This window comes from Streptantibioticus cattleyicolor NRRL 8057 = DSM 46488, assembly GCF_000240165.1.
In the GTDB taxonomy this organism is placed as follows: Bacteria; Actinomycetota; Actinomycetes; order Streptomycetales; family Streptomycetaceae; genus Streptantibioticus; species Streptantibioticus cattleyicolor.
The window spans coordinates 953,793-1,008,715 of the sequence record NC_017585.1; the positions used below are offsets into that span (position 1 = coordinate 953,793).

Genomic DNA, 54,923 nt, shown 5'->3' on the forward strand with positions numbered 1-54,923 from the left:
TGGTGCGGACGACGGCGGGGGCGAGGCCGAGGGTTCTCAGCGCGCTGCCGGTGGCCGCGTCACCGAGCACGAACAGGTCGTCGCCCTGCCGGCGTTCCAGCAGGTCGTACCCCTTGCCGAGGAGGTTCTGCGCGTCCTGCTGAGGGTGGGCCGAGTGGAGCCGGTAGACGTACTGCGCTGGTGCCACCTCCTGCTGGTGGCGGGGGGCGGGGGCGGCGACGGCCTGCGGCAGTAAGGCGGTGCCCAGGGCGACGGCCGCGGCGGCGGCTATGCCCGCCAGGCGTTTGCGTGACATGGTCGGCCTTCCGTGGGGGGATGGATGCCGCCCATCAATATGGCATGTCCATGCTGGCCGAGGAAGACCGTGCGACCTGCGCCGACGCCGCCGGACGCCCGCTGCCTGCGGTCTCCTTCCGGCACGTCGCGCAGGGAATCCTCGCCGCCGTGGCCGTGTCCTTCGGGCGGCCGTCGCGTTGATCAGATGGCGGGTGACAGGGAGGGCCCCGGAACGTCGATCCCCTCGGACGTCCCGGGGCCTTCACCCCCGGTGGATCAGGCGACCACCACGCCGCTGGGCTGCGAGGAGATGCCGAGCGGGGCGCGGCCGACGACCTTCAGCGTCCGGGCGTCGATCGCCAGCACGGTGCTGGACGCGTTGGCCGAGACCCACACGGTGTGCGCGGTCGCGGTGATCCCGGTGGGCACGTGGTCCACCGTCACCCGGGCCACCACCCGGTGGTTGGCGGCGTCGATCACCGTCACCGTGTCGTCGTTGGCCCCGGTGACGTAGACCCGCGAGCCGTCCGGGGCCACCGCCACCTGCCACGGGGTGCGCCCCACCCGCACCCGTGCGGTGACCCGGTGGCGACGGGTGTCGATCACCGAGAGCGTGTCCTGGCCGGTGTCGACCACGTACACATGGCGGCCGTCCGGGTGCACCGCGACCCCGCGCGCCCTGGCCTGCCCGGTGAGCCGGTGGCGCACCGCGCCGTGCCCGGTGTCCACCACCGCCAGCCCGTCGGCACAGGTGACGTAGAGGGTGCGCCCGTCCGGCGCGGCGGCCAGCGCGTGCGGGGCCGGCCCCACCTGCCAGGTGGCGGTCGTCTTGTCGGTACGGGTGTCGATCACCGACACGCTGCGGGAGCCGCCGGCGCCGGTGTCGGGGCCGGTGTCGGCGACGTAGACATGGTGACCGCCGGGGGAGACCGCCACCCCGTGCGGGTAGAGGCCGACCTTGACGCTGCCGGTGATCGTGCCGCGCCTGGTGTCGAAGACCGAGACGTTGCTCGCCCCGGAGTTGGTGATGTAGAGCTTGTGCCCGTCGGGCGTCCTGGCGATGCCGTACGGGTTGCTCCCCGCCTTGACGCTCGCCACCAGGCGGTGGGTGGAGGTGTCGATCACCGCGATCGAGTAGCTGGTGATCCCGGCGGCGTAGGCGTGTTCGCCGGTGGTGGGTGCCTTGCGGGGGACGGCGTCCTGGCGGCCGGGGAAGTCGGTGCCGGCGGTGCCGTGCGGGAAGTCGTCGGCGTGGGTGGTGGCGTTCTCCTCGGCGCGGCTGGTCGAGTAGTGGCGGGCGCCGCGCAGTTCGCTCGCCGTGGCGGTGGAGCCGGCCAGCGGCTTGAGGTGGTGGTCGCCACCCTGGTGCGGCGGGGTCTGGTGGGCCCCGGGTATCGGCGCCGGCGGCAGCGTGGCCGTCTCGTGCTCGGCGGCCCACAGCTGCTGCTTGGTGTCGGGCAGCGACGGGAACGGGCGCGGCCGGGGGAAGCCGAGCGCGGAGGTGAGGTCGCCGAACGTGCGCCGCCGCCAGTCGCTGATGTTGCTCTCCCGCACCCCGGTGATCCGCTCCAGGAACCGCAGCACCGAGGTGTGGTCGAACGGCTCGCTCGCCACGAACCCCCCTTGCGTCCACGGCGAGACGATGATGCACGGCACCCGGATCCCCGCCCCGATCGGCAGCCCCTGGACGAACTCGTCGGGGGTGCCGCGCGGCGGGGTGGGGGGTATGACGTGGTCGAACAGGCCGTCGTTCTCGTCGTAGTTGACGATGAAGACGGTCTTGCGCCACACCTCGGGGTTGGCCGCCACCGCGTCGAGCTGCCGGGCCAGGAAGTCGGCGCCGGAGGCCGGGGTGTAGTCGGGGTGTTCGCACTGCGCGGCCGTCGGGATGATCCACGACACCGTCGGCAGCCGGCCGGCCAGCGCGTCCCGGGCGAACTGGTCGGCCGGGCCGATGGTGAGCCCGTGCTCGTAGAGCGGGTCGCCCGGCCGCGCGTCCTGGTACGCCTGGAAGAACTCCAGCGGGTTGCAGCCGTAGTCGTCCTCCTGCTGGTACACGTGCCAGGAGACGCCCGCCTTGGTGAGGCGCTCGGGGTAGGTGGTCCAGCGGAACGGCTCGGGTATGACGTTGCTGATCACCGGGCCGCCGTGGGTGCCGGCCGGGTCGATGGTGCCGGTCCAGTGGTAGAGCCGGTTGGGCCAGGTGGGACCGAGCACCGAGCAGTGGTAGGCGTCGCAGATGGTGAACGACTCGGCCAGCGCGAAGTGGAACGGTATGTCGCGCCGCTTGTAGTACCCCATGGTGTACGGGCCGTGGGCGTCGCCGTCCGCCTTGCGGTGCGCGGGCAGCCAGTTGTCCATCCGGCCGCCGTTCCACGCGGCGTGCTGCACCGACCAGGCGTGGCTGGTGGACGGTATCGCCTGGGCGCTGCTGGTGGTGGTGTCGAGGTGGAACGGCAGCAGGTAGCCGTCCGGGTTGCCCGGGTCGGGCTGGTAGAACACCGGGCGCCCGTTGGGCAGTCTGGCCGCGTCCGGGTCGTCGAACCCGCGCACCCCGGGCAGCGTGCCGAAGTAGTGGTCGAACGACCGGTTCTCCTGCATCAGCACCACGACGTGCTCGATGTCGTCCAGCGAGCCGGGACGGCGCGGCGGCTCGGCCATCGCCCGCCGCAGGTTGGGCGGGAGCAGGGTCGCCGCCGTGGTGGCCGCGCCCACTCCGAGCGCGGAACGGATGAGCCGACGACGGGAAAACTCGGTCATGTTCACCTCACTGCCTTCAGGGGACGCGGCTTACCACATCACCAAGGCAGGGCTCGCACAAGTGGCCGAGTCCGATCCGTCACCCACACCGTATTGATGGCGATTTTCCGGCCGTCGCCGTTGAGGCGGAATTGGCGTGACGGACACGTCGTGTTGGCGGCGGCGACACCGCTGTGGTGTCGCCGCCGCCAGGTGACGTTGTGTCAGATCAAGAGTGGCGGGTCAGGGCGAGGGGCGCGGGGCGAGCGCCACCAGCTCGCCGGTGGCGGTGTCGACGTGGAGCACCCCGGGCCGGTCGGGCAGGGGTGCCGTCACGTGCTGGACGCGCAGCCCGCCGACGTCGTGACCGCGCAGCCGGGCGTTCTCCACCGCCTCGCGTTCGGCCCGGTCCTCCTCGACGCGCCCGCCGCCGCCGAGCACCACGACCTGGTGCAGATGGACGACCCGGCCGTCGGCGGGGTCGTAGAGGGCGACGGTATGGGTGAGGGACACCTCCGGCGCGTCACCCCCGCTTCCGTGCGGCATTTCGTACTCCTCCGGGATCAGGAGACCGAATCGCGGCAGGAAACCTCAGTTCCCCTGAAGTAATCGACGCTAGCACCGGAGGCGGGACCGCGCGCGGCGAGCGCACACCGGGACACCCGGCGTGACGGCCCGCCGCACAGCGTGACCGGGAGGGGTTACTCCAGCACGAAGACGGGGATCACCCGATCCGTCTTCTCCTGGTAGTCGGCGTAGTCGGGGTACGCCCGCACCGCGCGCTCCCACCACAGCTCCCGCTCCGCCCCGTGCACCTCACGGGCCGTCAGCTCCCGCCTGACCGGACCGTCCTGCAACTCGACCCGGGGGTGGGCCACCACGTTGTGGTACCACACCGGATGCTTCGGGGCGCCGCCCATCGAGGCGACCACCGCGTAGACGCCCTCGTGCTCCACCCGCATCAGCGGGCTCTTGCGGAGCTTGCCGCTCTTCGCGCCGCGCGTGGTGAGGACGACCACCGGCAGCCCGCGCAGCGTCGTCCCCTCGGTGCCCCCGGAGCTCTCGTACAGCTCGACCTGGTCGCGTACCCACTTCTCCGGGCTCGGCTCGCATTCGCCTTCCAGCGGCATGCCATCCCGTCCCATCGTCGACATCCGACCGCGGTCGGACGCGGTCGGTAACGGTTGTGTCACCCGCCACAACCACCGGGTGGAGGCCGGTATTCCGCCGCCGGGCCGGCGCGGACGCGGGACGGACGCGGGACGGCCCCGCGACCCGGTGACGGGTGCGGGGCCGGCCGGCGGGTGGGCGTCAGCGGGTGACGCGCACCTTCACCTCGGCGGCGGTGATCGCCGTGCACTTGTTCTTGGCGTCCGCGTAGAAGCCGGCGCCGAGCACCATGCCCTTGGCGGCCGGAGCTGTCTTCTTGACGTAGACGCGCATCGGCACGTTGAGGTGGGTGTGGCCGGGCAGCCTGCCGGTGCCGAAGAAGCCCACCGACTCGGCGGCGGTGTCCTTGACGTCCACCCAGCGCTTGATGTTGGGGAAGTACGCCTGGAGCGTCACCTGGTTGGTGCGGAACGCCTTGAACGTGGTGTCGGTGGAGCTGATCCCGGAGAACAGGCGGACGCCCGCGACCGTCGAACCCGACGGGTTGTCGATGGTCAGGGTGAACTTGTGCCAGCCGCTGCCGGTGGCGATCCGGGTCGGCAGACCGCTGATCGCGGTGCGCAGCACCGGGCGGTAGCGCGGGTTGCGGGCCAGGCACGTCGGCGTCGTGGCGGCGGCCGTGGCGGAACGCAGCGCGGTCGGCGCCGAGTGCGCGGCGGCACCGGCCGCGGTGCTCGCGGTGGTGGCCGCGGTGGTGCCGTCGGCGGCGGAGGCCGCGGGGGCGGCCAGCAGCGGGGCGGCGGCGATGGCGGCGGTCGCGGTGGCCGACGCCAGGACACGGCGGAAGTTCATGCGGACCTCTTGTGGTCGGAAACGGAGCGGTGAGAGGCCGTCGCGGTGGTGGGGGGAGGCTCGCGGTGCGGCAGGCGATGATCGTAGAGCCAGTTGTGAACGCCGTGTGACGGTGTTTTTTCCGGTACGCCACCCGCCGTACCGGGACGGAAGTGATCGGATCGCCTCAATTCCCCCCGGTGTGGGAGCCGTTGGTGAGCAAGGTCACAACGGCCCGCCGTCGTACGCTGAGGACGATGGACGACGACGAACTGCTGCGCCGGCAGGACCGGCTGTGTACCGAGGCGGACCGTGTCGCCGGCGATCTGGGGCTGGACGCGCTGCTGTCCGGTGTGGGGCGCCCGGTGCGGGTGGGCAGCGCGGCGCTCGCCCTGATGACCGGCCGCGACCTGGACATCGACGTGGTCTGCGCGCGGCTGACCCCCGCGACGGCCACCGCGGTGGCCGCGATCGGCGCCCGGCTCGCCGTCCACGAACGGGTACGGGAGGTCACCTTCCGGGACGACACCGGCCACTGGAACACCGATCCCCGGTACCCCGACGGCCTCTACCTCGGGGTGCGCTGCCGCAGCCGCGAAGGGCACGACTGGACGCTCGACATCTGGTTCGTCGACCGGCCCGACCGCCAGCCCAGCCACGTCCACCTGCGTACCCTGCCGCCCCGGCTCACCCCGGCGACCCGCCTGGCCGTCCTGCGCCTCAAGCACACCCTGGCCGGCCACCCCGCGCGCGGCTACGACGTCTACCGGGCGGTGCTCGACCATGGGGTGCGTACCCCCGGGGAGTTCGAGCGCTGGTACCGCGAACGCCCCTCGGCCGACACCTGATCAGCCGCCGGCACCAGGCCCCTCCGGCACCGCGGCCCCGCCGATCCGCACCGGACGCGAACCCCCCGGACGCAACGGCTCCCCGCACGCCCCGCACACCGTACGCGGACGCAGCACGGCACCGCACTCGTGCTGCCACACCGTGGGCGGCTCACCCTCGGTGACGTAACGGTCGCCCCAGTCCATCAGGTTGAGCAGCACCGGCTGGAGCGCCCGGCCGGCGTCGGTGAGGGTGTAGTCGTAACGCGGCGGACGCGCCTGGTACTGCTCCTTGGCGAGGACCCCGCAATCGACCAGCTTTCTCAGCCGGGTGGCGAGGACGTCACGGCTCGCACCGGTGTTGGCGGCGATCTGGTCGAACCGCCGCACCCCGTGGAAGACCTCACGCAGCGCCAGCAGACTCCAGCGCTCACCGATGACGGACAGCGCGTTCGCTATCGAACAGGGCCGCGGCCGGGCGGACTTGGCGGACACCCTGCGGATGGTACCGGTCATCCGGAAACGCGGGGGATCACCGGCCGGTCGCGGCACGGACGACGGTGCGGCCTAGGGTGACACCATGCCGACTGATGAACACCCCGACACCGTCCTCACCGAAGGCACCGTGACCAGTGGCGGTCACACCACCGCCTACCTCGCCGCCGGGCCCGAGGACGGTCCGCTGATCGTCTTCGTCCACGGCTGGCCGGCCATCGCGCGTACCTGGAAGCACCAGCTCACCGCGTTCGGCGCGCTCGGCTTCCGGGCCGTCGCGCCGGACATGCGCGGCTACGGCGGATCCACCGTCCACCCCGACCGCGCCGCCTACGCGCAGCAGCACGTGGTCGCTGACATGGTCGCCCTCCTCGACCACCTCGGGCGCGAGCGGGCCGTGTGGGTCGGACACGACTGGGGCTGCGCCACCGTGTGGGGGCTCGCCGCCCACCACCCCGAACGCTGCGCCGCCGTCAGCGGGATCTGCGTCCCGTACGGGGTGCTCGAACGCGGCCTGGAGACCCTGGTGCGCCACGTCGACCGGTCGATCTACCCGGCCGACACCCACCCGTACGCGCAGTTCGACTACATCGACTACTACCGCCGCCAACCCGAGCGCGCCGCGCGGGTCTTCGAGGCCGAGCCGTACCGCACGGTCAAGGCGCTCTACCGGCGCGGCAACCCGGACGCCTTCGGCAAGCCGGCCGTCACCTCGACGGTGACCCGGGACGGCGGCTGGTTCGGCGGCGCCGACGCGGCCCCGGACGTCCCGGCCGACACCGTCGTCCTCGACGCGGAACTCCTGGCCGAACTGGGCGCCTCGTTCGCCCGCAACGGCTTCTCCGCGCCCACCGCCTACTACCTCAACGACGAGGCCAACCTCGCCTACACCGAGACCTCGGTGGACGGCGGCCGGCTCGCGATGCCGGTGCTCTTCATCGGCGCCCGGTACGACGCGGTCGCCGACACCTCGTTCACCCGGCTCGCCGAGCCCATGCGCGAGCACTGCGCTGACCTCACCGAGGCCACCGTGGACACCGGCCACTGGGCGCCCATGGAACGCCCCGCCGAGGTCAACGCCGCCCTGGCCGGCTGGCTCGCACGGAAGGTACCCGGGCAGTGGCCGGGCGCGTGACCGCGGGTTGACGGCGCCGGTGCTCGCGTCGTCCTCGCCGTGGGCCGCGGTGCGGGTCACCGGGCCAGAGGCGTCAGGGACACGTCAGGGTCCGCTCAGGGGCGTTCCGGGGGCTTACCCGATGGCCGCGGGGTGGGGCGAGGGGCCACTCTGGTCCGGAAGTTGATCACGTACCGCAGACCAGCACGCATGGAGTTGCCTGATGACCCGTCACCCTCGCCGCGCGGCGGCGTTCGGCCTGGTGGCCGCGGCCGTGGTGACCGCCGTGGCGGCGACCGGACCGCAGGCGTCCGCCGCGGCACGGCACACCGCCACCGCCGTCACCTCGCCGGCCCCGCACGCCGTACCCCCGCTGGACCCGGCCGCGTTGCGGGCGGCCATCGAACCGCGAACCGGGGACGGGGCTGCCGGGGTGATCGCCCGCGTCGGACGGCCCGGACAACTGTGGACCGGATCGACCACCGACTCCGTGACGGGCCGGCGGATACCGCCGGACGCCCACTTCCACATCGGCAGCATCTCCAAGACCTTCGAGTCGGTGATCGCCCTCCAACTCGCCTCCGAAGGCAAGCTCGACCTCGACCGCAGCGTGCAGCAGTACCTGCCCGGGCTGCTGCCGGACACCTTCCGGCCCATCACCGTACGGCAGTTGCTCGACTTCACCAGCGGCCTGCCCGACGTGGACGAGGGCGCCCCGGCGCCCACCACCGACGAGATGATCGCCCACCGCTACGACTACCGCACCTTCGACCAGGTCATCGAGGACACCCTGCGCCCCGCCGGCCGCCCCCGGCCCGGCCCGCACTTCGCCCCCGGCACCGAGCAGGAGTACAACAGCCTCGGCTTCCGCATCGCCGGCAAGCTGATCGAGCACCTCACCGGCCACTCCTTCAAGGACGAGGTCACCGCGCGCGTCCTGGAGCCCCTGCGCCTGACCCACACCTCGGTGCCCGAGGACGATCCGCGCATGCCCCGCCCCTACCTGCACGGCTACCTCACCGGCAGCGACGGCCGGCCGGTGGACGTCAGCGAACAGGGCGGCGACCCGTCCAACATGATCTCCACCCCGGCCGACCTCGACCACTTCATCACCGCGCTCTTCTCCGGACGCCTGCTGCCCGCCGCGTGGCTGGACCAGATGTTCACCCTCCCCGAGGGAGCGGACGGCAAGCCGGTGCCCTACCACGGCACCTCCAACTGCGTGCGGCCGGACGGCACGGCGGGCCCCGCGTGCTTCGGGGTGGGCCTGATGGCGGTGCCGCTGCCGGGCGGCGGCGTGCTGTGGGGGAAGACCGGGCACGACTACGGCTACGCGAACGGGATGTTCGCCACCCGGGACCTGTCCGTGCGCGGTGTCTTCTCCGTCTCCACCACCACCCGCAACGACGGCAGGCCGTCCGCGATCGGCGACCGCCTGCTGATCGCCGCGATCGCCCCGCACCCCGCCCGGCCCTGACCCGGTCGCACCACGCGCGCGGAAACCCGGCGTACCCGGGGTGGCTCCGGGCGGGCATCGGGGTACGCGGGTGGTGTCGTGCCCCTCGCCCGGCCGGACGGTCCCGGCCGGTCGCGCGGGGTCGCGGCCACCGTCGAAGCCGCTGACGTCAGGAGGCGCCCGTGACCACCGATGCCCGCCCGGAGCACAGCCGCATCGCCACCGAGGTCGCCGCCTCGGCCGACCGGCTGTGGGAGGTGGCACTCGACCTGCACACCCACCCCGAGCTGGGCTTCGAGGAGCACCGGGCGGCGGCACGGCTCACCGCGGAGCTGGAACGGGAGGGGTTCGCCGTCGAGCACGGCGCGGCCGGCCTGCCGACCGCGTTCACCGCGCGGGCCGGGCGGGGCGGCGGGCCGACGGTGGCGTTCCTGCTGGAGTACGACGCGCTGCCCGGGCTCGGCCACGCCTGCGGCCACAACCTGATCGCGGCGGCCGGACTGGGCGCCGCGGTGGCCCTCCGGCGGGCGCTGGACGAGGTGCCGGGCACGCTGCTGGTCGTCGGTACGCCCGCCGAGGAGGGCGGGGGCGGCAAGGCGGTGGAGGCGGACGCCGGGGTGTTCGACGGCGTCGACGCGGCGTTGATGTTCCACCCCGGGGTGGAGAGCTGGTCGTGGGCGCCGCTGACCGCGCAGGTGCAGTACCAGGTCGCCTTCCACGGCCGCTCGGCCCACCCGACCGGCAACCCCACCGAGGGCATCGACGCGCTCGGCGCGCTGATCCAGGTCTTCAACACCCTCGGCGTCCTCCAGCGCAGGCTCCCCGCCGCCTCGCACGTCCAGGGCATCGTCACCGACGGCGGACGGGCCACCAACATCGTGCCGGAGTACGCCGAGGGGCGCTTCGGACTGCGCGCGGCCACCACGGCGGCGCTGGAGGAGCTGATCGCGGAGGTGTCCCGGTGCGCCGAGGGCGTCGCGCTGGCGACCGGCACCACGGTGGAGATCACCCGGGCCTCGACGCTCTACGAGCACTTCCGCGTCAACGACACCCTCGCCCGGGTCTTCACCGGCCACCTCGCGCGCGCCGGGATCACCGCCACGGAGCCCGAGCCGGGGGTGTACCTCGGCTCGTCGGACGTGGGCAACGTCAGCACCCGGGTGCCGACGATCCACCCGTTCGTCGCCATCATGGACCCCGACGGATCCGACCACACCCCGCGGTTCGCGGCGGCGGCGGCCTCCGAACGCGGTCGCCGCACCATGCTGGCCGCCGCCGAGGCGCTCGCCGGCACCGCGGCCGACCTCCTGGCCGACCCGGAACTCGGCCGCCGGGCCTGGGCGGAACTGCGCGCCCGGGCCGCCGCCGAGCGCTGACCCCAACGGCGCGCTCCCGCGCGGGAGTTCGGCATCCAACCGCCCCGCGCCGGGCAGAAGATCTGTATGACCGGGGCGGACACCCCGGCGAACGTGGAGGGGCGACGTGACGCAACAGGATCCGACCGGGCTGGCCGCGCTCACCGACGACGAACTGCGCACCCACGTCCGGATCATGCTGGAGGGCCGCAGCCGGCGCGGCCCGGCCGAGTGGGCGTTGACCGGTCTGGACGACGAGGTCTACGAGGAGATCGAGCGCCGCGTCCCCGCGTGCGCCGCGCTCCGGCGCCGGCAGGACGAACTCCTCCACGCCGACCTCGAACGCCGCCGCCGGCACGACCCCACCACCCCCCAGGTCTCCGACTACGCCGACAACGGCCACCCCTGGGCCGACCCCGACGCGGAACGCGCGTACGTCCGGGCCCGCGACGAGTGGCGCCGGCTGATGGCCGGGTGGCTGGACGCGAGCGGCTGACCCGCGTCGTTCAGCGGTCCTTCTCGTCGGTCTCCTCAGGGGTTTCGGAATCCTCCGGGGTGAGTCCGCGCAGGGGGTCGTTGCGGGCGGTGGCGCTGTCGGAGTAGCCCTCGGCGGCGCTCGCGGTGCCGGGGAGGGAGCGCTCGCGGGCGCGCTGTTCGCGTCCGGAGTGGGCGCCGGGGCCGCGGTCGGCGGGGTCCTCGGCGGTGTCCGGGGCGTCGTGGCGGCGCTTGTCGTTCCGTCGGGGCATGGTGGTCGCCATCCTCGTGCTCGGTGGCCGCGCGTCCTCGGTGCGGCGGTCGCGGCGCCGGGTACCCGGCGCCGCCCGGGGGAAACGGGCGGCGCCGGTCACCCCTGGTGCCGACGCATAGCACCGGACGCCGCTCACCGGGCAGAACCCTAGGTGCCGAGCAGCGCCGTCAGCAGCCGGTCGACGTGCTCGCGCAGGTGGCCGGGGGAGGGGGCGCGGGACTGCGCGGAGCCGGCCGTGGTGTGGAAGAGGACGCCGTCGCACCAGGCCATCAGCAGGGCCGCGTGGTGGTCGGGGTCGGCGCTGCCGGCGGCGGTCAGCAAGGCGGCGGCGGTACGCCGGAACCGTTGCGCCAACGTGTCGTAGCGGGCGCGCAGTTCGGGGCGCCGGTTGGCCTCCAGGGCGAGTTCGAAGCGGGCCAGGGTGAGGGTGCGGCCCCGGGTGAGGGCGGCGTGGAGCCCGGTGACCACGGTCTCGGTGAGCACCTCGCGGGGCGGCCGGGGGTCGGGGGCGGCCTCGGGCCCGGTGGGGTAGTCGGCCGTCTCGATCTCGGCGAGCCGGTCGAGCGCCGCCTGGAGGAGGGCGGCCCGGGTGCGGGCGTGGTTGGAGGTCGAACCGGCGGGCAGCCCGGCGGCCTCGTCCACCGCGCGGTGGGTGAGGCCGCGCATGCCCCGTTCGGCGATCAGGGCGATGGCGGTGTCGGCGATGAGGGCGGCGCGCGGCGAGGTCATGCCCCGATGATGCCCGACCCCCGCGTTCACTACGGGCGTAGTGCCACGCCACTACGTCTGTAGTACCGTGGTCTCACTACAGCCGTAGTGCAGGCGAAGGGATGGCCCATGCCCACCGACCCCGTGACCTCGTGGAACGCCGCACCCGACGGCGTACCCGGACCTCCACGCGCCGTCGTCCTCGGCGGCGGCATCGGCGGATTGACCGCCGCGCTCGCCCTCGTCCGGCACGGCTGGCGGGTGCGCCTGTACGAACGCGCCGCCGCCCTCGACCCGGTCGGCGCCGGCCTCGCCGTCGCCCCCAACGCCCTGCGCGCCCTGGACGTCCTCGGGCTCGGCGACGCCGTCCGGGAACGCGCCGCCGTCCAGGGTGAGGCCGGGCTGCGCCGCCCCTCGGGCCGCTGGCTGGCCCGCACCAGCGGAGCCGAGCTGGCCCGTGCCTTCGGCGATCCGGTGGCCGTACTCCACCGCGCCGACCTGGTGGCCGTACTCGCCGCCGCGCTGCCGGACGGGGTGGTGCGCACCGGCACCCCGGCCGACGTACGCGACCCCGGCTCCGCCGACCGCCCGGCCACCGTCACGGCCGACGGCCACGACCTCACCGCCGACCTCGTCGTCGCCGCCGACGGCCTGCGCTCGCGCACCCGCGACCGGCTCTTCCCCGGCCACCCCGGACCGCGCTACTCCGGCTTCACCACCTGGCGCACCGTCATCACCGGCGGCCCCCGCCCGGTGCCCTTCGGCGAGACCTGGGGCCCCGGCGCGCTCGCCGGACTCGCGCCCCTCGTCGACGGCCGGGTCTACCTGTACGCCTCCGTCACGGCACCGGCCGGCGAACGCGCCCCGGACGGCGACGAACGGGCCGAACTGCTGCGCCGCTTCGGCCACTGGTGCGCACCGCTGCCCCAACTGCTCGCCGCCGCCGAGCCGGACGCCGTCCTCCGCCACGACGTGTACGAACTCGCCGAACCACTGCCCGCGTTCCACCACGCGAGGGTGGCCCTGCTCGGCGACGCGGCCCACGCCATGACCCCGTTCCAGGGCCAGGGCGCCTGCCAGGCCGTGGAGGACGCGGTGGTGCTGGCCCACCTCGTGCGCCCCGGCGAGGACCCGTACCGGGCGCTGCCCGCCTACACCGCGGCCCGGCTGCCCCGCACCACCGGCGTGGTGGCCCGCTCCCGCAGGGTCGGCCGGGCGGTCGCGGTGACGGCGCCGCCCGCCGTGCTGCTGCGGGACGCGGCGCTCGCGCTCGCCGGACGGCTGCCGCGCGCCGCCGTGGTACGGGCGACGGCGCCGACGTTCGGCTGGCGTCCGCCGGCCGCCCCCGCGCCGTGACGCCGGGTGGCGTCCGTCACGGCTCCTCGAACCCCGCCGCCGTCCGCCGCGCCGACCGCTGCGCCGCGGCGCTGGAGGCGACCGCCCCGAGGACCGTGATCGCCACCCCGATGCCGGTGATCAGCAGCCAGCCGGGCACGCTGGCCCGGGCGAACCCGGCCGCCAGGTCACCGCCGGCACCGGCGGCCACGATGGCACCGAAGACCGCCACCCCCAGCGACTGGCCCACCTGCCGGCTGCTGGAGGCGACCGCCCCGGCCACCCCGGCCCGGCTGCGCGGCATCCCGGCCATCGCGGTGTTGTTCACCGGCGTGTTGGCACCGCCGAAGCCCAGCCCCAGCAGGGCGTACCCGGTCAGCAGCGGCACCGAGGAACGGGTGCCGACCACGGCCATGGTCAGCAACGCCGCCCCGCTCACGCACAGCCCCGCCGCCACCAGCGCCACCACCGCGCCCCGCGACCGCACCAGCCGCCCCGACAACTGCGCCCCCACCGCCGTACCCACCGCCATCGGCAGGGTGTAGAGCCCGGCGCGCGACGGTGAGTAGCCGCGGACGTCCTGGAGGTAGAGGGTGTTGAGGAAGAGGAAGCCGCCGATGGCCGCGTAGGTCAGCACCGCGATCACCATCGAGGTGGTGAACGGCACGCTGCGGAAGAACCGGAAGTCGATCAGCGGATCGCGGCGCCGCCGTTCCACCGGGCCGAGGGCCACCGCCGCGAGCACCGCCGGCACCGCGCCCAGCACGGTCCGCGGCGACCACAACCCCGCCCTGGGCACCTCGATGATGGTGAAGACCACCCCGGCCAGCAGCACCAGGACGAGCCCCTGCCCGGCCAGATCGGGCCCGCCGCGCGCCGGCGACCTGCTCTCCGGGACGAACAGCCGGGCGCAGACGGCCACCGCCAGCGCCACCGGGATACCGGCCCAGAACACCGACCGCCAGCCGCACGCCTGCACCAGCACCCCGCCCAGCACCGGCCCCGAGGCCATCCCCAGCCCCACCGCCGCCCCCCACACCCCGAACGCGCGGGCCCGCGCCTGCGGTTGGGGGAAGACGTTGCCGATGATGGACATCCCGACCGGGTTGAGCATCGAGGCGCCCACCGCCTGCACCACCCGGAACGCCACCAGCCAGCCGGTGCTCGGCGCCAGACTGCTCAGCAGCGAACCCGCCGCGAACGCCACCAGCCCGGTGCCGAAGACCCGCCGCCTGCCGAACCGGTCGCCCAGCGAACCGCTGAGGATCAGCAGCGAGGCCAGGGTGAGCAGATAGGAGTCGACGATCCACTGCAACCCGGCCACACCAGGCCGCAGTTGGGTCCGGATGTCCGGCAGCGCCACGTTGACGATGGTGTTGTCCAGGTTCACCAGGAAGGTGCTCATGCACGCGATGGCCAGCACCAGCCGCTTGCGGGCCGGCGACAGGGCCGCGGGCGACGGCACCCGGCCGCCGCCCGCGCCCTGCCCGCCGCCGGCGGTCACCACCGGCTCAGCGGACATGCCTGGTGTCGTGGAACCGGATGCGCAGCAGATGGCGTCCGTGGTCCCGGAACGCGGTACGGGCGTGCACCGCGCGGTGGTTGTCCACCAGGACGAGGCTGTCGTCCCCGAGCGTGGTGCGGACTTCCTGCGGTGCCTCCCGCAGCGCCGTCTCCAGAATTCCGATGGCCTCCCGCAACGCCGGGTGGTCGTACTCCGGACGTTCGGCGAGGCCCTTTTCCACGGTGTCCTTCCGCCACCGCAGGGTGTTGTGTTCACCGAGGATCGGCGCGAAGGTGTAGACGCGTTCCTCGGCCTTGCCGGAATCGGTGTACACCGAGGGAATGCGGAAGGGGACGTCGAGCGCCTGCAACACCTTCATGGCCCGCCGCCCCTGCGCGGTGGCGCCCATGAACTCCAGGATGTGGGCATTGGCCCGCAGCAGGCTCTCGCCGCCGCCGCAGCGCGCCGCGCGCACCGCGTAGAGCAGGAAGTACCGTTCCGGATCCGGGTAGTACTGGGCGTCGGTATGGTAGGCCGCCTCCGAGTCCAGCTCCGAGTAGGTGGCGAAGTAGTCGCCGTTCCTGGCCCGCGCGGTGACCGGCCAGACCACCTGGCTGTGCCGGGGATCGGTGCCGGTGGGGTAACCCAGGCCGAGGGCGAGCGAGTAGAGCATCACCCCCCGGTCCTCCACGTCGAGGCCGGCCAGGTGGGTTCGCGGCACCACCACCACGCTGTCGGTGCGCAGCACCTCGGTCAGGGTCCGGACCACGCCGGACAGTCGCTCGCAGGACGCCAGCAGCGCCGCGCGCAACTCGTCGGGGCGGTCGGACGGGGTGAGCCCGCTGCCGTACACCGGTGTGCCGAAATGGCGTTCCAGAACGTCGTGCGCCGCGGGGAGGTCGTCCGCCCATTCCGGGTCGACCTCGATTTCCACGATGTGGTCGGCGAGCGGTTTACGGGCGATTGTTTCACTCATGGTGCTGCTCCGATTCCGTGGGCTTCACGAACTGACGGGGTGCATGAGTGGTGCGTTGCGCCGTGCCGAGGGAATGTGCCGGCGGGAAGTGGGCCGGCCGCGCCCAGTATTCATGGCGTGGAGATCGGGCGAAGTGACGACCGTCACTCGGCAAGTAAAAGGCACGTTAAAGCGCGCTGGTGAGCGCCCCTTACATCCGCGGGGGCGGACGGGGGCGGCGACGTCCGGTCCCGGTGGCGGGAGGGCGGGGCGCGGCGGGCGGCGCGGTCCGGCGGGGTTACCGTGTGGTGACCCGTCGGCGGTGACCGGCGGACGGGCGGCCCGCCTCTTCCCGTGCCGCCCGGGAAACCCCATGAAAGGTGCGGACATGACCACCGTGCACGGTACCTCCCTGGACCTCCCCACCCCGGACGGCGCCGCCGACGCCTACCTCGCCCACCCCGACGACAACGCCCCGCACCCCGGCGTCCTGCTGTTCATGGACGCGTTCGGGCTGCGTCCCTCGCTGGAGGCGATGGCCCGCCGGCTCGCCGGGCACGGTTACACGGTGCTGGTGCCCAACGTCTTCTACCGGGCGGGGCGCGCCCCGATCGTGGAGCTGCCGGAGTTCATCGACCCCCGCGAGCGGCCGGAGATCTTCGAGCACCTCTTCCCGGTGATGCAGTCGCTCACCCCGCAGCTCGCCGTGCGGGACGCCGGTGCCTACCTCGACTGGATGGCCGCCTCCCCGCTGGTGGCCGACGGCCCGGTGGGTGCCACCGGCTACTGCATGGGCGGTGCGCTCGCGCTCCGCGCCGCGGCGGCCCACCCCGGGCGGATCGCCGCGGTCGGCGCCTTCCACACCGGCCGCCTGGTCACCGACGCCGAGGACAGCCCGCACCGGCTCCTCGGTGACGTCACCGCCGAGCTGTACTTCGGCCACGCCGACCAGGACCCGTCGATGACGGCCGACCAGATCAAGACGCTGGAGCAGACGCTGGACGCGGCGGGCGCGCGCTACCGCAGCGAGCTGTACGCGGGCGCCCACCACGGATACACCCAGAACGACACCGCGGCTTACAACGCCGAGGCGGACGAGCGGCACTGGCGCGACCTGCTGGAGCTGTTCGGGCGCACGCTCTGACGTGGCGAAGGCCCCCGCGGAGCCGTCCGGGGAAACGGAAAACAAGTAAAGTCGGGGTAAATAGCCTGCTATGGTGATGTGTTGGCCTGAATTCTTGACGAAGGACTGCGCATGACCATGCCGCCCCCCGGCACCGACCCCGGACCGTCCCCCTGGGGCCCGCCGCCGCCCTACCCCGGGCCGTTGCTGCCGCTGACCCAGCCGCGCAACGGCCTGGGGGTCGCCGCGCTGGTGGTCGGCATCGTCGGGGTGTTCATCGGCTTCGTCCCGTTCCTCTTCTGGTTCTCCGGCGTCCTCGGCGTACTCGGCCTGGTCTTCGGCCTGGTCGGGGTCGGCCGCGCCCGTAACGGCACCGCCACCAACAAGGGCGTCGCCGTGGCCGGCAGCATCCTGGGCGGGGTGGCCGTCGTGATGGCGATAGCCGGCGTCGTCCTCTCCGCGATCTTCCTCAAGCACGTCGCCGCCAAGGTCCGCGCGGACGAACACCGCCGCATCGCCTCCGCCGCCCCCGCCGACCCCTCCGCCGACAAACCCCTCAGCTTCGGCCGCACCCGAAGTTACGAGGACGGGGTGGCCGTCACCGTCTCCCAGCCCCACCGCTACCGCCTCGGCGACATCGCCGTCGGCCACCACAAGGGCGACCTGGCGGTCCAGGTGGAGATCACCATCGTCAACGGCGGCCACAAGCCCCTCGACATCAACGGCACGCTGCCCACGATGCGGGACGCGGACGGCGACGAGACCGACGTCGTCTACGACGGCGACGGAGCCACCAAGCCCTTCGCCGGCCGGCTCCGCCCCGGCGAGAAGGCGGCGACCACCTTCACCTTCTCCGTCTCCCCCGACGCGGCCGACGAGGTACGGGTGGAACTCTCCCCGGACATCGAGCACGACGACGCCACCTGGAGCGGCCGGATCGGCTAGGCGCGCGGTGCGCGGAACGTCACCGGCCCCGCCACCTCGGCGGACGCTTCTCGGCGAAGGCACGCGGCCCCTCCGCCGCGTCCTCGGAACGCAGCACCGGGGCGATGATCTCGTCTTGGAGCCGGAAGGCGTCCGCCTCCGCCATGCCCACCGCCTCGTGGAGCACGTGCTTGACGGCGGCGATGGACAGCGGTGCGTTGCGGGCCGTCGCCGAGGCCAGCTCCAGCGCCGCCGCGACCGCCCCGCCGGGATCGGTCAGCCGGTTGACCAGCCCCAGTTCCGCGGCGCGCGGCGCGGTCAACGGGGCGCCGGTGAGCAGGAGTTCGGCCGCGATGTTGCGCGGGATGCGTTGCGGCAGCCGCAGCAGGCCGCCTTCCGGGGCGACGATGCCCCGGGTGACCTCCGGCAGCCCGAACCGGGCCTCGGTGGAGGCGGTCACCAGGTCGCAGGCGAGCACCATCTCGGTGCCGCCGCCCAGCGCCCACCCCTCGACGGCCGCGACCAGCGGCTTGGGCAGCGTCGCGCGGGTCAGTCCGCCGAAGCCACGGCCCGGCAGCACCGGGGTCTCACCGCGCGCGAACGCCTTGAGGTCCATCCCGGCGCTGAAGTCCCCGCCGGCCCCGGTCAGTACACCGGCGCGCAGCGCGGACTCCTCGGTGAGGCGGTCGAGCGCGGCGGCGAGCGCCTGCGCCATGGCCCGGTCCACGGCGTTCTTCGCGTGCGGCCGGTTGAGCGTGATCAGCAGGACGCCGTCGCGTTCCTCGGTGAGCACCGGGGCGTCGTCGGCGGTCGGGGTCTGGGACATCGGATGCCTCTCGCGTCACATCAGCCGGAACCGGTCACCTCGGCGATCCGGTCCGGCGGGTAGCCGATCTCGGCGAGCACCGAGGCGGTGTGCTCTCCCAGTTCGGGGCAGTGCCGGCGGACGCCGTCGGAACTCGCCGAGAAACGCACCGGGTTGCCGATCACCCGGTAGTCGCCCTCGTGCGGATGGTGCTGGACGTCGAGCATGTGACCGGCCGCCCAGTAGTCGTGCTCGCCGGCGTGGTCCAGGTCCATCACCGGGGCGAACGGGATGCTGTGCTCGCCGCAGAACCGCTGCCACTGCGCGGTGGTGAAGCGCGGGGTGTACTCGGCGACGGCCTCGTACAACTCGCCCAGCTGGTTCTGGAACCGCTCCGGGGTGAAGCGCTCCATCACCTCGGGGTGGCCGACGAACTCGAAGAAGTCGGCGGCGTTGCGGTGGTTGTACGGCAGGATGCAGGCCCAGCCGTCCTTGGTGGGCAGCGCCTTGTGGCCGGGGGCCAGCGAGCGGGGGAACCCCACCGGCCCGGCCTGCGGCTCCCAGGCCCGGCCGCCGATGTGTTCCACCAGCGTGAAGGCGAACATCGTGTCGGCCATCGGCACCTCGACATGCTGTCCCCGGCCGGTGCGTTCCCGGGCGACGAGCGCGGCCAGCACCGAGTAGACGATGGTCAGCCCGCACACCTTGTCGGCGAGCGCGGTCGGGATGTAGTACGGCTCGCCGGTGACCCGGCGCATCAGGTCGACCATCCCGGAGGTCGCCTGGATCACCTCGTCGTAGGCGGCGAGGTCGGCGGCGGGGGAGTCGGAGCGGAACCCCTGCGCGTTGCAGTACACCAGCCGCGGGTTGGCCTCGGCCAGGTCGTCGTAGGTCAGGCCCAGCTTGCGCAGCGCGCGCGGACGCATGTTGGTGACCAGGATGTCGGCGGTGGCGATCAGGTCGAGGGCGGCCTGCTTGCCGGCGGGCTGCTTCAGGTCGAGGACGACGCTGCGTTTGTTGCGGGTGAGGTTGAGGGCGAGCGCCCCGGTGCTGTCGGCGTCCCGCCGGTGCAGCAGACGCATCACGTCGCCGCCGGGCGGCTCGATCTTGATGACGTCGGCGCCGAGGTCACCGAGGATCTGGCAGGCGTACGGTCCCATGATGACGCCGGCCAGGTCGATGACCCGGACGCCGTCGAGGGCGGGAAGCGCGCCGGTGGACGGGTTGGCTGCGGAAGTCATGGAGTCCTCGTCGGTGGTCGGGGGCGGACGGGTCACACGAAGGCGCTGAAACCGGTGCAGGCACGGCCGACGATCAGCGAGTTCATGTCGCGGGTGCCCTCGTAGGAGTAGAGCGCCTCGGCGTCGGCGAAGAACCGGGCCACGTCGTACTCCAGCAGGATGCCGTTGCCGCCGAAGACCTCACGGGCCCAGGCGACGGTCTCCCGCATCCGGGTGGTGCAGAACATCTTGGCCAGCGCCGCCTGGGCGTCGTTGAGCTTGTCCTGGTCGTGCAGTTCGGCCATGCGCATCACCATCGCCTGGCAGGCGGTGATGTTGCCGAGCATGCGGGAGAGCAGGTCCTGGACGAGCTGGAAGCCGCCGATCGGACGGCCGAACTGCTCGCGTTCGACCGCGTACGCCCGGGCCGCCTCGTAGGCGCCCATCGCGCACCCGGTCGCGCTCCACGCCACCCCGCCGCGGGTGGTCTTCAGCACCCGTGCGGTGTCCCGGAAGCTGTTGGCGCGTTGCAGCCGGTTCTCCTCCGGCACCCGTACGTCGTCCAGCACGATGTGGGCGTTGTGCACACCACGCAGCGAGATCTTCTGCCGCAGCCGCTCCGGGGTGAACCCGGGGGTGCCCTGCTCCACCACGAACCCCTTGACCTGGTTGTCCGCCTCGTCGCGGGCCCAGATGACGACCAGGTCGGCGAAGGTGGCGTTGCCGATCCACTTCTTCTCGCCGTTGAGCACCCAGGTGTCGCCCTCGCGGCGGGCGGTGGTGGTCAGGCCGCCGGCGGTGCCGGAGCCGACCAGTGGTTCGGTGAGCCCGAAGGCGCCGATCCTCTCCCAGCGCACCATCGACGGCAGCCAGCGTTCCTTCTGCTCGTCCGAGCCGCACTCCCGGATCGACCCCATGCCCAGGCCGCCGTGGACCCCGAAGAAGGTGGCGAAGGAGGGGTCCACCCGGGCCATCTCCATGCCGATCATCCCGGTCAGCAGATAGCTGCGCGGGGCCACGCTCGGGTCGTCGGCGTAGGTGCCGGTGATGTTGAGTTCCCGGATCCGGTCGCGCAGGTGCAGCGGGCTCTCCTCGGCCGCCCACCGCTCGTTGGCCCCCGGACGCACCTCGCGGTCGAGGAAGTCACGTACCCGTTCCAGGGTGGCCCGTTCGTCCGCGGTGAGGACGTCCCTGATGTGGAAGAAGTCGGCCTCCACGGCGGCCTGGTCGATCCTTTTCTGCCTGACGGACATGGCGGTCCCTTCGGTTGGGTCGGGGTGGACGTCAGTGCGCGGAGCCGTGGTCGGCCGGGGTCCGGCCGAGCGCGCGCAGCACGGCGATCTGGCCCCGGTCGCGCTCGGCCTCCAGCTCCTGGTACGGCCGCCCGCCGAAGTCCCGTTCCGCCTGCCGCGACAGGAGCCGCACGGTGGCCTCGTCGAACCGGGGATGGCCGAGCCCGGCCCACCCCGCCTCCATGTTGCGTCCGAAGTGCTCCAGGAAGTCGGTCAGTCCGCCGGGGCCGCCGCCGAGGTGGAAGGTGCGGAACGGACCGGCCACCGCCCAGCGCAGCCCGATCGAGGAGGTCACCACGTCGTCCAGTTCCGCCTCGGTGACCACGCCTTCGGCCACCAGGTGGACCGCCTCGCGGAAGAGCGCCGACTGGAGCCGGTTGGCCACGAAGCCGGGCACCTCCTTGTGGATCACCTGGGGGCGTTTGCCCAGCGCCCGGTAGAAGGCGACGGCCTCGGTGACCACCGACTCGTCGGTGAGCTGACCGGGCACCACCTCCACCAGCGGCACCAGGTGCGGCGGGTTGAACGGGTGGCCGACCAGCAGCCGGCCCGGCCGGCGCATGTCCTGGCAGATGTCGGTGGCCCGCAGCCCCGAGGTGGAGCTGAGCAGCAGCGCCCCGGCGGGCGCCGCCTCCTCGACGGCGGCGAACAACTGCCGCTTGAAGTCGAGCCGTTCGGGCCCGTTCTCCTGCACCACGTCGGCGTCGGCGACGGCCCGGGCGAGGTCCGGTTCGAAGGACAGCCGCGCGTCGAGGTCCTCGACGGGCAGCCCGAGCGCGCGCAGCGCCGGCGCGATCAGCGGCAGCGCCCGGCGTACCCGGGACTCGACGTCGGGCTGCGGGTCGCTGACGGTGACGCGCAGCCCGTGGGCCAGCATCACCGCGGCCCAGGAGATCCCGATGACCCCCGGCGCCCACCAGGGTGACCCGGGAGCGCCGGGAGAGTACGTCGGCGGCCGGTGGCGGGGTGTTCATGGTGGCGTGCTCCTTGCCCCGGTCCCGGGCGGGACCGGTCGTGGGTTGCCGGATTCCGCGGCCGGGTACGGTGCCGCCGGCGGGGAACGCGGGTCAGCCGGCCGGGTAGGGGCCGGTGTCCGCCGCGTGACCCGGGGCGGCACCGGTGAGGTAGTCGTGGACCACCTGGGCTCTGCCCAGCGAGAGGTCGGTGAGGATGTGACAGGCGTCGACCACCTCACGCACCGGCAGATCGGCCATGGGCGCCAGCGCGTGCGCGAACAACTGCAACCGGGCCGGACCCGACCAGGCGCCCTTGACGGTCAGGTCGGTGATCCGGGTGCGCACCAACTCGCAGATGCGGGGCCGTCCGTCGTACCCCGGCACCGTCTTGAGCAGGTACGCCGGGGTGCCGATCCGCTCCCGGGCCGCCTCGGGGTCCACGACCCGGTGCTTGTAGCCCATCGTCGCGGTGGCCACCCGCAGCGAACCGTAGTCGACGGTGCCCACCAGCGTGTCGGAGTCCACCTGGAGCCGGGGCGCCCCGGTCTTCTTCGGGTAGGCGCCGACCTCCCGGCCACTGGCGATGGCCGGGCCGCTGTCGACGTACATCGCGTGGGCGTACTCGCCGCGTTCGCCCTCGTACTCGACGGCGATCAGCTGGCCCGCCTCGGTGTAGTCACCGAGCCCGGTCACGTCCGGCATCCGCATCACCTCGAACCGCACCAGCGGCTCGGTGACGCGCAACGGCTCCGGCACCAGGCGGCGCACCACGTCGATGTCGGTCAGGTAGCTGACGGTGAGGTATTCGCGGTCGGTGAAGCGGTAGGGGGGAGCGGGAAAAGCCGGGCCTGCCAGCGGTGTGGTGGAGTGCTTGAGCACGTCCTCGGCTCGCACCTGCTTGCCTCCTGACGGCTCGCGGGGTGTTCCGGGCATCCAAGACGTCTCCTCGCCGAGCGGGTGCCCGCCAGGGGAGGGGCGCAGTACCGCGCCTCGCGTGAGGTGGGTCACTTCATCCTGGCACGCGGGGAGCGCCGGGAGCGGGAATGCCACCACCGGTCGCCGCCTGCCGCACCGCGCCTCCGGCACGCGTACCGCCGAGGCACCCGGTCGGCCTCACCACCCGGGGTGACGTACGGCGGCCAGCACGGTGAAGCGCGCCCCCGGCGTGACAACGGCGCGCGGCGGCGGGGAAGGGCGTACGGGGACGGCGTACCGGCGGGCGCCATCGTCCCCGCCGCGCCGTCCTGGCGCACGGAATCCACCGTGCCGACCGACCGCAAGCCGGTCCACCCCGCGGGGGCGCCGGCTTCTTGGACCCGAGGGTTGACATGGCCGACAGCCGAGGACGAGCCGACCGCGCCGGTGCCCTGCTGCGTACCGCCATCGCGCTGACCACCTGTGCCGTGACGCTGACCGCCGGCGCCATGGACGCCGCCGCGTCCGACGGTCCCCACCGGCGACCAGGCCACCACGGCCGCCACCACGCCCACCACGGCCGGCCCGTGACCCACCGGCACCCCGCGGCGCACCACGGCCACCACTCCGCACCGGTCCACGCCGGCGCCCACGGCCACCGCGGCTGCCCCGCCGTGCAGCAGCCGCGCAGGACCACCGAGGCCGACTGGACGACGGTCTCCGAGATCCTCGGCCGCAAAGGTGCGGTACGCGACCATGTGACCTTCGGGTTCCTGCTGCCCCGTGACGACCTGCGGGTCACCACGCACGGCGTCACCGTGGTGCCGCCGCTCGCGCTGGCCGGCAGCGCCGCGTTCGTCCGCTACTGCGACGGCACCATGCTCATGGGCGACCTGGTGCTCACGGCGGACGAGGTCGACCCGACCATCGACGCGCTGCGGGCGGCGGGCATCGAGCAGACGGCGTTGCACAAGCACCTGTCCGAGGAGACGCCGCCGCTGTGGTGGGTGCACTTCCACGCGATGGGCGAACCCGAGTCGTTGGCCCACCGGCTCAAGCGGGTGCTGGAGGTCGGCGGCAGCCCGGCACGCCACCGCCCCGAGAACCAGGACACCACCCACGAGCCCGCGAGATCCCCGGAACTCGACACCCTGGCCATCGACCGCGAACTGGGCCGCAAGGGCAACCGGGAAGGCAAGGTCTACCTGGTCTTCGTCTCCCGGCGCAAACCCGTCACCGTCCACGGGCACGTGCTCCCCGGCTCCATCGGCTGCAACACCGCGATCATGTTCCAGGCGCTGGGCCGGGGCAAGGTCGCGGCCAACGGAGACCTCATCCTCACCGCGAACGAGGTGCAGCCCGCCATGCGCGCGCTGCGCGAGCACGGCATCCGCCTGGTGGAACTGCACAACCACATGCTCGACGAGCAACCCCGGGTGTTCTTCCTGCACTTCTGGGCCGTCGGCGACGCCGCCGAGGTGGCCCGCGGCCTGCGCGCCGGACTCGACACCGCCGACATGGCACCCCCACGCAAGGAACCCACCGGCAACCAGCGGCCGGGCGGGGAAGAGCACGGCAAGGAACAACACGGCAAGGAACAACACAGCGGCGAACAGCACGGCACCGGAGAACACGGCGGGCGGGAACCGGCGCGTGACGACCACGCACGCGACGACCGGGGCGACCGAGGGGACCGCGACGACCGTGACGACCACGGCGAGGACCACGCCCGGGACGTCCACGCCCGGCCGGACACCGACCGCTACGACGCGGACGACGAGGCCCCCGACTGCGGCTCGTCCCGCTGTGACGACCAGGACTTCCGCGTACGACGCTAGGCCGACGCGACAACATTCCCCATGAGGGAAGAACCCCGGGGCGCCGGTGGTTGTCGATCAGCGGGCCGAGGGTGCGGGACCCGCGGCCGACACGCATCGCACACCCATCGAAAGGTTCACGATGAAGATCGGCATCATCGGCGCGGGCAACATCGGCGGCAACCTCACGCGTCGGCTGACCGCGCTCGGACACCAGGTGTCCGTCGCCAACTCCCGTGGCCCGCACACCCTCACCGCGCTCGCCGAGGAGACCGGGGCCACCCCGGTCACCGTGACGGAGGCGGCACGCGGGGCGCGGGTCGTGGTGGTGACCGTACCGTTGAAGAACGTGCCCGACCTGCCGTCCGGGATCCTCGACGGCGCCGCCGAGGACGTCGCGGTGATCGACACCGGCAACTACTACCCCAAGGAGCGCGACGGCAGGATCGCCGCCATCGAGGAGGGGCTGACCGAGAGCCGCTGGACCGAGCGGCAGATCGGCCACCCGGTGGTCAAGGTGTTCAACGGCACCTACGCGCAGGACCTCCTCGACAAGCCGCGGCCCAAGGGCGACCCCGAGCGGATCGCCGTGCCGGTGGCCGGGGACGACGAGGCGGCCAAGCGGATCGTGCGCGACCTCGTCGACGAACTCGGCTTCGACACCGTGGACGCCGGTGGCATCGACGAGTCCTGGCGCCAGCAGCCCGGCACCCCCGTCTACGGTCTGCGCGGCGGGGTCGAGGAGGTCACCAAGGCGCTCGCCGCCGCCTCCCCGGAGCGCCCGGAGTCGTTCCGCGCCTGAGCCGGGACGCCGGCGTACCCCGGCCGGGACGGCCGACGCCCCCCGGCCGGGTCACCCGCCGCGCCGGCTCCGCGGCTTGGCGCGCACATGCATGCGTTCCCCCTGCGGGCCGAAGAGGCTGAGCACCTCCACCGGGGTGCGGTCCGCGGTGCCGAACCAGTGGGGCACCCTGGTGTCGAACTCGGCGACCTCGCCGGCCTTCATGACGATGTCGTGCTCGCCGAGGACCAGCCGCAGCCGGCCGGCGAGCACGTAGAGCCACTCGTATCCCTCGTGGCTGCGGGGGTCGGGCGACTCGCCGGAGCGGCCGATGATCATCTTGAACGCCTGAAGGCCGCCGGGATGCTGGCTGAGCGGCACCACGGTGGAGTCGTCGCCGCGCCGTACCGGCTTCAGCCGTACCCGCGGGTCACCCACCGGGGGCGCCCCCACCAGTTCGTCCAGCGGCACCTGGTGCGCGTGGGCGATCGGCAGCAGCAGTTCCAGGCTGGGCTTGCGCTGCCCCGATTCCAGCCGGGAGAGCGTGCTCACCGAGATCCCGGTGGCCTCGGAGAGCGCGGCGAGCGTGCAGTCGCGGTCCTGCCGGATGCGCTTGAGCCGCGGACCGACCGCGGAGAGGACGTCTTCCATGTCTTTATTGCTGAACCAGCAACAGCATTTGTCAAGTCCTCCCCGCGAGGCGCAAGGTCGCCTCCGGTGGGCGTGACCCACCGGTCCGTCCGAGGAAGACACTGGAGCGGGTGGGATGAACGACTTCGACTGGGCTGCGATGGCCGACATGCTGGAGCTGGAGGGTGAGGCGCACGGCCCCTACGTGGCCGCGGCGCTGGAGGAGCTGGCCGGGCTCGCCCCGCGCCGGATCCTGGACATCGGCAGCGGTCCGGGGGTCGCCGCCTGCCGCCTCGCCGCCACCTTCCCGGACGCCGAGGTGACCGCGGTGGACGGCACCCCGGAACTGCTGGAGCGCGCCGCGCTGCGGGCCGGACGCCTCGGGGTGCGGCTGCGTACCCGGGTGGCCGAGATCCCGGCCGGGCTCACCGGGCTCGACCCGGCCGACCTGGTGTGGACCGGGCAGGTCGTCCACCACATCGCCGACCAGCAGGGCGCGCTCGACCGGCTGGCCGCGCTGCTCGCGCCCGGCGGCGTGCTCGCCGTGGTCGAGGGCGGCCTGCCCGCCCGCTTCCTCCCGCGCGACCTGGGCTTCGGCCGCCCCGCCCTGGAGACACGGCTGGACGTGGCGATGGCCGACCGGTTCGACCGGATGCGCCGCGAACTGCCGGGCACGGTACGGACGGTGGAGGACTGGCCGGCGATGCTGCGGGCCGCCGGACTCACCGAGGCCCGCAGCAGGACGTTCGTCGTGGACCACCCGGCCCCGCTGGACGAGCGCTACCGGCGCTCGCTACGCGGCATGCTGGAACGGCAGCGCGCGATGCTCGCGGACGAACTGTGCGCCGACGACGTCGCCACCCTCGACCGGTTGCTCGACCCCGCCGACCCTGCGGGCATCGACCGGCGCCCCGACGTGTATCTGCTGCTCGCCAAGACGGTGCACTTCGCCAGGCGTCCGGTGGCCTGAGCCCGTCCCGGCGGGGCCGGCCACCGCGTCGGCGCCGGCAGGGCCGTCCGCGCGGTGGCCGGCTGTGTGGTGAACGCGCCCCCCGGAGGGGGAACGGTCACAGCAGCGCGACGGTCTGCTCCTGGGCGTAGCTGAAGCCGTCCTCGTCGAAGTACCAGACGTCGACGCGGACGTGCTCGCCGTGGGAGAAGTGCGAACCGGTGGCGGCGCGCAGGTTCACCGTGGCGTTGTGGTCGTTGTAGTCGCACACGAGCTTGGCGGACTTGATGGTGCCGGCCGCGATGGACCGGTCGGTGTCGGGCTGGTCGACGGCGGTGGCGTTGGCGACGAGCTGGTGGTGCATGCCCGGGTCGCAGGAGTAGGTGACGTTCACCTGGAGGCCGGGCGAGTGCAGCGCGACCTTCTTGATGGTGATGACGTTGGCCTTGGCGGCGGCCGGACCGGCGGTGGCCAGCGCGCCGGCGCCGACGAGCAGGGCCACGGCGGCGGTGCCGGCGACACGACGTCCGAGACGGGACGACTTCATGAGGTTCCTTCCCCCCTGCGCCGCCGCCCCTGGTCGGTGAGGCGCGGCGGAGGGCCACGGCTCGGCGGGCGACGACGACAGCAGTTGTGTTCGGTCGAGCGGCATCCTATGGGCAGGTGGGGGCAGTTGACGCGGCGTGGTGCGTGAGGTGCGCCTCGTCGGTGCGCCGGACCGCGTACGGCACCGAGGCCGCCCCGGAAATCCGGAGCGGCCTCGGTGTTGTACCTGTTGTCGTGTCAGTTCACGGTGTAGCTGTACGGCAGCGCCGCCAGCACCGAACCGGTGATGCCCACCTGGCTGTTGGCGGTGGCCACCCCGCCCGGGGCGGTCACCAGGTAGAGCACGCCGTGCACGGTGGTCCCCTTGCGGCCGGTCGGGGTGATGGTCACCTCGACATCGCCGGTGGCACCCGGCTTGACCTCGACCGGAGCGGTCGCGGGGGCCTGGCCGCGCACCCCGGCGGCGAACGGGTCACCGGTGGCGGAGGTCAGCGCCGGGTCGAACGCCAGGGTGTGCGCGCTCGCGCTGATGGTGGAGGAGCCCGCGGGCGCCCCGCCGGCCGGGAACGGCCCGATCTGCTGCACGAAGGTGCTCCAGTACCCGGAGACCACCGGCTGCGCCGCGCTCCCCGCGTCGGTGACCGCCGACACCGTGGAGCCGGCCTGCGCCGACTTCAGGTCGCCGAAGAGGTCCGGCGAGCTGGTGGTGGCGCTCAGTTCGAGCTGCGCCGGGGTCGTGGAGGCCGCCGCCGCGGTGAGCCGGTCGGTGCCCGGCGGCACCAGGAACGACGGCACCGTGGAGGTCGGGGTGAGCGGCAGCCCGACGGTGGCCGAGGCGCCCTGCGGCAGCAGCGCCAGCTCCACCCGGGTGTTCAGCCGGCCCTCGGCGTGCACCCGCTGCACCGCCGCCGTGTTGTTGGTGTACCGCACCCGCACCGTGACCGGCTTGCCCGCGGCCAGCTTGGTACCGGCGCCGTGCGGCAGCGCCGCGGCGCTCGCCCGGTCCTGGTCGAAGCCGATGGCGCCGGTGAACGGCTGGCTCAGTTCCGCGCCGCTGACCGGGTTGGCCACCACGAGCACGTAACGCCAGCGGCCCGGCGCCGGGTTGAGCGTGGTCACCGAGACGCCGCGGCCGGTGCCGACCGGGTTGCCGTTGGTGTCCAGCACCGCGTTGGATTCCGCGTCCGCCGGGGTGCCGTCCGGGGCCACCAGCACGCCCTGCATCAGCAGGTTCGGGTCCTTGGCCACGGTCAGCCCGACCCGCAGGTCACGCTTGCCGCGGGGGACGTCGAAGGCGTAGGTGAAGGTCTGCGCGGGGGAGTAGCTGCGGGCGTTGCCGCCGGTGATCGTTCCGGTGAAGCGGCCGGTGCCGCCCGCCACCGGGACCAGGCTGCGCAGGATCACCGGCACACTGGTGGTCCGTCCGCCGGAGCCGGCCACGGTCACCGACTCGCCGGTGTCACCGCCGGCCGCCGGGGTGGTCAGCCGCACCCGCAGCTTGGTGGTGGCCCCGGGCGCCAGGGTGACCGTGCGCGGGGTGACCGAACCGGCCGCCACCGCCCGCTGCGTCGCGGTGTCCAGCAGCACCGGACCGGTGTAACCGGCGCTGCCGGCCGGGGTGTAGAGCACCGCCGTCCAGCTGCCCGCCACCGGGTGCGGCACGTCCACGATGCCGAAGTTGGCCGAGACCGCGCCGCCCTGCGGACGGGTGTTGGTCTCGAAGCGGCCCGACGGGTCGAGCAGCGTCATCCGCACCACGGGGGTCACCGTGTTGTTCCCCGACTTCTGCGGCGCGCCCTTCCAGGCGATCGACGCGGCCAGCCGGTCGGCGCCGCGCGGCACCGTGAACCTCACCTGACGCGCCACCCACGGCGCCCCGTTGGTGGCGTACGGGAACGTGTCGGAGGACGAGGAGTCGAGCGCCACCGTCTGCCGGGAGTCCGCCAGCGGGGCGAACGTACGGGTGGCGGCGGTCACCTTCTGCGCGGTCCGGCCGGTGTTGGTCACCGGGATGTCGGCGGTGTGCGCCGAGCCGGGGGTACCGGTGATGTCCAGCTGGCCGGAGGAGACCACCAGGCTGCGGCTGTCCTTGGCGCCGGAACCGCCGGCGTAACCCCGGGCGGCCTCCACCGCGGCGCGCACGTCCAGCAGACCCGCGCCCTGCTCCTGGGCGGGGACGCCCAGGTCGTGCGCGGTGCCGGTGAGGAACTTCTTGACCAGCGCCGGGGCCGGCGAGGCACCGTGGTGGGTGTCCCGGTACGCCTGGATCACCAGCGCCGCCGCGCCCGCGGTCATCGGGGCGGCCTGGCTGGTGCCGCCGAACGGCTGGATGGGGCTGGCGCCGCCCGCGTAGTTGGTGCACTCGGTGTACTTGGTCAGGTCCGGGGTGCACAGCGCCCAGTCGGATTCGCCGGGCGCCACCAGGTCCACGGTGCGACCACCCTGGGTGATGCCGGCCGAGGAGAGCGCGGAGATGTTGTCGTCCGCCCAGGTGCCGTTGGAGAACCTGGTCGCCGCGTAACCGGTCTGCGCGTACAGCTGGGAGTCGGTCGAGGCGCCGGCCGAGATCACGTTCGGGTCGGTGGACGGCGTGCCGATGGTGCCGTTGATCCCCGCGTCACCGCTGGAGACGGCCACCGTCACACCCGCCGCGACCGCCTGGTCGTTGAAGAGCGAGATGGTGTCGTGGGCACCGCTGTCCGGGGTGACGTTGCTGCCGAACGACTCGTTGAGCACGTCGACGTGGGCCACCGAGACCGCGTAGTCGATGGACTGCAGGATGGCCGAGTTGGGCAGCAGCTCACCGCCGGCCTTCAGCGCCACCAGCGAGGCGCCCGGGGCGATTCCGCGCACCCGGATGGTGCACCCCTTGGGCAGCGGGTGCGAGGGGTTGACGAACTGCGACAGGTCGTACGACTGCCGGCCCTGCGCGATCACCGCGGAGGCGTCGCCGAACGCCTCGGCGGCGCCGGTCGGGGCGGCCGTGCCGTCACCGGAGAAGTCCTGGTAGTCCACGACCGCGTGGGAGCCGTCGGGGCGGATGAAGTCCGGGTTGTCCGGGTCGAGTCCGTCGGCGATGTAGGCGACCTTGACGCCCTTGCCGTCGGCCAGGCTCGCCGCGCCGGGGTGGCCGGCGGTGGCCTCCACGTGGGTGGAGTAGAGCGCCTCCGGCTCCAGCAGCGGCTTCGACGGGTCCTTGGGGCAGATCGCGTCCGGGGTCCGCGTGCTGTCCGGGCCGCCCTTGACGGCGTGCGCGGACGCCTTGGGGCCGCCCGGCCGCGTCCCGGTGCCGCCGGCCGCCGAGCCGCCGTCGGGCGGGGTCACCGGCACCTTGGTGTCCGGCACCACCGCGGCCACCGCCGGGTCGGCGGCGAGCGCGGCCCGCAACGCGGGCGGAACGGTGGCCGAGAACGCGTTCCCGACCACGAAACTCTTGACGTGGGTACCGCCCTGGGCCCGCACCCTCGCCAGCAGCGGGGCCTGCGCCACCGCCGTGCGCTCCTTGCGGGCCTTGAGGTGTCCCGGGTCCGCGGGGGCCGCGGGTATCTGGTCCTTGAGCACCACGATCACCGGGGTCGCCGCCCCACCGCTCGCCGGATCCGGCGGGGTGGGTACGGTTGCGGCGCCCGCGCCGGCCCCCGAGGTGAGGACCAACGCCGCCGCGGCGACCGCGACGGCGGCGGTCAACGGTGGTTTTCGCCAGCCGGTCATGCACTTCCCTCTCGTCTGACACGACATCAGGAAGGCGTCCCGCATCAGGGGTCCCGGGTCGGACGCATGCCTGCTTCTGGAACGCCCGTCCCGACAAGCTCACGCATTCCAACGCATGAACCGTGTCCACGACAAGAGGAAACAGGCCCTGGTTCGGCCTGTTGTCGGTAAAGAGCCGCCGGAACGACGCGTTCCGGCGGCTGATCCCGGTATCGGGGGGTGCCGACGGGCCGGGAAGGCCCGCTCCGGCCCCGGTCCGGGCCGGCTCAGCTCTCCGCGAGCAGACCCTCCCGCAGCTTGCCCAACGTCCGCGACAGCAGCCGCGAGATGTGCATCTGCGAGATGCCCAGCCGCTCGCCGATCTGCTTCTGCGTCATGTCGGCGCTGAACCGCATGGCCAGGATGGCGCGTTCACGCTCCGGCAACTCGGCGACGAGCGGGGCGAGCGCGGTGAGGTTCTCCACGCCCTCCAGCGCCGGGTCCTCGGCGCCGAGGCGGTCGGCCCACGCGGTGCCGTCGTCCTCGTCGTCGCCCGCCTGCGCGTCGATCGAGGAGGCGGTGTAGGCGTTGGCGGCGACCTGCGCCTCGACCACCTCTTCCTCGCCGATGTCCAGCCGCGCCGCCAGCTCCGCGGTGGTCGGGGCGCGGTCGAGCTCGGCGGCGAGCGCGTCGGTCGCCTTGGCCAGGTCGATCCGCAGCTCCTGCAGGCGCCGCGGCACCCGCACCGACCAACTGGTGTCCCGGAAGAACCTCTTCATCTCCCCGATGATCGTCGGCAGCGCGAAGGTGACGAACTCCACACCGTAGTCGGGGTCGAACCGGTCCACCGCCTTGATCAGACCGATCGTGCCCACCTGGAGGATGTCCTCCATCTGCTCGGCCCGGTTGCCGAAGCGCTTGGCGGCGAAACGCACCAGAGCCATGTTGAGTTCGATGAGCGTGTTGCGTACGTACTGGTACTCCTCGGTGCCCTCCTCCAGCACCGCCAGCCGCGCGAACATCACCTTGGAGATCTGGCGCACCTCGGCCGCGCTCGCGGCGCCGTCCAGCAGCGCGGCGTCCAGCCGTTCGTCGAACCCCTGCTTCCCGGCTGCCTCCAGCCCCGCGTCATCCGCCTCGTCCCCGCCGACCGGCGTGGTGACCTCTTCCGTGAGCTGGACCGACATTCCTGCCCTCCCGATTTCCCGTTGGGGTCGCGGTAAGTGGTGAGTGCATCGTTGCGTCTACCCGCTCCCAGAGGTTCAAACATGACGGATATCCGCCAACCTCGTCATGCGATGCGGAGGTTGGGACGGGACGCGCTCAGGGCAGCGCCTGCTCGGTCCAGATCACCTTGCCGTCCGGGGTGTAACGGGTGCCCCAGCGCTCGGTGAGCTGGGCGACGAGGAAGAGCCCGCGCCCGCCCTCGTCCTCCGCGGCGGCGTACCGCAGATGCGGGGAGGTGCTGCTGCTGTCGGAGACCTCGCAGATCAACGCGCGGTCCAGCAACAGCCGTACCCGGACCGGCGCGGAGGCGTAGCGGATCGCGTTGGTGATCAGCTCGCTGAGCACCAGCTCGGTGGTGAACACCATCTCGTCCAGCCCCCACCGGGCGAGCTGGTCGGCGACGTCGGCCCGGGCCTGCGCCACCGCGGACGGCTCGAACGGCAACTCCCACTCGGCCACCCGGTCACGGCCGAGCAGCCGGGTACGGGCCACCAGCAGCGCCACGTCGTCGGTCTGCCCGGCCGGTGGCAGCACGTCGAGCACGGCGTCGCAGATCTCCGCCGGGGTGCGGCCGGGACGGGCCAGCGCCCGGGCGAGGATCCGGACACCGTCGTCGGCGCCCCCCTGGCGGTCCACCACCAGGCCGTCGGTGTAGAGCACCAGGCTGCTGCCCTCGGCCGGCCGCACCCGGGCGGCCTCGTACGGCAGCCCGCTGATGCTGCCCAGCCCCAGCGGCGGCCCCACCGGCACGGCCGGGAAGTCCACCGTGCCGTCGGGTGCCACCACCGCCGGCGGCGGATGGCCGGCCCGGGCCACGTCGCACGTCCCGGACACCGGGTCGTAGATGGCGTACAGACAGGTGGCGCCGGTGACGTCCTCCTCCCCGTCCGGGGTGGCCGCCTCCTGGTCGATGTGGCTGACCAGCTCGTCGAGGTGGCCCAGGACCTCCTCCGGCGGCAGGTCGAGCGCGGAGAAGTTCTGCACCGCGGTACGCAGCCGGCCCATCGTGGCCGCCGCGTGCAGTCCGTGGCCCACCACGTCCCCCACCACCAGCGCCACCCGGGCCCCGGACAGCGGGATCAGGTCGTACCAGTCGCCGCCCACCCCGGCCTGGGCGGGCAGGTAGCGGTGGTCGATGTCGAGCGCGCTCTGCTCGGGCAGCCCGCGCGGCAGCAGGCTGTGCTGGAGCGCCACCGCCATCGCGTGCTCGCGGGTGAAACGGCGGGCGTTGTCGACGCAGACCGCGGCCCGCGCCGCCAACTCCTCGGCCAGCGACAGGTCGTCGCCCTCGAACGGGCCGCCCTCCGGACCGCGCCAGAAGTTGACGATCCCCAACAGCAGCCCGCGGGCCTTCAACGGCACGGTGATCAGCGACCGCAGCCCGTAGTCCAGCACCTCCTGGGTGCGTTCCAGATCCTGGCTGCGCCACCCGGCCGCCTCGCGCAGATCCGGTACGAGCACGGCGCGTCCGCTGACGAAGCCGGTGGCCTGCGGGGTCGGCGCGGCGAAGGTGACCACCTCGCCCGCCCGGTACAGCGGGTGGTCGTCGCCGGATCCGCCGACCGCCACCCGGCGCAGCCGGGCCGAGCCGGTGTTCGCCAGCACGCTCGGCTCGTCACCGCCGAGCACCGCCTCGGCCAGGTCCACGGTGGCGAACCGGGCGAACCTGCGGGTGGCCACCTCGGCCAGCTCCTCGGCGGTGCGCCGGACGTCGAGGGTGGTGCCGATGGCGATGCTCGCGTCGTAGAGCTGCTTGAGCCGGCTGCGGGCGCCCTCCGCCTTGCCGGCGAGCTGGCGCAGCTCGGTGGAGTCGCGCAGGGTGGCGACGCTGCCGGGCGGGCCGCCGCCGCGGTCGGTGGGCCGGTTGTTCACCGCCAGCAACCGGTCGCCGACGGCCACCACCGCGTCGCTGACCACCCGGTGGGCCGCCAGCAGCTCGGCCATCTGCGCGTCCAGGCCCAGGTCGGTGACGTGGCGCCCCTCGGCGTCCTCGGGCAGCGAGAGCAGCCGGCGCGCCTCGTCGTTGGCGAGCAGCACCCGGTCGTCGCCGGAGACGATCAGGACGCCCTCGCGGACCGCGTGGAGCACGGCGTCGTGGTGTTCGTACATCCGGGTCATCTCGGCCGGGCCCAGCCCGTGCGTCTGCCGCCGCAGCCGGCGGCTGACCAGCGCCGTGCTGCCCATCGCCAACGCCAGGGCGCCGGCGCCGGCCCCCAGGATCACCGGGAGCTGCCGGTTGAAGGCGCTGCTCACCCGGCTCACCTTGAGCCCGGCCGCCACCATGCCGACCACCGCGCCGTGGCTGTCCTCCACCGGTACGACCGCCTGGGTCTCCTCGCCGAGCGGGCCGTGGACGACCTCGATGGTGACGGCACCGTGCAGTGACGGGCCGATGGTGCCGACGAAGTGCTTGCCGATCTCGGACGGGAGCGGGTGGGTGTAGCGGATGCCCTGCCGGTTCATCACCACGATGAAGTCGAGCCCGCCCTGGCGGCGGGCGGCCTCGGTACGCGGCTGGAGCACCGCCGGCGGGTCCGGACCGCGCATCGCGGCCACCAGTCCGGGCGCGTGCGCGAACGACTCGGCCGCCGCCAGCGACCGGCCGCGCGCCCCGTCGAACCGGTCGTTGCGCGCCTGGACCAGCAAGGTGACCACCGCCGCCACCACCAGCAGCAGCACGATCAGCACCTGGAGCAGGAACATCTGCCCGGCGACGCTGCGGGCACTCGTCATCGGCCGCGGGCGCCGCCCCGGCACCGCCCACGACCCGCCTCGCCCTGGCCGCCGCCCGTCACCACCGTGTGGCGCCCCGGCGGCCGGGCGGTCCGTGTGCCAGGGGAAGCGGCCCCGGAACCAGGCCATGCTCCATGTCTACATCCATCCCGCCCCGCCATCCATCCCAGCCGGTCCGCCGGGACGTGATGCGGTGCGCGTGGCCGCGTGCCGTACGGTCGGGCGGCGGCACCCCGTGCGGCTCCGCGCGGGGTGACGGGGGCGGGGGCCGGGGCGCGGCGTCACGGGGAGGCCGCCCGTCACCGGGTCCCCGCCACCGGGCTACGCGGGACGAGTGCGGGGGCCACCGCGCCGACCGGGCCCGGCCCGCTGCCGTGCGGCGGGGAACCCCCGTCAGCCGGAGCCGGACGGGTGGCGCCGCCGGTACGCGCGCTGGCGGCACGCTTGTGAGCAGTAGCGCTGCGGGCGGCCCCGGGTGGCCGGGGGGAGCGGGTCGCCGCACAGGGCGCAGGAGTGGGCCACGGGTGGCGTCGTTTTTACGTCACGCTTTCCGTAACGGATTCCGTCGCCGGCGGACTCCTCGCGGTGCCGGAGGACGAGGAGTTCGACGCCGTCCAGGGTGCGGGCGAGGCCGAAGTCGAAGGGGTCCTCGGGGGCGTCGAAGCCGCCGGAGCGCCAGTGGCGGCCGATCGCCGGGAAGGACTCCATGCGCGCGAAGAGGTCACCCTGGCCACGCCACCACTGCTCGTAGGAGACCCCGGACTCGCGCTCCAGCCGCACGACCTCCTCCACCTGGCGGGCGGCGCCCCCGACGAACCCGGCGACCAGCCCGACCACGGCCACCACCGCGGCCGACGGCAGCCCGGTGCGTTCGGCGAAGGCCAGCGCGCGGTCGAAGTCGGCGACGATGTTGGGGCCCGGCACGCGTCTGCTGCCGTCGCTGTGCACCAGCCACGGATGCCTGAGGTGGAGCGCCCAGTGCGCCCGGGCCCACGCCTCCAGCGCGCCGCGCCAGCCGCCGTCGGCCGGCTCGGCGAGGTCCAGCTCCCCGACGACCGCGTCCCGCATCAGGTCGATCAGCTCCGCCTTCCCCGGCACGTGCCGGTAGAGCGACATCGCGGTGAACCCCAGCCGCTCGGCGATCCGGCGCATCGACAGCGCCCCGAGCCCCTCGGCGTCGGCCAGCGCGACGGCGGCCGACACGATCGCCGCCGTGCTCAGCCCCGGCCGCTCCCGGTCCGCCCCCGGACCCCACAACAGCTCGACGGTGCGCGCGGTCTGCCTGGCCGGCTCCGTCGCCTCCACGTCCGACTCCTCGCTCTTGACAGGCGCTCGGCCCGCTCGTCTACGGTGTACGCGCTCAGCTTACGCCGTATGCGTCACCCACCACACCCGCGCCCCCGAAAGGCGGAGCCATGGACGATACCGAGCCCCAGGCCGCTTCACCCACCACCGAGCTGCCTCGCGGCAACCGGCTCCACGTCGCCCCCTGGGGCGACGACACCTGGCCCGGCACCCTCGACCGGCCCCTGGCCACCCCGGGCGGCGCCCTGCGCGTGGTCCGCTCCCGCACCCCCGCACCCGACGGCGGCGACGTGGTGGTCTCCTTCCGCGCCGGCACCTACCGGCTGGACGAGCCCTGGGTGCTCGGCGCCCACCCCGGCGACAGCGGCGCCGACGGCCACCGGGTGATCTACCAGGCGTACGGCTACGGCACCGACCACGCCGAGGAGGCCGTACTCAGCGGCGGACGCCCGGTCACCGGATGGATTCCGGACCCCGGCGGTGTGTGGCGCGCGGAGATCGGGCCACTGGAACCACGGCAGCTCTACGTCGACGGCCGCCGCGCCGAACGCGCCTCGCTCCGCCCCGGCATCCCCGGCAACGTGACGACAACCGAGACGGGTTACGTCACGGACAGCGTGCTCCCGCAGTCCTGGCACGACCCGGCGAGCATCGAGTTCGTCCACACCGGTGTCAACCCGTGGTCCGAGGCACGCTGCCCGGTCGCGGAGATCACCGGCGACGCCGCGTCCACCACCATCACCATGGCGCAGCCCGCCTTCCGGCACGCCCGCGACCTGTACGCGGCACGGTTCCACGGCGAACTCGCCGCAGCCAACGGTGAGCGCGGCTCCCTCGGCGTACCCGCCTCCGCCGAGAACAGCGCGAGCTTCCTCACCGAACCCGGCACCTTCGCCCTGGACCGCTCCACCCCCGGCCACCACGTCCTGCACTACCTGCCCCGCCCCGGCGAGGACCCGGAACACACCGAGTTCGTCGTGCCCGTCCTCGACGAACTCCTGGTCGGCGCCGGCACCGAGGACCGTCCACTGCACGACGTCGTCCTGCGCGGACTGACCTTCCGGCACGCCGGGTGGACCGCGCCGGGCGGCCCCGGCGGCTTCGCCCACTACCACGGCAACACCTACCACGACGGCGGGCCGCTGGAGCGGGTCACGGTCGCCGACGGCATGGCCGAACTGGCGGTCCCGGGGCGCCCGGCGCTGGTGCCCTCGGCCGTCCGCTTCACCTCGGCCACCCGGATCACCCTGCACGGCAACCGCTTCACCGGACTCGGCGCCGGGGCGATCGGCTTCAGCGGCCCCGGCGGTGACAACACGGTCACCGGCAACCTCGTCGAGGACGTCTCCGGCGCCGCCGTGTCCCTGGACCGCACCGCCGGCGTCCGCGTCGAGGACAACCTGATCCACCACACCGGCCGCGAATACCACGGCACCCCCGCCGTCTGGATCGCCGACTGCCACCACGTCACCGTGGCCCGCAACGAGATCCACCACGTCCCCTACAGCGGCATCGTCGTCATCGGCGGCGACCGCACGGCCCGGGTGCGCATCGAGGACAACCTCGTCCACCACACCATGACCGTCCTCGCCGACGGCGGCGGCATCTACCTCGCCGGCCCCCAGGGCACCTGCTACGCCGACGGCACCCTGGTCCGCGGCAACGTGGTACGGGACACCCTCACCCCCTACAACTTCGGCCTCTACACCGACTACGGCGCCGCCTGGGTGACCGTACTGGGCAACGTCGTCCACCGCGCCGACGCCCCGATCGTGCTGCGGGTCACCCCGCCGCTGGAGAACGTCGCCTTCGTCGGCAACTTCTGGGACGACCACCCGGCCGGCGACGACGACCCGCCCGCCGGTGTGCTCCACGCGGCCAACACCGTGCTGCCCGCCGGTGACTTCGACCAGGCACTGGCCGCCCACCCCGCGGGCGCCGCCATCCTGTCCGCCGCGGGCCGCCGGGGAGGTTAGCGGGCGTCCTCAGAAACCGAGGTCGCTGAGGCCCGGGTGGTCGTCGGGACGGCGGCCCAGCGGCCAGAGGTAGGCGCGCTCGGACTCGGCGATCGGGAGGGTGTTGATGGAGGCGTGACGGGTGCGCATCAGGCCGTGCTCGTCGAACTCCCAGTTCTCGTTGCCGTAGGAGCGGTACCAGTTCCCGGCGTCGTCGCGGTGCTCGTAGGCGAAGCGCACGGCGATGCGGTTGCCGCCGTGCGCCCACAGCTCCTTGATCAGCCGGTAGTCGAGTTCGGTGTTCCACTTGCGGGTCAGCAACGCGACGATCTCGTCCCGGCCCGTGGCGAATTCCGCGCGGTTGCGCCACCGGGAGTCCACCGTGTAGCCCAGCGACACCTTCCGCGGATCACGGGTGTTCCACGCGTCCTCGGCGAGCCGGACCTTCTCGATGGCGGTCTCCCGGGTGAACGGGGGTACCGGTGGGCGGGTGCTGTCGGCCATGTCGGCTTCAACTCCTTCGAAGTCCGGGGCGCCCGCACGCCGGCGGGCCTCGGAAACCATCGGAGAACGATCGTTCTCACGGTGCTTGCTAGAGTAGAGAACGTCCGTTCTCCGCGCAAGGGGGCATAGATGCTGGACCACGAAACGGCACGGACGCGCGTGCTGGAGGCGGCCGAGGAGCTGTTCTACGGCCGGGGCGTCCAGGCCGTCGGGATGGACGCGGTACGCCACGCCTCCGGGGTGTCGCTCAAACGCCTCTACCAGCTGTTCCCCTCCAAGGAAGAACTGGTGCTGGAATTCCTCCGGCAGCGGGACGCGCGGTGGCAGCGGGCCCTCGCCGACCACGTCGACGCGCGGCCGACGCCCGAGGAGCGGATCACCGCGGTCTTCGACTGGCTGCACACGTGGTTCTCCGACCCCGGCTACCGCGGATGCGCCTTCATCAACTCCTTCGGCGAGCTGGGCGCGGTCTCACCCGAGGTCGCCGAAGAAGCCCGGCACCACAAGAAGACCTTCCACGACTACCTCGCCGGCCTCGTCGCGGCGGCCGGACGCCCCGCCGGACTCGCCGGCCAGCTCGCGCTCCTCGCCGAAGGAGCGATCACCACCGCGGCGATCTTCGGCACACCCGAACCCGCGCACCAGGCACGGGACGCCGCGCTCCTCCTGCTGCGCACGCCCGCCTCCACACGCAACGCAACCCCGTCGAGCGCCTGACCAACCGGCCGGGGGACCGCTCCGAGCCCCGGAGGTCTTTCACAGGCGGCCGTTTGATCGCGACATCCCGCAGGACCTAGCGTCGCGGTATGAACGACAACGTGTACGTGGGCAACGCGGGCGTGGACGCGCCACTGGACCGGGGCTGGCTGCTGGGTCACTTCAAGGAGGGCGGCGACCCCCGGCACAGCGACGCCGTGGAGATCAAATGGGGCGTCCACCCGCGCGGCGACGAGCGCGCCCAGTGGGTACGCGGTGAGGAACGCACCGCCCTGCTCGTCCTCATCAGCGGTCGCTTCCGCGTCGAACTCCCCGGCCGCAGCGTCCTGTTGAGCGAGCAGGGCGACTACGTCGTGTGGGGCAAGGGCGTGGACCACTCCTGGGTCGCCGAGGAGGAATCCGTCGTGCTCACCGTGCGCTGGCCCTCGGTCCCCGGCTACGCGGTGCCCCGTTCCCCCGCCGAGGAGACCGCCACCACCTCCGGCTGACACCCCCGGCCACCCCCGCGCCCGGCACCACCACCGGCTGCGGGGACAATGGCCGCGGTCCCCCCGGAACGACACCGCGCCGGGGCGGAACGGACGTACACAGGCGCGGTGACCTCAACAGGGGGGCCGATGGGCACGCCACTACTGCGACTGAGGCACGTCAGCCGCAGCTACCACCAGCGCCGGGTGCTGCACCCGATCGATCTCACCCTCGACGCCGGCGAATGCGTCGCCGTGCTCGGACACAACGGCTCGGGCAAGTCGACCCTGCTGCGCATCGCGGCCGGCCGGGACACCCCGACCACGGGGCAGGTCGAATTCGACGGCGCGCCGATGGACGAGAACGACCCCCGGGTACGCGCCCGGGTGGCCGTGGTCGGCGACACCGCCGCCTGCTACCCGGACCTGACCGTGCGCGAACACCTGCGCCTGGTGGCCACCGCGCACGGGGTGGCCGACGCCGGCGAGTGGATCGACCACGTCCTGGCCGACCGGCGCCTCGACGGCCACGCCGACGCCGTACCCTCCGCCCTCTCCTCCGGCCAGCTGCAGTCACTGCTGCTGGCCTGCGCCCTGGTCAGGCCGCGCGACCTGCTCCTGCTCGACGAGCCGGAACAGCGCCTCGACCCGGACGCGCGCCGCCGCCTCGCCGACCTCATCGCCGCCGAGACCGCCGACGGCGTCGGCGTCCTGCTCGTCACCCACCACGCCGAACTGGCCCGCCGCGCCGCCGGCCGGGCGCTGGTGCTGCGGGACGGCCAGGTCGTCGCCGACGGCGCGCCGGACGACGTCCTGACCGCCGACGGACCGCTGGGAGGCGAGGCGTGAAGACCACCACCGGATCCGCCGACCATCCGCCGGCCGACGAGGAGCACGCCGCAGCCTGGTCCGAGGAGGACGACTGGACCGAGGAGACACTGCGGCTGCTGCGTTCGCTGCGCGCCCCGCACCGCCGCAAGCGGGCCGGTGAGATCGGCTACGTCCTCTACTGCGTGGTGCTCGTCCTGGTGGCCTGGGGCGCGCTGCCGAGTCTGGGGCTCTTCCTCCAGACCTCGCTGGGCGCCGACTACACGGGCTTGCGCCAACCGGTGCTGCGGGCGCTGCCCGCCGGGAGCTGCGCGCTGGCCCTGGCGGTACTGGTGCTCGCCGCGCGGGACGCGTTGTGGCGCGGCCCGGTGGTGCCGCCCCGGGAGAGCGTGGACTGGCTGCTGACCCAGCCGGTACGCGTCGGCCGGCTGCTGCGGCCGTGGCTGTGGGTCTCGGGGGGCGCCTCGCTGGCCGTCGGCGTGGTCGCGGCCGGGGTCGGGATGGTGGCGCTCGGGCTCACCGTGGGTGTCGGGCTGCCGGCCGCCTTCGGCTGGTGTCTGGCCGGCACGGCGACGGTGCCGGTGCTCGGCACCGTGATCGGGGTCGCCGTCGAACGCCACGGCCGCGCCGCCCGGTGGGCCCGGCGCGCGGCGCCCTGGGCCTCCCTCGCCGTGCTGGCGCTGGTGGCGCAGTGCGTGCTGGCGGTGCTGGGGCACCCGGTGCGATGGCTGGAGCGCGTCGAGTTGTGGTCCGGCCCGTGGGGCTGGGCGGGGCTGGCGGCGCTGTCGCCCACCCCGGCCGCGGTGCCCGGCGGCGCGGTGGCCGCGGCGGCGCTGCTGGTGCTGGGCGCCGCCGCGTCGTGGTGGGCGGTACGGGCGGCCGGCGCGATCCCGCTGGCGGAGGTACGGCGCCGTTCGCGCACCGCCTCCGGCGTGAAGACCGCGTTGCTGACCGTGGAGTTGCGTACCGCGCGGCAGGTGGCCTCCGGCGCCTCCGGTGGTGCCCGGGTGGGCCGGATACGGCTGCCCGCTCCGCGCCGGGCGGCGTTGGCGGTGCCGTGGCGGGACGCGGTGGCGTTGCTGCGGGCGCCCGGACGCGCGATGCGTACGGTACCGGCCACCGTGCTCGCGGTGCTGAGCGGTGTGGTCGCCGCGGGCGCGCACCGCGGCACCGCGCTCGTCGCCGTGCTGGCCGCCCTCACCTTCGGCTACTGGGCCATCACCCAACTGCTGGAACCCGCCCGGCTGGAGACCGACGACACCCGGCGGGCCTCCTGGGCACCGTACCGTTTCCCGAATCTGATGATGCGTCACCTCGTGGTGCCGGCCGTGCTGGGACTGCTGCTGTCGGTGCCGGTGGTGGTCGCGGTGGTGCTGTGCGGTGGCGGCTGGCGCGCGACGCTGGCACCGGCCGCGGTACCGGCGCTGATCGCCGCCGCCCTGGTCAACGCCTGCCGCGGCGCCGGACGCCAGCACCTGCTGCTCTCCCCGGCGCAGACCCCCACCGGCAGCGCCGGCCCCCTGTTGTATCTGCTGTGGTACTGCTCCGGCCCGCTGGCCACACTCGCCGTACTGTGCGTCCCCTACACGCTGGCGCTCCACCGCCCCGACGGCCCCGCCGTCCCGGCCGCCTGCGCCGTCAGCCTCGCGGCCACCGCGGGCCTGCTGCGCTGGGCGTGGGCGCGGGCCCGCAAATTCACACGATGATCACCGACGACGGCGCATCCGCCACACTGACGTCATGACTCCCGACCACCTCAAGGCCGCCTGCCTCGCCCTCACCGGCGCGTACGAGGACTTCCCGTTCCCCAGCAGCCCCTCCCTGTCCGTCTTCAAGGTGGGCGGCAAGATGTTCGCCCTCACCGCCCTGGACAACCAACCCCTGACCGTCAGCCTCAAATGCGACCCCGAACTCGCCCTCCGCCTCCGCGCCACCCACCCCGCCATCGCCCCCGGTTACCACCTCAACAAACGCCATTGGAACACCCTCACCCTGGACGGCTCCCTCCCCGACCCCCTGATCGAGGAACTCATCGAGGACTCCTACGACCTCGTGGTAGCCGGACTCCCCAGGGTGGAACGCCTGAAGCTGGACTGGCCGGGGGGGGGGGGCGGAACCCGACCTCCGGCCCCCTCGCCCGGGGTCGGACCGGCGACCTCCCGGCCCCCGGACGCCGGATGCTCCGCCTCGCTGAGCCACGAGGAGTTAGTGCCCCGCCCGGTGCCTCGGAGACGGACGCACGGGCATGGCGTGATCAGGGACGGCGCCCGATCTGCAAGGACCAGTACAGGTCTTCGCGCTCGGCCTCGGTGTACGACGGGTCCGGGTACTCCACCGTCTCCACCCGCACGCCGGCGCTGCGGCAGGCTGCGGTGAAACCCCCGACGTCGGCGACCGCCAGGTCCAGCAACCGCGGGCTCGCGGCGACCACCACGTCAACCTGCCCGATCCGCTCGACCGCCTTGTCCGTGGGCTGGTTGGAACAGATCACCCACTCGGCGACCTGGTAACCGCGCTCCGCGGCCCATCCGGTGCACACGTCGTGCTGGGCCTTGGCATCGACCGCGAAGGGGTCCTGCCAGACCTCCGCCGAACCGACGAGCGTCGTCAGCACCATCACTCGGGTACCGCCCACGGCTCACCTCCTACGAGACGGTGGAAGCGACCGTACCGCGCGCGACCGGTGCCGGGGCAACGCTCGGGGAGGAGTACCCGCAGGCGTGACAGATCTTCCAGCCATCCTGGTTCACGGCGAGCGGACCTCCGCAGTTCGGGCAGTTCTCGGCGCGGACTTCGCGCGACTCGCCGACCTGTGCGGTGATGAACGTTGACGACATGCTCATCCCTTTCTCGTGCTGATCATGCGGAGTGCGTCTCCGCGTCCGTCGTGCATGTACCGTGCGCGTCCGGTCCGGGCGTGCCGGTCGGTCCGGTTCGGCCGTTCGGCCTGCGCAGGGCTCTCCGGCCGGACCGGGTGCTCAAGTGGGGCTGTCAGGCCCGGGACCGTCGTCGCCCGACCGCCTTCCCAGGTACGCCGGGCGGCGACGGAGTCATCAGGCGGACGCCGCGAGATCCCGCAACTCGTCCGGTGAGACTGGGGTGACGCCGTGGAATGAGATGATCTTGTGGTAGGCCAACATCCATGCGATCCCAGGGGATTCGTAGGCGACCTTCGCAGGAGTGGAGGAATGGGCGGGGTCCCCCAAGTCGTGCAGGGTCCCGGCGACCCCCCACGGCAGTGAGGCCCGCACCCAGGCGGCGACGTAGCCGCCGGCCCGCAGCGCCGGACACGCCTTGATCGCCTCAACCGCGCAGGCCGGATGTACCGGGGGCGATGACGTACGCTCCCCGTCCTCGATCTGTCGGCCGCCGGCCGCGTGCATGAGGTACAACTGCTGCTCGTTGACGCCGTCGAGGGTGGATTCGCCGCACACCTGGCAGAGCAGACCGTAGATGGCACGCCGCTGCCGCAGAGAGTGCACGGCAGCCCACTCCGGAGTCCCCTTGCCACGGGCGATGCCCTGCCGTACCCACAACACGCCTAGCGGGTCCCGGTCGTAGGGGGTCTCGTCCTCGTATCCCAGGAACAGACCGTCTCGACCGCGCCGGGCAACGAGGGCCCTGGCGGGATGCAACTCGTTCGACCAGGTGGTGATGTAGGGCACCGTGCGCCCCTGATATGTGTACCTGCTCGGGGTGGATCGGGGTGTGGCCACGGGTGGCCTTCTCCGTTCTGTACTCGTTCGGTTGCTGCGCCGCCCGGCCGCCGGATCGGCTACCGTGCTGCCGACCGGGGAGGCGATGGGGATGCAGGAAGGCGGCAAGCCGTTCACGATGGACGGCGGCGGGCGGCTGGTGTGCGGGGTGTGTCCGTCGCTGCGGTATCCCGGCGGTCAGTTCGACGTCGTGTCCAAGCCGAGCCGGGACTGTCCGTTCGACCCGGCCACCGGGTACCGCTTCACCGCGCTCGGGGTGCCGGTGTGCGTGCACCCCGAGCGCGTCGGCCTGCCCCCCGCGCCGTACGCCAGCGGCGGGGTGCCGCTGCCGTGGCAGACCCCGCCGCCGGCGTCGGCCGCCGACGTCCCGGCGTGGGTACGGACCGCGGTGGCCGCAGCACCACCGGAAGCGTGCACCGAGGTGATCGAGCAGGCCACGAAGCTGCTGCTCGCCGCCGACCCCGGTACGGACGTGGTGGCGGTGCTGCGGGCCGCCCTCGGCTAGGCCGCGGCGAAGGTGATGCTGTGCTCCCGGCCGGAGCGGTCCATGCCGATGGAGGCGTACAGTGCGGCCAGGTGCTCGCGGCGCCGGGTGACCTCGTCGTGGTCGAGCCAGTAGCGGGCCGGGGGCTCGCCCCACGCGTCGCGGTAGCACTGGTGGGTGTACCCGCCGGTGCGGTAGTCGGTGTGTTCCTGGTCGGTCTGGTGGATGACCGTGAAGTCCGCGTTCTGGGCGATGCGGCTGAGGAGTTGGGCCTGCGCGAGCATGGCGTGCGTCATCTCGTCCACAGGGACCGCAATGGCGATCTCGGCGGCCACCTCGTCGCCGGGTCAGCTCGTAGACCGCCGCTTTGAGGGCGAGGGCCCGCAGCCCTTCCTCGAACAGCGGCGCGGCGTCGGTCTCCAGGCGCCACTGGTCGAGGACCGGGAAGCCGGTGAAGCACTGCCAGTCGCTGGAGTATTCCAGGGTGGCGTCGCGGAGCGCGGCGAAGCCGGGAGCCGCCTTCCAGTCGATGAGGATCTGGTGGGCGCCCTGGGCGACGTCCGGCACGCTGGGCAGCATGCGTACAGGCATGGTTCGTCCTCCTGCTGGTCGAGCGGATTGGGTGGGGGTGGTGCTGGTGGCCGGCACCCCGCGCGGGACGGTGCTCTCCGCCCGGGGCGCCGGCGGCTCACGGGGTGCGCGAGCAGGTCAGTCCCACCGGACGATCCGGTGCCGTGGCGCCGGTGGGCAGGCGTACATGCAGTCCGGTTTCGATCCCGGGAGCACGTCGGTGTACCAGGCTGGTGGGAGTCCGTCGGTGAACGGGCTTTCCGCGAGCGGGATCAGCCGGTGGTCGAACCGGCAGTTGCGGCAGGCGTAGTAGGCGGGGCCGACGATGGTGGCGCCGTCCTCGAATCCGATCAGGACGATGTCTGCGTCGGGGTCGTTCGTGTGGCACCAGGAGCATCCGTTCACCGCAGCAGCGGCACGCCCGACAGCAACCCGGCCGGCTCGGTCCGGCCATCGGGCAGGATCCGTTCGCCGAAGCACGTCTCGACCCGGGCGCCGAGCCCGAGGAGGCGGCGTACGAGGATGCCGCGCTTGGCCCGGTCGTTGCTGATCCGGTCCCAGTCGAGCACGAGGCATACCCGCGGCCGGCCCCGGTCGGCCGCCGCGATGGCGCGCATCAGCCGCTCGAAGTTCGGCCGCTGGTTGAGCAGCAACGCGGCGTCGCCGGTGTCCACGAACCAGCCGCCTATCTCCCACCCCTGCTTGTCGGCGTAGGCCGCGCAGGTCTGTGCCCGCTGCCGCAGGATGTCCCGGGGGCCGGTGAAGTATCGGTCGTAGACGAACGCCACCGTGCAAAGATCAGTGGTCATGTGGACTCCAGTACGCTAAGGGTGTGATTGGCCACACACCCTCCGTACTGGAATAGTCCACCGGTGGAGCAGTCAGGTCAAGCCTGCGGACGCAAAGAAGCCCCCTCGAGCTGAGGGGGCCCCTACGCAAGTTGACGCCAGATCAGCGTCACGGCTGCATGCTGTACTCCTCCGTGCGCGACCAGCGGCCCGCCGGGGTGATGCCCACTTCGTACGTCAGCGGTCGGCCGTCCTGGCAGAACGCGACGTGCCTCACCTCCGAGACCGCGGCCGGCCCGTCCAGGCGCAGCAGCTCCAACTCCGCGTCGGTGGCCAGCCGTGCCGTCCACCAGTCGCGGCCCGTGTGCGGGCGCCGTCCGGTCTGCATCTCCACGTAACGGGTCGTGCCCTCGCGGATGCGCTCCCGCTGGAGCAGGCGCGGCGCGGCTTCGGCCACCTCGGCGCTGAACCACGACACCGACGTGGCGGTCGGGGTTTCGCCCTCGAAGGTGACGCGCTGGCGCCGCACCACCTCGGCGCCCGCCTCCACGTCGAGGGCTGCTGCCACGTCCTCCGGGGCAGGAACCCGCTCGGCGCTCACGATGTCCGCGTGCTCGCCGGCCGTGTAGATGTAGCCGGTGGTCACCGAGGTCTTGTACCGCTCACCGGCGGTACGGGCCAGGGCCATGCGGTCCCGCACGGTCGAACCGGTGCCCTGCCGGGTCTCGATGAGCCCTTCCTGGCGCAGGATCTCCAGCGCCTTGACGATGGTGGCGCGAGCGACGGACCAGCGTTCCGTCAACTCCCGCTCGCTCGGGATGGCGTCGCCGGGGCGCAGCTCGCCACGGACGATCCGGCCGCGCAGGTCTGCGGCGATCTGCTCGTACTTCGGGAGTGCCATGTCGTCCCTCTGATGACTAGTGGACTGGTCCAGTCGTCATAGTCGCGGAGAGACGGCGGGCGGGTCAAGCGGCAGTAGCTCCGAGTGAGGGCCCGGCCAATGGCACAAGCAGCGCTGCGGTAGCGGTAGTTCCGCGGACGCTTCTGAGGCGGCCTCACGGCTGGTGCCCACACGGCAGCCCTGCGCGAGGGTTTGGCCAAGGATTTGAAATGCCGTTCAGTAGCGGTAGCTTGACGGAAGCTTGGGGAATACGGCCGAGAAGGCATGCTAAATGCCCGGGCAACACCGCAGGTCCGAGCCGAACCTCAACAAGCGTTACTGGAACACCCTCACCCTGGACGGCTCCCTCCCCGACCCCTGATCGAGGAACTCATCGAGGACTCCTACGACCTCGTGGTAGCCGGCCTCCCCAGGGCGGAACGCCTGAAGCTGGACTGGCCGGGGGAGCGGGGGAGGGAGGGGTGAGCTTCGTGCGGGGTGCCGGTTCACCACCGGGTCTTCCGGGTCACAGGAGCTCCAGCCGTTCCAGCGCGAGGTACGCCGCGGCGGCGTCGGTCAGCTCGCCCTTGCGGAGCACGCCGGTGCGGAACTCCTCAAGGGTGAGCGTGACGACATCGATGAACTCGGTGCGTTCCGGGGTCGGTGCGCCGACCCTGACGCAGTCGGTGGCGACGAAGGCGTACTTCTGGACGTCGGAGTAGGCATCGTGCCAGTACGCCCCCGCCGGCCGCACTTCGCCGGAGTAGCCGGTCTCCTCCAGCAACTCCCGCGTGACGGCCTCCACCGCCCGCTCCCCGGGTTCCACGTAGCCGCCCGGGAGTTCGTACAGCACCCGGGCGGGGCCGGGCCGGTACTGGCGGGCGAGTACGACGCGCCGGTCGGGGGTGAGGGCGAGCACCGCACCGGCCGGGCGCTCGCGCTTGAGGTAGAACTCCTCCTTCCTGCCGTCGGGCAGTTCGAAGCGGACCCTGTCCACGGCCCGTCCGAACTTGCTGAAGATCACGTGGCGTTGGGTCTCGCGCCACGGCGTGGGGTGGGTCATGGGGGGACTGTACGGTGTCGGGCGCGGGCGGTGTGGCCGCCGCACGGCCTGGCGGTCGGAGCCGACTGAGCCGGAAAGCGGTGTCGGCGTACCAGGTGCAGAGGCTCATCGGGTCTCACCCGTACGGTCATCCCCTGTCGTGCTGGGCGATTGCCCGTTACCGACCCACGTCTAGGAAGCTCCTGCGTCGTGTTGCTCGCGGTTGGTGAGGACCTGGTCCATGTGAGTCTGCGCCCATTGCCTGAGCCCGCGTGTCAAGTGGTGGAGTGAGAGGCCGAGGTCGGTCAGCTCGTAGGTGACGGTAACGGGGACGGTGGGTGTCACGGTGCGGGTGAGCAAGCCGTCGCGTTCGAGGGCTCGTAGGGTCTGGGTCAGCATCTTCTGGCTGACGCCGGCCAGCAGCCGGGCGAGTTCGGAGTAGCGCATCGGTCTGGGGCCGTGCGAGGCGCCGGGTTGTCCGGACGCGTCATCACCCAGTGCGCACAGGATCAGGACGACCCACTTGTCCGAGATCCGGTCGAGGAGCTGACGGCTGGGGCACACCGCCAGGAACGCGTTGTATTCCGCCTTGGCCTGCGTCTTCTTGTCGGCCTTCGTCGTCACTGATGCCACCGCCAACGTCTGAGGTAGTTACGCACTTCCAGGTGCCTACTTCCCGTCGGGAAGCGCATCTCCCATGCTGGTGCAAGGGCGAGGGAGACACCACCCCTGGCAAGAAGCGAAAGGCACTGCGATGGCGACCACCACCTTCACACCTCATCTTCCCGGCGGGACCTGGACGCTGGGAGATTCGACCGTCACCCGGTTCGGGTACGGCGCGATGCAACTGGCCGGCCCGTGGGTCATGGGGCCGCCCGCCGACCACGACAACGCCCTGGCTGTCCTGCGCGAGGTGGTCGGCCTCGGGATCACCCACATCGACACCAGCGACGCCTACGGGCCGCGCATCACGAATGAGCTGATCCGCGAAGCGCTGCACCCCTACCCGGAGTCGCTGTTCATCGCCACCAAGGTGGGCGCGACCCGCGACGCGCAGGGTGGCTGGCCCACGGCCCGGCGCCCCGAAGACCTGCGCGAGCAGGTCCACGAGAACCTCGACTCCCTCGGTGTCGGGACCCTCGACCTGGTCAACATGCGCATGGGCGACGCCCAGGGCCCTCAACCCGGCTCGATCGCCGAAGCCTTCGAAACGCTCGCCGACCTCCAACGGGACGGCTTGATCCGTCACCTCGGTGTCAGCAATGTCACCGCGGAGCAGGTCGCCGAGGCGCGCGGCATCGCCCCGGTCGTGTGTGTGCAGAACATGTACAACCTCGCCCACCGCCACGACGACGCCCTCGTCGATCACCTGGCCACCGAGGGCATCGCCTACGTGCCGTTCTTCCCGCTGGGCGGCTTCACACCGCTCCAGTCCGACGCCCTCTCCCGGGTCGCGAGCCGGCTGAAGGCGACACCGATGTCGGTCGCGCTCGCCTGGCTGATGCAACGCTCACCGAACATCCTCCTCATCCCCGGCACCTCGTCCACCGCCCACCTGCGCGAGAACATCGCAGGCGCCGGACTCTCCCTCTCCGACCAGGACGTGGCCGAACTGGACGGCATCGGGCACTGAACCCGCGCCGCATGTACACCTCACGGTCGAAGGCCGACGGCCCGTGCTGGGGTCTCGCGGGCCCGCAGAGCCACGAGCGATGTCACCCACCCATGCGTCACGGGAGACGGACGCACGGGCGTGGCGTGATCAGGGGCGGCGCCCGACCCGCAAGGACCAGTACGAGGCGGTGGAAGCGACCGTACCGCGCGCGGCCGGTGCCGGGGCGACGCTCGGGGAGGAGTACCCGCAGGCGTGACGGATCTTCCCGCAGTCCGCCCCCCGCGGCACGCCGTCGACCCCTCATCCGACGTCCTCCGGCGACGGCACCACCACCCCGTACAGGTCGCCGATGGTGGCGAGGGCGGCGAGGTGGAGCTGGCGGGCGGTGAGTTGGGTGCCGGTGACGGACAGGGGGCGGGTGGTGCCGGCGTCGGCCACGACCGTGGGGCGGTTGCCGCGGAGGAAGGCGCCCTGGGCGGTGGAGGCGACGCACATGTGGGTCATGAATCCGGCGATGACGAGGTCGTTGTGGCCGGCCTCGTCGACGAGGCGGCCGAGGTCGGTGGCGTGGAAGGCGTCGGGGGCCTGTTTGACGACGACGGGTTCGCCGGTGGCCGGGGCCACGCGGGGGTGGATGCGGCCGATGTCGGCCCGGATGTCGTACGGCGTGCCTTCGCCGCCGTCGTTGACGACGTGGAAGACGGTGGCGCCTTCCCGGCGGGCCCGGGCCAGCAGCCGGGCGGGCCCGGGCCAGCAGCCGGGCGGCGGCGTCGAGGGCGGCCTGCCAGCCGTCGAGTTCCAGCACGCCGGTGGTGTAGGTGTTCTGGTAGTCGATCAGCACCAGGGTGGAGTCGGCGAGCTTCGCGGGGGTGTCGTCGAAGCCGTTGAGCCGGCGCAGCGTCGTTCCGGGCATGGGATACCGCCTTGAGGACGTAGGAGTGGGGAGACACCGACGCTATGGCCCGGCACAGGGCGTCGGCAATGACGTCTACCATGCAGAAACCGACATCGTGGTTGCACGGCCGTTGGGGGGCGCGTGAACACCGTGGAACGACTGATCGTCATCGTTCTCTTCGAAGGCGTCGACCTGCTCGACGTCACGGGGCCGCCGGAGGTGTTCCATCTCGCGCGCCGTGAGACGGAGGAGGCGGCGGGGTACGGTGTGGTGCTCGCCGCCGAGACCATGGACCCTGTCGTCACCGCGGCCGGGGTCCGGGTGCTGCCCGACGTGACCTTCGAGGCGTTGTCGGCCAGGAGCGTCGACACGCTGATCGTGCCGGGCTCGGTCGAGGCGGACGGTGACCACCGGGTGCGCCCGCTGGTCGATCCGGCCGTGGTGAAGCGGGTGGCACAACTCGCGCCCCGCGCCCGGAGGGTCACCTCCGTCTGCGTCGGGGCGCACGTCCTCGCCGCCGCCGGGCTCCTGGACGGCAAACGGGCCACCACGCACTGGTCCACCGCGCGGCAACTCGAAGCCGACCACCCGGCGGTCGAGGTGGACGCCGACCCGATCTTCATCCGCGACGGGAACGTGTGGACCGGCGCGGGGATCAGCGCCTGTCTCGACCTGTCACTCGCCCTCATCGCCGACGACCTCGGCGAAGCGGTCGCACTCCGCGTCGCCCGGCAACTGGTGATGTACCTCAAACGGCCAAGCGGCCAGAGCCAGTTCAGCGTCCCGTTGGAACAGGTCGCCACGACCCGGCGCGTCGAGGAACTGCGCCACTACATCCTGCGCAACCTCGCCGCCCCGCTCACCGTCGCCCACCTCGCCGAACACGCCCACGTCAGCGACCGGCACCTCACCCGGATCTTCAAGACCGAGCTGGGCACGACACCACACGCCTACATCGAGTCCGTCCGCGTCGAGCAGGCACGCAACCAGCTGGAAACCACCGACGCCACCGTCGAGCGCGTCGCCACGGCGAACGGATTCGGCACCACCGACACCCGGCGGTTTCTAGGGGTCGTCGCAACACGTGGTCGTGTTGATCAGGCCGCGAGCAGTTTATGCAGGCGCTCGGCTGGGGTTTCCCAGCCGAGCGTTTTGCGTGGGCGGCCGTTGAGTTCGGCAGCGACGGCGTGCAGGTGCTCGCGGGTGTGGACGGACAGGTCGGTGCCCTTGGGGAAGTACTGCCGCAGCAGGCCGTTGGTGTTCGCGTTGGAGCCGCGCTGCCAGGGGCTGGCCGGATCGCAGAAGTAGACCGGGATGTCGGTGGCGATGGTGAACGCGCCGTGCGCGGCCATCTCCGCGTCTTGGTCCCAGGTCAGCGAGCGCACCAGGTGGGCGGGCAGCGTCTGGACGGTGTCAGTCAGGGCGTCACGGACGTGCTCGGCGCTGCGGCCGTCGGGCAGGTGCAGGAGCATGACGTAGCGGGTGGCTCGTTCGACCAGGGTGCCGATGGCGGAGGCTCCGTCCTTGCCGATGATGAGGTCGCCCTCCCAGTGGCCGGGCACGGCCCGGTCTTCCGCCTCGGCGGGCCGTTCGCTGATCATCACCATGGGAGTGGAGAACCGCGGTTGGCGCTGCTGGGCCTGGCGGCGAGGCTTGCGCCGGGCGCGGCCGGTCCGCAGGGCGCGGGCCAGCTCGCGGCGCAGCTCTCCCCGGCCCTGGACATAGAGGGCCTGGTAGACCGTCTCGTGGACCACGTGCATCTCCGGCCGCTGGGGGAACTGTGCCCGCAGAGCCTGGCAGATCTGCTCGGGGCTCCACCGTAGATGCAGGCGATCCTGGATGAAGCGCCGCAGTTCGGGGTTCTGGCTGATCTTCCCCGGCTTGGGGCGGGGCCGGCGGGCATCGGCACGGGCCTGGGCTGCGTGTGGTCGGTACTGGCCGTTGCCCGGATGCCGGTTGCGGCGGATCTCGCGGCTGACGGTCGACGGGCTGCGGCCCAGCTCGGCCGCGATCGCCCGAACCGTGGCCTTCTCCCGCAGCCGGTCGGCGATGTAGATCCGGTCGTCCTCGCGCAGGTACCGGGACGGACCAGAAGGCGGCACCACCGCGTGGATCGGTGGCGCCGCCTTCTGCCGGCGGTCCGCGCTGCGGCCGTTCCGCCATCGCCGGCCGGTCTTCTCGTTGATACCGACGATCCGGCACGCCTCTTTGTTGCTCAGGCCCTGCTGCATGAGTTGGGAGTATGCCTCCCGCTCACGCAGCAGCTTCTTGGGCCCCTGAGCCACCGTCCGGATCTCCCGGATCTTGAAGTCCATCGCAGCATCCCCTGAACTGGGGTGTTGCGACGACCACTAGAACGGAAGCCCTCGTCCGGGCCTTCCGCCGTCGGCTCGGCACGACACCGACCGAATACCGCCGCCGATTCCGTACCAGCCCCGTGGAGTGAGCGCCGCCGGTCACTCCACCAAAGCCGTGGCGATGCGGTCGAGGTCGGCGAGGAGCGCGGTCATGCGATGTGAGGGGATGGCCTCGGTCATGCGTTGTTCGACGGCGTAGACCGCGGTCTGGACGGCGGCGAGGCGGGCGCGGCCCTCTTCGGTGAGGTGGGCGGGGCGGGCGCGGCCGTGGTCGGGGGCGGTGGGGCGGGTGATGAGGCCGGCGTCCTGGAGGCCGCGCAGGACGACGTTGCCGGACTGCCGGGTGACGAAGGTGGCGCGGGCGAGGTCGGCGTTGGACATGCCGGGGTGCAGGGCCAGCAGCTCCAGGGTGGCGTATTGCGGCACGGTCAGCCCGTGCTCGCGCAGCACCTTGTCCATGGCGCCGCGCAGCGCGGCCTGGGCGCGTTTGAGCAGGTAGCCCACGTGATTGGTGACCTCGTCCGCGGAGTGGCGCGGTTGCGTCGGGGTGGTCTTCTTCATGTCAGCATTTTGACATAGCGGCCGGAGGATCCTAGCCTCGGGTATGTCAAAGTTCTGACATGTGAATCGAGGAAGACCCATGTCTGTCACCATCGACGGCCCCGACTTCGTCGCCCTGCAAGTCCGTGACCTGGAGGCGGCGGCGGCGTTCTGCGAGCGCCACCTTGGCCTGCGCCGGGCCCAGGTCTCGCCGCCGCACGCGGTCGTGTTCGACACCGAGCCGACGCCGTTCGCCCTGCGGGAGCCGCTCCCCGGCGTGGACCTCGACGCCGTCGCCCGGCCCGGCCTCGGCGTGGTGATGTGGTTCCGCACGCAGGACGCCCACAAGCTCCACGACCAGCTGGTCGCCGCCGGGGTCACGATCCTCACCCCGATCACCCAGAGCCCGTTCGGGCCGATGTTCTCCTTCGAGGGCCCGGAGGGCTACACGCTCACGGCGCACGGAGGCTGACCCCCGTCCGCCGTCCCGGCGCCGTCGACGAACGCCGGGACGGCGGGAGGAGCCCCGGAGCACCGGGCCGGAAAAACCGGTTGCCCGGGGCCGAGAGGGCGCGAGATCATCATCGGGTCGTTGCTGTCGCCCCCAGGAGTTAGCCGATGCTCATTCGGAGCGTTCATCCGTCCACGCGGCCGTGCCCGGTCGCATCGACCACGAATGCTTCGGAGTATCCGCATGCCTACGCAGATCACCGCCCTCGCCGTCACCAAGGCATACCAGGGCCAGGTCGTGCTCGACTCGGTCACCTGCTCGCTCACCGAGGGTGAGCGCACCGGGATCATCGGGGAGAACGGTTCCGGCAAGACCACGCTGCTGCGCCTGCTCGCCGGACCGGAGCAGCCCGACAGCGGCGAGATCGTCCTCCACGCCACCGGCGGCGTGGGCTACTTCGCCCAGGACGGCGAACTGCCGCCGCACGTCACCGTCGCGCAGGTCGTCGACCACGCCCTCGGCGAACTGCGCGCCGTCGAAGCCCGTCTGCGCGATCTCGAAGCGCGGATGGCCGACGGTGACACCTCGTCCCTGGCCGAGTACGGCGACCTGCTCACCGTCTTCGAGCTGCGTGGCGGCTACGAGGCCGACGCCCGCCTGGAGCGCGCCCTGCACGGGCTCGGCCTCGGCCACCTGCCCCGGGACCGTGTGGTCGGCGGGCTGTCCGGCGGCGAACAGGCACGGCTGC

General features: G+C 72.8%; 54 protein-coding genes and 5 pseudogenes (2 of these 59 cut by a window edge). 25 read left to right on the forward strand and 34 right to left on the reverse strand.

The features are described from left to right. Positions 1–295: the start of a M14 family zinc carboxypeptidase gene (locus SCATT_RS31920; protein WP_014151227.1), read on the reverse strand. Its footprint begins 1,112 nt before the window's first position; 295 of the gene's 1,407 nt are visible here — the first part of the coding sequence; its start codon is at positions 293–295; the stop codon falls past the left edge of the window. A gap of 20 nt (positions 296–315) precedes the next feature. Between SCATT_RS31920 and SCATT_RS38740 the strand changes: the two genes are divergently transcribed. Beyond that, positions 316–477: a hypothetical protein gene (locus SCATT_RS38740; protein WP_157894783.1), complete on the forward strand. Its 162-nt coding sequence runs from the start codon at positions 316–318 to the stop codon at positions 475–477. Between the two features lie 75 nt (positions 478–552). Here SCATT_RS38740 and SCATT_RS40650 read toward each other — a convergent pair whose 3' ends face one another. The 5 genes and pseudogenes from SCATT_RS40650 to SCATT_RS31940 all read right to left on the reverse strand — a co-directional run bounded on the left by SCATT_RS40650 (position 553) and on the right by SCATT_RS31940 (position 4,977). Continuing rightward, positions 553–1,401 (reverse strand): YncE family protein, encoded by an 849-nt coding sequence (locus SCATT_RS40650; protein ID WP_322973107.1) that lies wholly within the window; start codon positions 1,399–1,401, stop codon positions 553–555. Positions 1,402–1,638: 237 nt separating this feature from the next. Continuing rightward, positions 1,639–3,036 (reverse strand): annotated as a pseudogene (locus tag SCATT_RS40655) (alkaline phosphatase family protein); the annotation flags it as partial. Between the two features lie 222 nt (positions 3,037–3,258). Beyond that, positions 3,259–3,561, reverse strand: coding sequence for a hypothetical protein (locus SCATT_RS31930; RefSeq protein WP_014151225.1), 303 nt, complete (start codon positions 3,559–3,561; stop codon positions 3,259–3,261). A 155-nt stretch (positions 3,562–3,716) separates the two neighbouring features. Beyond that, positions 3,717–4,145 (reverse strand): nitroreductase family deazaflavin-dependent oxidoreductase, encoded by a 429-nt coding sequence (locus tag SCATT_RS31935; RefSeq protein WP_014151224.1) that lies wholly within the window; start codon positions 4,143–4,145, stop codon positions 3,717–3,719. 181 nt (positions 4,146–4,326) lie between these two features. Beyond that, positions 4,327–4,977 (reverse strand): hypothetical protein, encoded by a 651-nt coding sequence (locus SCATT_RS31940; RefSeq protein WP_014151223.1) that lies wholly within the window; start codon positions 4,975–4,977, stop codon positions 4,327–4,329. A 236-nt stretch (positions 4,978–5,213) separates the two neighbouring features. Between SCATT_RS31940 and SCATT_RS31945 the strand changes: the two genes are divergently transcribed. Next, positions 5,214–5,804, forward strand: a complete 591-nt coding sequence (locus SCATT_RS31945) for a hypothetical protein (RefSeq protein ID WP_014151222.1) — start codon at positions 5,214–5,216, stop codon at positions 5,802–5,804. Here SCATT_RS31945 and SCATT_RS31950 read toward each other — a convergent pair whose 3' ends face one another. Beyond that, on the reverse strand, positions 5,805–6,299 hold the full coding sequence (locus tag SCATT_RS31950; RefSeq protein ID WP_014151221.1) for a winged helix-turn-helix transcriptional regulator: 495 nt from the start codon (positions 6,297–6,299) through the stop codon (positions 5,805–5,807). Between the two features lie 64 nt (positions 6,300–6,363). On the opposite strand from SCATT_RS31950, the gene SCATT_RS31955 reads away from it, so the two are divergent. From SCATT_RS31955 to SCATT_RS31970, 4 genes are all read left to right on the forward strand, one after another. Then, positions 6,364–7,413: an alpha/beta fold hydrolase gene (locus tag SCATT_RS31955; protein WP_014151220.1), complete on the forward strand. Its 1,050-nt coding sequence runs from the start codon at positions 6,364–6,366 to the stop codon at positions 7,411–7,413. Between the two features lie 202 nt (positions 7,414–7,615). After that, a complete protein-coding gene (locus SCATT_RS31960; RefSeq protein WP_014151219.1) occupies positions 7,616–8,869 on the forward strand; it encodes a serine hydrolase domain-containing protein in 1,254 nt (417 codons plus the stop codon). A gap of 161 nt (positions 8,870–9,030) precedes the next feature. After that, on the forward strand, positions 9,031–10,224 hold the full coding sequence (locus SCATT_RS31965) for an amidohydrolase (RefSeq protein WP_014151218.1): 1,194 nt from the start codon (positions 9,031–9,033) through the stop codon (positions 10,222–10,224). Positions 10,225–10,330: 106 nt separating this feature from the next. Then, positions 10,331–10,699 (forward strand): hypothetical protein, encoded by a 369-nt coding sequence (locus SCATT_RS31970; RefSeq protein WP_014151217.1) that lies wholly within the window; start codon positions 10,331–10,333, stop codon positions 10,697–10,699. A gap of 10 nt (positions 10,700–10,709) precedes the next feature. Here the strand turns inward: SCATT_RS31970 and SCATT_RS31975 are convergent, their stop codons facing one another. Then, positions 10,710–10,949, reverse strand: a complete 240-nt coding sequence (locus SCATT_RS31975; protein ID WP_014151216.1) for a hypothetical protein — start codon at positions 10,947–10,949, stop codon at positions 10,710–10,712. A gap of 149 nt (positions 10,950–11,098) precedes the next feature. Further along, a complete protein-coding gene (locus SCATT_RS31980) occupies positions 11,099–11,680 on the reverse strand; it encodes a TetR/AcrR family transcriptional regulator (protein WP_014151215.1) in 582 nt (193 codons plus the stop codon). Positions 11,681–11,788: 108 nt separating this feature from the next. Here SCATT_RS31980 and SCATT_RS31985 point away from each other — a divergent pair, with 108 nt between their 5' ends. Continuing rightward, on the forward strand, positions 11,789–13,015 hold the full coding sequence (locus SCATT_RS31985; RefSeq protein WP_014151214.1) for an FAD-dependent monooxygenase: 1,227 nt from the start codon (positions 11,789–11,791) through the stop codon (positions 13,013–13,015). Between the two features lie 16 nt (positions 13,016–13,031). On the opposite strand, the gene SCATT_RS31990 is transcribed toward SCATT_RS31985, so the two are convergent. Both SCATT_RS31990 and SCATT_RS31995 read right to left on the reverse strand, forming a co-directional pair. Beyond that, on the reverse strand, positions 13,032–14,516 hold the full coding sequence (locus SCATT_RS31990; RefSeq protein WP_014151213.1) for an MFS transporter: 1,485 nt from the start codon (positions 14,514–14,516) through the stop codon (positions 13,032–13,034). Beyond that, positions 14,506–15,474, reverse strand: coding sequence for a TauD/TfdA family dioxygenase (locus tag SCATT_RS31995; RefSeq protein WP_014151212.1), 969 nt, complete (start codon positions 15,472–15,474; stop codon positions 14,506–14,508). The genes SCATT_RS31990 and SCATT_RS31995 overlap by 11 nt, the downstream gene beginning before the upstream one ends. A gap of 367 nt (positions 15,475–15,841) precedes the next feature. Between SCATT_RS31995 and SCATT_RS32000 the strand changes: the two genes are divergently transcribed. Together SCATT_RS32000 and SCATT_RS32005 are read left to right on the forward strand one after the other, a co-directional pair. Further along, a complete protein-coding gene (locus tag SCATT_RS32000) occupies positions 15,842–16,597 on the forward strand; it encodes a dienelactone hydrolase family protein (RefSeq protein ID WP_014151211.1) in 756 nt (251 codons plus the stop codon). Positions 16,598–16,708: 111 nt separating this feature from the next. After that, on the forward strand, positions 16,709–17,521 hold the full coding sequence (locus SCATT_RS32005; protein ID WP_014151210.1) for a DUF4190 domain-containing protein: 813 nt from the start codon (positions 16,709–16,711) through the stop codon (positions 17,519–17,521). Positions 17,522–17,540: 19 nt separating this feature from the next. Here the strand turns inward: SCATT_RS32005 and SCATT_RS32010 are convergent, their stop codons facing one another. The 5 genes from SCATT_RS32010 to SCATT_RS32030 form a co-directional block, all read right to left on the reverse strand. Beyond that, complete coding sequence (locus SCATT_RS32010; RefSeq protein ID WP_014151209.1) at positions 17,541–18,326, reverse strand: crotonase/enoyl-CoA hydratase family protein; 786 nt, start codon at positions 18,324–18,326, stop codon at positions 17,541–17,543. A gap of 20 nt (positions 18,327–18,346) precedes the next feature. Next, entirely contained in the window at positions 18,347–19,546 is a 1,200-nt protein-coding gene (locus SCATT_RS32015) for a CaiB/BaiF CoA transferase family protein (RefSeq protein ID WP_014151208.1), read from the reverse strand. 32 nt (positions 19,547–19,578) lie between these two features. Further along, on the reverse strand, positions 19,579–20,778 hold the full coding sequence (locus SCATT_RS32020) for an acyl-CoA dehydrogenase family protein (protein ID WP_014151207.1): 1,200 nt from the start codon (positions 20,776–20,778) through the stop codon (positions 19,579–19,581). Between the two features lie 31 nt (positions 20,779–20,809). Beyond that, positions 20,810–21,694, reverse strand: coding sequence for a 3-hydroxyacyl-CoA dehydrogenase NAD-binding domain-containing protein (locus tag SCATT_RS32025; RefSeq protein ID WP_042507717.1), 885 nt, complete (start codon positions 21,692–21,694; stop codon positions 20,810–20,812). Positions 21,695–21,884: 190 nt separating this feature from the next. After that, positions 21,885–22,706 (reverse strand): acetoacetate decarboxylase, encoded by an 822-nt coding sequence (locus tag SCATT_RS32030; protein ID WP_014626944.1) that lies wholly within the window; start codon positions 22,704–22,706, stop codon positions 21,885–21,887. Between the two features lie 395 nt (positions 22,707–23,101). Between SCATT_RS32030 and SCATT_RS32035 the strand changes: the two genes are divergently transcribed. After that, complete coding sequence (locus SCATT_RS32035; protein WP_014151203.1) at positions 23,102–24,526, forward strand: DUF1259 domain-containing protein; 1,425 nt, start codon at positions 23,102–23,104, stop codon at positions 24,524–24,526. A 46-nt stretch (positions 24,527–24,572) separates the two neighbouring features. Continuing rightward, complete coding sequence (locus SCATT_RS32040; RefSeq protein WP_322972872.1) at positions 24,573–25,307, forward strand: NADPH-dependent F420 reductase; 735 nt, start codon at positions 24,573–24,575, stop codon at positions 25,305–25,307. A gap of 51 nt (positions 25,308–25,358) precedes the next feature. Here SCATT_RS32040 and SCATT_RS32045 read toward each other — a convergent pair whose 3' ends face one another. Further along, on the reverse strand, positions 25,359–25,937 hold the full coding sequence (locus SCATT_RS32045) for a helix-turn-helix domain-containing protein (protein ID WP_014151201.1): 579 nt from the start codon (positions 25,935–25,937) through the stop codon (positions 25,359–25,361). A gap of 115 nt (positions 25,938–26,052) precedes the next feature. Here SCATT_RS32045 and SCATT_RS32050 point away from each other — a divergent pair, with 115 nt between their 5' ends. Further along, positions 26,053–26,886 carry a class I SAM-dependent methyltransferase gene (locus SCATT_RS32050; RefSeq protein WP_014151200.1) on the forward strand — a complete coding sequence of 278 codons (834 nt, stop codon included), beginning with the start codon at positions 26,053–26,055 and terminating at the stop codon, positions 26,884–26,886. Between the two features lie 97 nt (positions 26,887–26,983). Here SCATT_RS32050 and SCATT_RS32055 read toward each other — a convergent pair whose 3' ends face one another. From SCATT_RS32055 to SCATT_RS32075, 5 genes are all read right to left on the reverse strand, one after another. Next, positions 26,984–27,412: a hypothetical protein gene (locus tag SCATT_RS32055; protein WP_014151199.1), complete on the reverse strand. Its 429-nt coding sequence runs from the start codon at positions 27,410–27,412 to the stop codon at positions 26,984–26,986. A gap of 236 nt (positions 27,413–27,648) precedes the next feature. Next, positions 27,649–31,122, reverse strand: coding sequence for a S8 family serine peptidase (locus SCATT_RS32060; RefSeq protein WP_014151198.1), 3,474 nt, complete (start codon positions 31,120–31,122; stop codon positions 27,649–27,651). Between the two features lie 266 nt (positions 31,123–31,388). Beyond that, complete coding sequence (locus SCATT_RS32065; protein WP_014151197.1) at positions 31,389–32,288, reverse strand: RNA polymerase sigma factor SigF; 900 nt, start codon at positions 32,286–32,288, stop codon at positions 31,389–31,391. Positions 32,289–32,424: 136 nt separating this feature from the next. Next, positions 32,425–35,061, reverse strand: coding sequence for a SpoIIE family protein phosphatase (locus SCATT_RS32070; RefSeq protein WP_014151196.1), 2,637 nt, complete (start codon positions 35,059–35,061; stop codon positions 32,425–32,427). A gap of 393 nt (positions 35,062–35,454) precedes the next feature. Continuing rightward, positions 35,455–36,366, reverse strand: a complete 912-nt coding sequence (locus SCATT_RS32075; protein WP_014151194.1) for a TetR/AcrR family transcriptional regulator — start codon at positions 36,364–36,366, stop codon at positions 35,455–35,457. A gap of 110 nt (positions 36,367–36,476) precedes the next feature. Between SCATT_RS32075 and SCATT_RS32080 the strand changes: the two genes are divergently transcribed. Next, entirely contained in the window at positions 36,477–38,342 is a 1,866-nt protein-coding gene (locus tag SCATT_RS32080; RefSeq protein WP_014151193.1) for a right-handed parallel beta-helix repeat-containing protein, read from the forward strand. Positions 38,343–38,351: 9 nt separating this feature from the next. On the opposite strand, the gene SCATT_RS32085 is transcribed toward SCATT_RS32080, so the two are convergent. Then, on the reverse strand, positions 38,352–38,825 hold the full coding sequence (locus tag SCATT_RS32085) for a nuclear transport factor 2 family protein (protein ID WP_014151192.1): 474 nt from the start codon (positions 38,823–38,825) through the stop codon (positions 38,352–38,354). 129 nt (positions 38,826–38,954) lie between these two features. Between SCATT_RS32085 and SCATT_RS32090 the strand changes: the two genes are divergently transcribed. From SCATT_RS32090 to SCATT_RS40005, 5 genes and pseudogenes are all read left to right on the forward strand, one after another. Further along, complete coding sequence (locus SCATT_RS32090; protein ID WP_014151191.1) at positions 38,955–39,542, forward strand: TetR/AcrR family transcriptional regulator; 588 nt, start codon at positions 38,955–38,957, stop codon at positions 39,540–39,542. A gap of 89 nt (positions 39,543–39,631) precedes the next feature. Beyond that, on the forward strand, positions 39,632–40,030 hold the full coding sequence (locus SCATT_RS32095) for a cupin domain-containing protein (protein WP_014151190.1): 399 nt from the start codon (positions 39,632–39,634) through the stop codon (positions 40,028–40,030). A gap of 129 nt (positions 40,031–40,159) precedes the next feature. Beyond that, positions 40,160–40,858, forward strand: a complete 699-nt coding sequence (locus SCATT_RS32100; RefSeq protein WP_014151189.1) for an ABC transporter ATP-binding protein — start codon at positions 40,160–40,162, stop codon at positions 40,856–40,858. Further along, entirely contained in the window at positions 40,855–42,543 is a 1,689-nt protein-coding gene (locus tag SCATT_RS32105; RefSeq protein WP_014151188.1) for a hypothetical protein, read from the forward strand. Before SCATT_RS32100 ends, SCATT_RS32105 begins: the two co-directional genes overlap by 4 nt. Positions 42,544–42,577: 34 nt before the next feature. Next, positions 42,578–42,940, forward strand: a pseudogene (locus SCATT_RS40005) (MmcQ/YjbR family DNA-binding protein); the annotation flags it as partial. Positions 42,941–43,091: 151 nt separating this feature from the next. Here SCATT_RS40005 and SCATT_RS32115 read toward each other — a convergent pair. Continuing rightward, positions 43,092–43,472, reverse strand: a complete 381-nt coding sequence (locus SCATT_RS32115; protein WP_014151186.1) for a hypothetical protein — start codon at positions 43,470–43,472, stop codon at positions 43,092–43,094. Between the two features lie 418 nt (positions 43,473–43,890). After that, positions 43,891–44,502 carry a hypothetical protein gene (locus tag SCATT_RS32120; RefSeq protein WP_014151184.1) on the reverse strand — a complete coding sequence of 204 codons (612 nt, stop codon included), beginning with the start codon at positions 44,500–44,502 and terminating at the stop codon, positions 43,891–43,893. A gap of 82 nt (positions 44,503–44,584) precedes the next feature. Here SCATT_RS32120 and SCATT_RS32125 point away from each other — a divergent pair, with 82 nt between their 5' ends. Beyond that, on the forward strand, positions 44,585–45,058 hold the full coding sequence (locus tag SCATT_RS32125; RefSeq protein WP_231904904.1) for a hypothetical protein: 474 nt from the start codon (positions 44,585–44,587) through the stop codon (positions 45,056–45,058). Here SCATT_RS32125 and SCATT_RS40010 read toward each other — a convergent pair. From SCATT_RS40010 to SCATT_RS32145, 4 genes are all read right to left on the reverse strand, one after another. After that, a complete protein-coding gene (locus tag SCATT_RS40010) occupies positions 45,055–45,333 on the reverse strand; it encodes a hypothetical protein (protein ID WP_407696581.1) in 279 nt (92 codons plus the stop codon). The two genes, SCATT_RS32125 and SCATT_RS40010, sit on opposite strands and share 4 nt — an antisense overlap. A 412-nt stretch (positions 45,334–45,745) precedes the next feature. Beyond that, a complete protein-coding gene (locus tag SCATT_RS32135; RefSeq protein WP_014151181.1) occupies positions 45,746–46,012 on the reverse strand; it encodes a hypothetical protein in 267 nt (88 codons plus the stop codon). Beyond that, complete coding sequence (locus tag SCATT_RS32140) at positions 46,009–46,416, reverse strand: recombinase family protein (protein ID WP_014151180.1); 408 nt, start codon at positions 46,414–46,416, stop codon at positions 46,009–46,011. Before SCATT_RS32140 ends, SCATT_RS32135 begins: the two co-directional genes overlap by 4 nt. Before the next feature lie 148 nt (positions 46,417–46,564). Continuing rightward, positions 46,565–47,296 (reverse strand): GntR family transcriptional regulator, encoded by a 732-nt coding sequence (locus SCATT_RS32145; protein WP_014151179.1) that lies wholly within the window; start codon positions 47,294–47,296, stop codon positions 46,565–46,567. Between the two features lie 271 nt (positions 47,297–47,567). Between SCATT_RS32145 and SCATT_RS37290 the strand changes: the two are divergent. After that, a pseudogene (locus SCATT_RS37290) lies at positions 47,568–47,761 on the forward strand (MmcQ/YjbR family DNA-binding protein); the annotation flags it as partial. Positions 47,762–47,801: 40 nt separating this feature from the next. On the opposite strand, the gene SCATT_RS32150 reads toward SCATT_RS37290, so the two are convergent. Both SCATT_RS32150 and SCATT_RS32155 read right to left on the reverse strand, forming a co-directional pair. Beyond that, positions 47,802–48,338, reverse strand: a complete 537-nt coding sequence (locus SCATT_RS32150) for an NUDIX hydrolase (protein WP_014151177.1) — start codon at positions 48,336–48,338, stop codon at positions 47,802–47,804. Between the two features lie 171 nt (positions 48,339–48,509). After that, positions 48,510–48,941 (reverse strand): winged helix-turn-helix transcriptional regulator, encoded by a 432-nt coding sequence (locus SCATT_RS32155; protein ID WP_014151176.1) that lies wholly within the window; start codon positions 48,939–48,941, stop codon positions 48,510–48,512. A gap of 130 nt (positions 48,942–49,071) precedes the next feature. Here SCATT_RS32155 and SCATT_RS32160 point away from each other — a divergent pair, with 130 nt between their 5' ends. Both SCATT_RS32160 and SCATT_RS38750 read left to right on the forward strand, forming a co-directional pair. After that, positions 49,072–49,950 carry an aldo/keto reductase family oxidoreductase gene (locus SCATT_RS32160; protein ID WP_014151175.1) on the forward strand — a complete coding sequence of 293 codons (879 nt, stop codon included), beginning with the start codon at positions 49,072–49,074 and terminating at the stop codon, positions 49,948–49,950. Between the two features lie 79 nt (positions 49,951–50,029). Further along, on the forward strand, positions 50,030–50,188 hold the full coding sequence (locus SCATT_RS38750) for a hypothetical protein (protein WP_014626956.1): 159 nt from the start codon (positions 50,030–50,032) through the stop codon (positions 50,186–50,188). A gap of 44 nt (positions 50,189–50,232) precedes the next feature. Here the strand turns inward: SCATT_RS38750 and SCATT_RS37295 are convergent. After that, positions 50,233–50,845, reverse strand: a pseudogene (locus tag SCATT_RS37295) (isochorismatase family protein). A 123-nt stretch (positions 50,846–50,968) separates the two neighbouring features. Between SCATT_RS37295 and SCATT_RS37305 the strand changes: the two are divergent. After that, positions 50,969–51,937, forward strand: a pseudogene (locus SCATT_RS37305) (GlxA family transcriptional regulator); the annotation flags it as partial. Here SCATT_RS37305 and SCATT_RS32170 read toward each other — a convergent pair. Together SCATT_RS32170 and SCATT_RS32175 are read right to left on the reverse strand one after the other, a co-directional pair. Continuing rightward, on the reverse strand, positions 51,925–53,058 hold the full coding sequence (locus SCATT_RS32170; protein WP_407696580.1) for an IS30 family transposase: 1,134 nt from the start codon (positions 53,056–53,058) through the stop codon (positions 51,925–51,927). The pseudogene SCATT_RS37305 and the gene SCATT_RS32170 sit on opposite strands and share 13 nt — an antisense overlap. Before the next feature lie 225 nt (positions 53,059–53,283). Then, a complete protein-coding gene (locus tag SCATT_RS32175) occupies positions 53,284–53,745 on the reverse strand; it encodes a MarR family winged helix-turn-helix transcriptional regulator (protein ID WP_014151172.1) in 462 nt (153 codons plus the stop codon). 79 nt (positions 53,746–53,824) lie between these two features. On the opposite strand from SCATT_RS32175, the gene SCATT_RS32180 reads away from it, so the two are divergent. Together SCATT_RS32180 and abc-f are read left to right on the forward strand one after the other, a co-directional pair. Then, positions 53,825–54,196 (forward strand): VOC family protein, encoded by a 372-nt coding sequence (locus tag SCATT_RS32180; protein ID WP_014151171.1) that lies wholly within the window; start codon positions 53,825–53,827, stop codon positions 54,194–54,196. Positions 54,197–54,418: 222 nt separating this feature from the next. Next, a protein-coding gene (gene abc-f / locus SCATT_RS32185) for a ribosomal protection-like ABC-F family protein (protein WP_014151170.1) crosses the window boundary here: on the forward strand, positions 54,419–54,923 show its beginning. It continues 1,118 nt past the right edge of the window; only the first 505 of its 1,623 coding nucleotides appear in the window; it begins with the start codon at positions 54,419–54,421; the stop codon falls past the right edge of the window.

What these genes read in the sequence shown, in the direction of transcription:
- SCATT_RS38740 (WP_157894783.1), top strand. Translation starts at nt 316, where the DNA reads ATGGATGCCGCCCATCAATATGGCATGTCCATGCTGGCCGAGGAAGAC.
- SCATT_RS31930 (WP_014151225.1), bottom strand. Translation starts at nt 3,561, where the DNA reads ATGCCGCACGGAAGCGGGGGTGACGCGCCGGAGGTGTCCCTCACCCAT.
- SCATT_RS31935 (WP_014151224.1), bottom strand. Translation starts at nt 4,145, where the DNA reads ATGCCGCTGGAAGGCGAATGCGAGCCGAGCCCGGAGAAGTGGGTACGC.
- SCATT_RS31940 (WP_014151223.1), bottom strand. Translation starts at nt 4,977, where the DNA reads ATGAACTTCCGCCGTGTCCTGGCGTCGGCCACCGCGACCGCCGCCATC.
- SCATT_RS31945 (WP_014151222.1), top strand. Translation starts at nt 5,214, where the DNA reads ATGGACGACGACGAACTGCTGCGCCGGCAGGACCGGCTGTGTACCGAG.
- SCATT_RS31950 (WP_014151221.1), bottom strand. Translation starts at nt 6,299, where the DNA reads ATGACCGGTACCATCCGCAGGGTGTCCGCCAAGTCCGCCCGGCCGCGG.
- SCATT_RS31955 (WP_014151220.1), top strand. Translation starts at nt 6,364, where the DNA reads ATGCCGACTGATGAACACCCCGACACCGTCCTCACCGAAGGCACCGTG.
- SCATT_RS31960 (WP_014151219.1), top strand. Translation starts at nt 7,616, where the DNA reads ATGACCCGTCACCCTCGCCGCGCGGCGGCGTTCGGCCTGGTGGCCGCG.
- SCATT_RS31975 (WP_014151216.1), bottom strand. Translation starts at nt 10,949, where the DNA reads ATGCCCCGACGGAACGACAAGCGCCGCCACGACGCCCCGGACACCGCC.
- SCATT_RS31980 (WP_014151215.1), bottom strand. Translation starts at nt 11,680, where the DNA reads ATGACCTCGCCGCGCGCCGCCCTCATCGCCGACACCGCCATCGCCCTG.
- SCATT_RS31985 (WP_014151214.1), top strand. Translation starts at nt 11,789, where the DNA reads ATGCCCACCGACCCCGTGACCTCGTGGAACGCCGCACCCGACGGCGTA.
- SCATT_RS31990 (WP_014151213.1), bottom strand. Translation starts at nt 14,516, where the DNA reads ATGTCCGCTGAGCCGGTGGTGACCGCCGGCGGCGGGCAGGGCGCGGGC.
- SCATT_RS31995 (WP_014151212.1), bottom strand. Translation starts at nt 15,474, where the DNA reads ATGAGTGAAACAATCGCCCGTAAACCGCTCGCCGACCACATCGTGGAA.
- SCATT_RS32000 (WP_014151211.1), top strand. Translation starts at nt 15,842, where the DNA reads ATGACCACCGTGCACGGTACCTCCCTGGACCTCCCCACCCCGGACGGC.
- SCATT_RS32005 (WP_014151210.1), top strand. Translation starts at nt 16,709, where the DNA reads ATGACCATGCCGCCCCCCGGCACCGACCCCGGACCGTCCCCCTGGGGC.
- SCATT_RS32010 (WP_014151209.1), bottom strand. Translation starts at nt 18,326, where the DNA reads ATGTCCCAGACCCCGACCGCCGACGACGCCCCGGTGCTCACCGAGGAA.
- SCATT_RS32015 (WP_014151208.1), bottom strand. Translation starts at nt 19,546, where the DNA reads ATGACTTCCGCAGCCAACCCGTCCACCGGCGCGCTTCCCGCCCTCGAC.
- SCATT_RS32020 (WP_014151207.1), bottom strand. Translation starts at nt 20,778, where the DNA reads ATGTCCGTCAGGCAGAAAAGGATCGACCAGGCCGCCGTGGAGGCCGAC.
- SCATT_RS32025 (WP_042507717.1), bottom strand. Translation starts at nt 21,694, where the DNA reads ATGCTGGCCCACGGGCTGCGCGTCACCGTCAGCGACCCGCAGCCCGAC.
- SCATT_RS32030 (WP_014626944.1), bottom strand. Translation starts at nt 22,706, where the DNA reads ATGCCCGGAACACCCCGCGAGCCGTCAGGAGGCAAGCAGGTGCGAGCC.
- SCATT_RS32035 (WP_014151203.1), top strand. Translation starts at nt 23,102, where the DNA reads ATGGCCGACAGCCGAGGACGAGCCGACCGCGCCGGTGCCCTGCTGCGT.
- SCATT_RS32045 (WP_014151201.1), bottom strand. Translation starts at nt 25,937, where the DNA reads ATGGAAGACGTCCTCTCCGCGGTCGGTCCGCGGCTCAAGCGCATCCGG.
- SCATT_RS32050 (WP_014151200.1), top strand. Translation starts at nt 26,053, where the DNA reads ATGAACGACTTCGACTGGGCTGCGATGGCCGACATGCTGGAGCTGGAG.
- SCATT_RS32055 (WP_014151199.1), bottom strand. Translation starts at nt 27,412, where the DNA reads ATGAAGTCGTCCCGTCTCGGACGTCGTGTCGCCGGCACCGCCGCCGTG.
- SCATT_RS32060 (WP_014151198.1), bottom strand. Translation starts at nt 31,122, where the DNA reads ATGACCGGCTGGCGAAAACCACCGTTGACCGCCGCCGTCGCGGTCGCC.
- SCATT_RS32065 (WP_014151197.1), bottom strand. Translation starts at nt 32,288, where the DNA reads ATGTCGGTCCAGCTCACGGAAGAGGTCACCACGCCGGTCGGCGGGGAC.
- SCATT_RS32070 (WP_014151196.1), bottom strand. Translation starts at nt 35,061, where the DNA reads ATGACGAGTGCCCGCAGCGTCGCCGGGCAGATGTTCCTGCTCCAGGTG.
- SCATT_RS32080 (WP_014151193.1), top strand. Translation starts at nt 36,477, where the DNA reads ATGGACGATACCGAGCCCCAGGCCGCTTCACCCACCACCGAGCTGCCT.
- SCATT_RS32085 (WP_014151192.1), bottom strand. Translation starts at nt 38,825, where the DNA reads ATGGCCGACAGCACCCGCCCACCGGTACCCCCGTTCACCCGGGAGACC.
- SCATT_RS32090 (WP_014151191.1), top strand. Translation starts at nt 38,955, where the DNA reads ATGCTGGACCACGAAACGGCACGGACGCGCGTGCTGGAGGCGGCCGAG.
- SCATT_RS32095 (WP_014151190.1), top strand. Translation starts at nt 39,632, where the DNA reads ATGAACGACAACGTGTACGTGGGCAACGCGGGCGTGGACGCGCCACTG.
- SCATT_RS32100 (WP_014151189.1), top strand. Translation starts at nt 40,160, where the DNA reads ATGGGCACGCCACTACTGCGACTGAGGCACGTCAGCCGCAGCTACCAC.
- SCATT_RS40010 (WP_407696581.1), bottom strand. Translation starts at nt 45,333, where the DNA reads ATGACGCACGCCATGCTCGCGCAGGCCCAACTCCTCAGCCGCATCGCC.
- SCATT_RS32140 (WP_014151180.1), bottom strand. Translation starts at nt 46,416, where the DNA reads ATGACCACTGATCTTTGCACGGTGGCGTTCGTCTACGACCGATACTTC.
- SCATT_RS32145 (WP_014151179.1), bottom strand. Translation starts at nt 47,296, where the DNA reads ATGGCACTCCCGAAGTACGAGCAGATCGCCGCAGACCTGCGCGGCCGG.
- SCATT_RS32150 (WP_014151177.1), bottom strand. Translation starts at nt 48,338, where the DNA reads ATGACCCACCCCACGCCGTGGCGCGAGACCCAACGCCACGTGATCTTC.
- SCATT_RS32160 (WP_014151175.1), top strand. Translation starts at nt 49,072, where the DNA reads ATGGCGACCACCACCTTCACACCTCATCTTCCCGGCGGGACCTGGACG.
- SCATT_RS38750 (WP_014626956.1), top strand. Translation starts at nt 50,030, where the DNA reads ATGTCACCCACCCATGCGTCACGGGAGACGGACGCACGGGCGTGGCGT.
- SCATT_RS32170 (WP_407696580.1), bottom strand. Translation starts at nt 53,058, where the DNA reads ATGCAGCAGGGCCTGAGCAACAAAGAGGCGTGCCGGATCGTCGGTATC.
- SCATT_RS32175 (WP_014151172.1), bottom strand. Translation starts at nt 53,745, where the DNA reads ATGAAGAAGACCACCCCGACGCAACCGCGCCACTCCGCGGACGAGGTC.
- SCATT_RS32180 (WP_014151171.1), top strand. Translation starts at nt 53,825, where the DNA reads ATGTCTGTCACCATCGACGGCCCCGACTTCGTCGCCCTGCAAGTCCGT.